A 55,504-nucleotide genomic window follows, 5' to 3' on the forward strand; every position below is an offset into this window, starting at 1 on the left:
GCCTTTTGCTTCTGGTGCTGTTCACAGGTCAGGCAGGCAAGATCCGGGTCTTTGCGAACATCGGAACATGGGTCTCGAAACCGTCCAGCCAGGTGACGAGATGGGGTGCCTGCTGGCGCCAGGCGCCCTCGAAGCGAAGGTCCAGATAGCCAAGCGCGCAGGCAAGGGCGATCTGACCGGCATCCACCCCGTTGGTCACCTTGACCGGAGCGGGAGGGGCAGCCTCCAGAGAGGACAGGGCGCGGGAGACTTTCTCCGCCTGATAGCTGAGCCAATCGGCCGAGCGTTTTTCCTCCGCGCGGAAGCGGGTTTCATAAACCTGCAGGATGCTGGCATCCTGCATGCCGTCGGCCAGCGCCTGCAGGCGCAGAACCTCGAACCGGCCTTCGCCTGCCGGGATGATGCGGCCGCCACCGGCGAAAAAGTCCAGATATTCAACGATCACGCGGCTGTCATAGAGCACGGTGCCGTCTTCCAGGATCAGTGCCGGGATCTTGCCGAGCGGGTTCTGCAGGCGAATCGTGTCCGCCGGATTCGTCGTGTCGGTGGCCTGTATCTCGATCTTGTCGAAGATGCCGAGAACGCTTGCGGCAATCTTGCACTTGCGGCCAAAGGGGGAGGCAGGCGAGGAGCGCAGAATGAGCATCGGGCTGAAATCTCCTTTGTGGGGACGTCAGTTGTGCATGCCCTTGGCGCAGGCGCAAGGCCACTGTGCATGCCTTCTGCTTGCCACGCTCCGCAGCGGACGTCCCTGTCAGGGGGCCGGAACGTCGAGGCTGGAGGCGCGGCAGCCGCTGCGGTCAACGGAGGGGCAGGCCCGGAACTCGAGGTTTTTCGTCAGGCAGATGCGCAACTCTGTCAGGATACCGCGGTTGCAGGAGACGGCCATGCCTTCCCGGGTGAGGCCCGGGTTCACCGCAGCAAAGGCGGCCTCGGCGCCTTCGGGACTGATCCTGCCGCGGCGTGTCATACGGGTGAAGGTTTCGGGAATGCGGATCTTTTCGAAGGCCTGGCGGGTCTTGGAAAAATAGTCTGACGGCGGCAGGCCGGAGCAGGTGCCATGCTTGCGCCACTGATGCTGGATGAGGCCCTGGCTCGGCATGATGTCCAGCATGGACCGGATGTCACCGGCGGAGGGCGGAAGGTCACGCGGCAGCGGACAGTAATCAGGCCAACCCCGTTCACGCTGCGGCCACAGGCCATGGACGATGAAGCGGTAATTCTTGTCATCGCCGCATTGCTGCGGGTCCGCGCGCTGCCGGTTCAGTTCGCAATAGGCGGGTGACCATGACAGGGCGAGGACATAGAAATCGAAGGGCTCGGGCGCGCCCCTGTTCTGTGCTGCAGCCGGGGACGGCAGCAGCAGTGCAGGCAACAGGGCAAGCACAAGACAAGCCAGACGCATCAAGGCGCAGGCCTTTGCCGGAGATGTCTCATGATCGATGGTCAGGGCCGGATTGCCTTGCACTTGCCGTCATGCACATGCCACTTGTCGAGGCCGGGCAGACAGGCCTGCACACCCCAGGTCTGGCCGAGAAAGCCACGGTCTTCCACGATACGGAAGTAGACCGTCTGCTGCGTGCCATTGGACAGGGCCGCGCGGCCGGAGCAATAGCGCTGGGCGAAAGGACTGCCGAGGGGCTCGCGGTAAGCGGTCTGCGCAATGCGGTCGATGGCTTGAATGGTGATGCCGTCCCTGTAGTCCTTGTCTGCTGCGGCGATACGGGCCATGGCGGCGTTGAGGACGGATGGCGTCTCACAGGCCGGGAGACGGCCGGGCGCGGGGGCACATAGCGCAGGGGAAGATACGCCCAGCGCTGCAACAAGGCCTGCGGCTGCCAGTACGATGGAACCTGACTTCAGAAATGCGCGCATTTCGCGGAACCTTCCCTTGCAAAACATGCCTAGAAAATCCGCGAAACCTTGCGGGAAGCCTGCGTCCCCGTCAAGCGGTGTCTCTCATACCCGCCCTTGGTGAACCAACTCCACGGAGCGCTGGTCAAGCCGGTGCGGAGCAAGTGCAAGGCATCCCGCACCGCCGGCAACGTCTTGATATCATTCGTCCAGAAGCTGGAAAATCCGGGCCGATGCTCCCGGCCCTTGCGCCAGAACCTCTGCCAGCCAGGGCAGGGTGTTGCGCATCTCTTCCGCCAGTGTGAAGGGCGGATTGATGATGGTCATGCCTGACCCCTTCATTGGACGATCGGGTGAGTTGTAACCGGCGTTGAGCTCCAGAACCAGCACATCGCGCAACTCCGCCTCTTCCAGCGTCCGGTGGAAGCGCTCCACGCTCTTGCGGTCCTTGAGCGGATACCAGGCCAGATACATGCCGCTGCGCCAGCGCTTCCAGGCCTTGATCATCCCATCCGCCATGAGTTCGAACTCGTTGGTGACTTCGAAGGCTGGATCAATCAGCACAAGGCCGCGCTTTTCCTTGGGCGGTACGAAACTGCCGAGCGCCAGCCAGCCGTCCAGATGGATCGTCTTCACCTGCCAGTCGCCTTCAAACCGGGCGGCGAGCGTTTCGAAATCGGCGGGATGCAGCTCTGTCAGCGTCAGCCGGTCCTGCGGGCGCATAAGGGCACGGGCCAGGGCAGGGGAGCCGGGATACTGGGTGAGTTCGGTGCCCGGGTTGAGTCCCTTCACCACATCGAGCCAGTCCGCCAGCACGGGTGCTGCCTTTGCGGGCACGTCAGCCGCCAGCACCTTGGCGATGCCTTGCTGCCATTCGCCGGTCTTCTGCGTCTCTTCGGCCTGCAGATCATAACCGCCAATGCCCGCATGGGTGTCGATGATGCGGAACGCCGCGTCCTTGCGCTGCATGTAGGAGATGCAGCGGGCGAGAACGAGATGTTTGAGGACATCGCCGATGTTGCCGGCGTGATAGGCGTGCCGGTAATTCATGTGGTGTTCCTCATGTCGAAAGATGCGGCGCTCAGATGGGCTTTATGGGGAAGACGCGTGTCTGGCAAGGGGAGCTTCGCGGCCCTGGACCCGGAACAGGGTCACGAGGCGGGCGCTGCCGGCTTCATGGCGCGGCTTGGTGTCTCCGGACCGTCACAACAGCCTGTGCCGGAGCGGCTGAGCACAGCAAGGCGGCTGCCGCTGAAAAGAAAAACGGTGGCCCTCCGGGGAAGGCCACCGCAATCTCACCGGACCATGGGTCCGGTATCAGGCCAGATCAGTCGTCGTAGCCTGCATCGTCGTCCTGGCCGTCCTGCTCGCTGGAGGTGGCTTCACCTTCCAGAGCCTGCAGGTTCACAGCCTTCGGGCCCTTGCCGCGGCGATCCGGCTCGGTCTCGAAGGAGACGCGCTGACCGCTGTCCAGAGCCTGGAAGCCCGAACGCTCCACAGCCGAGATGTGGACGAAGACATCGGCGTCGCCGTTGTCCGGGGTGATGAAGCCAAAGCCCTTGTCGGCCTTGAAGAACTTCACAGTGCCCATCTGGCGCGGGCCGCGCTCGACCGGACCGTCGAACTCGGGACGCGGACGGCGCGGGCCGCCATCACCGTCACCACCGCCGCCGAAGCCGCCACGGCCACCGCCGCCGCCGCCATAACCGCCGCCTCCGCTGCGTCCGCCGCCGTAGCCGCCACCGCCGCCATCACGGCCGCCGCCGTAACCGCCGCCGCCGCTGCGTCCGCCGCCGTAGCCACCGCCGCCGCCTTCACGGCCACCGCCGTAACCGCCGCCGCCGCTGCGTCCACCGCCGTAGCCGCCGCCGCCTTCACGGCCGCCGCCGTAGCCGCCACCGCCGCCTTCACGGCCACCGCCGTAACCGCCGCCGCTGCGTCCACCGCCGTAGCCGCCACCGCCATCACGGCCGCCGCCGGCAGAAGCGTATTCCTCGCCACCGCCGTAACCGCCACCAAATCCGCCACTACGGCGGGGGGCGCTATAGTCACCACCGCCGAATTCACTGCCGCCGCCGCCGAAATCGCTGCCGAAGTCCTGCGGACCGCCGAACTCACGCTTGCCGCCGCGCCGTCCGCGCGAACGCCGGTCCGAATCGCCATCGTGCATTGCTGAAACACCCTATTTGCGTGCCGTCTTCACGGCTCCGACCCATTCCTATCTCTCCCGCACCGAAGTGCGGACGTTCCATGCAGCCTGCTGACCCCGCAAGGCCAACGGACTTGCCACTGCCAACAACATGGTATTGGGAAGAAACAACGCTGCCGCAACCCGATCCAATCCGCCGCAGAATTATCATAGCTGTGAAAAACGGCTCCCGGCAAGCGAATCCTTACCGGACGATGGTCTAAAGGTCACAAATGCCGCAACGTGATTTGGGCACCTGCGCTCTTGCTGCCCAATTTGCGGGAAAGCTGCTGCCTTCTGCCTTCCAATCAGGCATTTCAAGCTGTGTTCCGCCAATCCGGGGATCTGCCGTCCGGCTTTCCATCTGATCTGCGGCTTGCGGGGGGAGGGGCTGCAGGCTACTGAAACTGCAGATGCCAGCTTTCAGGAGCCCGAAATGACTTCAACCGACGGTGATGCGATGCAGGATGGCCTGCCGCCCGTGCAGATTGCCGTGATCCCGGTGACGCCCTTCCGCCAGAATTGCTCCCTCATCTGGAACCCGCGCAGCATGAAGGGCGTGGTGGTGGATCCGGGCGGCGACGTCGAGATCATTCTGGAGACAGTTGCAGCTTACAAGGTCGAGGTGGAACGCATCCTCATCACGCATGGCCACATTGATCACATCGCCGGTGCCGCGGATCTTGCCGATGCGCTCAAGGTTCCGATCGAGGGGCCGCATCTGGCGGATCAGATGCTGATCGACCGGTCGGAAGGTCAGGCGCAGCAGTTCAACATGCCGCCGTTCCGGAAGATCGAACCGGCCCGATGGCTGGACGAGGGTGACACGGTGGATATCGGCGGGCTGGTGTTCCAGGTGCTGCATTGCCCCGGCCATGCGCCCGGTCATGTGGTGTTCTTCAATGCGGAGCTGAAGTTCGCCATTTCCGGGGATGTGCTGTTTGCCGGATCTGTCGGCCGCACCGATCTGCCGGGGGGCGATCACGCCACGCTGATCCGCTCCATCCGGGAAAAGCTGCTGCCGCTGGGCGATGACGTCACGTTCCTGCCCGGACACGGCGACCCGTCCACCTTCGGTCACGAGCGCCTGACCAATCCGTTCCTGCGCTGATATGAGCCAGATATGAAAGAAGGGGCCGCGAGGCCCCTTTGTCATGTTCACAGAAGCGATCTCAGCTTCTCGAGTTTCTCGTTCACGAGCCAGCCGTAATAGTTTTCCTGGGGCCAGGTGTTGCCGCTGCGGCGGAACTGGGCCGCCCGGTTCCAGGAGTCGCCAAGGTTATAAAGAGTTGCCGTGATCCCGGGATTGTTGGAAATGTCCACATCGCCGACGATCCGGTAGGCCTCGATCGCATCCTGGATGATCGCGGCCATGTAATGCAGCGAGATGTTCGGATCCATCGTCGCCTGATAGACATCGCGGGCATTGTCGGCGGTCAGGCGCTGCATCCGGCTCTGGCGGGCGACCCGGTCTGTCATCTTCAGCACCGTGAGCGGGCTGAGCTGGCCGAGGCCGAAGCTCTGGCCCGAGAAGAGCGGCTGGAAAAAGGTCTCGTTGAAATTCGTGCGGGGATAGCGCGTGCCGTCCACGCTCTTGCCGCGGAAGTCGCTGTCCCAGACCCGTTCGTAACAGGTCCACAGCTTGTTGCTGTCGTTCTGGGTGGCGCCGGTGTTGCAGGCGCTGAACTGCGGCTTTTGAACGAAGTCCGTCACGTTGACGCCGCCATGGGCGAAATTCAGGCTGACACCGGCATAGGACAGGGCCTTGACGTAATAGCTCTGGGCGCTGTCGAGACTGTCATAATTATAGGTGTGTTCGCCAACGATAGCGCCGATCATATGGACCGGGTCGATGTCATACCGGGCGGCAACGCGCTTGATGTCGGAAATCAGAGCCGTGTCACGGCGCAGCACGCCCAGAACGCGCTCAAACTTTGCATCATAGGTCGAGCGCATGGCTGCCGTGCGGCGGGCCGAGGCGAAAGGTATTGCGGGCTGCTCCGCATTGCGGTTGCCGGGAGGCACGCTGCGCGGAGCAGCAGAAGCCTCGGCAAATGCACCAAGGAGAACCGAAGCCGAAAGTCCTGCCGCTGCAAGCTGACGCGCGGCAAATTTCACACTGCGTCCCGCCAGACGCAATCCATTAAACATGCTCATGCCTGACTCCAGGCCCCCGCCGGGAGAAATAGACGGGGCTCTCCGCAAGATACAAGTCCAAAACAAGGAAACTCACCGGAACAGCCGTGGAACCGGAAAATGTGTTGTTTCCAGTCCACAATGCAGTGCTCTCAGGCGTGCGAACCAATACGCGAGGCCAGCGCCCGAATCAATGTCTGCGGCCGTTTATACCGCATCATCCAGAGCTTTGGCGGCAAGGTTTCTGACAGGTGTTGCGGTTTTATATCACGTCTTTGTGTGCCGTTGCGTCAGTCTGGGGAAAAACGGAGACACTGCAAGGCCTTGACGGAAGATGGGAGCTTTGGCGGAGCCAGCCTTCAGCGGCGTGCCGGCCTTGGTCCCATGCGCAGGCGCACCGGTGCCGGTACCTGCATCAGGTCCAGAAACTCCCGGTGCTGACGCAGGCCGCAGAGCTCGCGCTGGATCACCACATGCCAGAGTGCTTCGGCAGCCTCCTCCAGCCGGTCCTGATGACGTGATCGAAGCCTTTCGTCCTCCGGGGCTTCGGCCAGACGCCGGGCGGCTCCCTCCAGCCGGGCCAGAGCCTCATCCAGCTTGCGGGTCAGGCGGGCGAGGGTTCCGGCCTTCTCTGCCATCACCTCTTGCGCAAGGGCGGCGGCGAGCGGGTCCTTGTCTTCCATCCTGTACTGGCTGGGCGGGCGTACGCTCATCGCGGCCTGTCTCCCGGTGGGGTCATTCTCTGCGCCTAGGCGGGGGCGTGGCCCGTTGCTCCGCCGTGGGTCAGCAGGGCCGACTTGCGCCAGAGCCATGCCATTGTAGCCAGTTTCAGCAGACAGGGAACCGCGGCATAGGCAATGCTGAGCGCAAGCGCCGTCTGCGCCGTCAGCGGTGCGCCGGGCTGATAGCCTGCAAGGCCCAGCGCCGGCAGGGTGAGGCCTGTTGCCAGCGCCAAGGCGCCCTTGGTGAACAGCGCCATCACGGCATAAAGACGGCTGGCGGCCCCTTCGCTGCGGCTGCGGGCAATGTGGTCGGCAAGGATCGAGGCCGGCAGAGCCAGATCCGCCCCCAGCGCAAGGCCCGAGAGCAGGCAGATGGCCGTATAGGCGGCAATGTCTCCTTCACCGATGAAGATGGCCCAGACGAAGGTGAGCACGCTCAGCCCCATGGAGGCGGCCCAGGCCTGCAGCTTGCCCATGTGCCGGGACAGAACCTGCCACAGCAGCATGGATGCGGCACCGGAAAGGAAATAGGCCAGCAGGAACAAGCCTGTGAGATCTTCTGCGCCCAGCCGGTCGCGGATGAAGAAAATGACCAGCACCGCCGGAATGGCGCTGGCGAAGGTGTTGGCCAGATAGATGGCGAAAAAGCTCCGCCGCCACCGGTCGCCCGTCACATCCTGCCAGCGGAACGCAGGGCTGGTGCCTGCGGCCTCCTGCGCCAGCGGCGCATGGCGCAGCCAGCGCAGCAGCAGCACCAGAGCAACCGCCAGGAGCGGCAGATAGAGCCAGGCAAGCCGGGAGAATGCCGCTTCCTTGCCTGCGCCCTGATCCAGCACCGTTGGGGCAATGGAGGCCAGCAGCAGGCCGATCAGCCCCAGCGCCTCGCGCCATCCGGCGATACGGGTGCGCTCATGCTCGGCGGCGATCCACAACCCGCCGAGGGCCTGCAGGTTGATGGCGACAATGGAATAGCCGGTGGTGCAGAGCAGGATGGACAGGGCGAACCAGCCGAGTGCTCCCTCCCCGGCGGGCGGTGTGAACACCATGAAGAAGCCCCCGCCCAGCAGCAGGCTGCCCAGCATCAGCACCAGCCAGCGCAGATGGGAAAAGCGGTCGCTGAGGCTGCCGATCAGTGGATCCTGGACGGCATCCACCAGCCGCAACAACAGAAGCACTGTGCCGAGGCTGGCGAGCGGAACGCCCAGTGCGGCCGCATAGAAATCCGGGGCGTGCAGATAGACTGGCAGCCCGGCAAAGGCGAGCGGCAGCGCCATGAAGCCATAGGCGAAGAGAGCCCCTTTGCCCTTATGCTGGTCTGGGGAAGATGCCGCGGGCAAAGGGGCGCTCATCAGCGGGCAGATCCGGTCAGGCTGGCCTGCAGGCCCGGGTTTGCCGTGTTGTCGCCCAGCCAGATGGCAAAGAAGCGGCGGGAGAACTCGGCATCATTGATCGTGCCGATCCGGCGGCCGTCCTTGTAGAAAACGGCCTTGCCGGAGGCATCGCGAACGCCGGTGATGGAAGCGCCCTGTGCCACATCCGGGAAAATGGCGCGCATCTGGTCGCCCCATTGCTTCAGCTTGGCCTCGTCCCGCAGGCCCTGACGGCGCATTTCATCGACGGAGCGTTTGGCAATGTCCGCGCCCTTGAAATTGCGCAGATACGTCAGCTTCAGGGCGAAGGGCTTTGACGGTGAATAGCGGCCCTGCGGCGCGTAGAGTTCTGCGTCAAAGACGCGGAAGCCGAAATAGGTCATGCGGCCCTGGCCGACGAGTTCGGCGGACGGGACAAGCCGGGCGGCCGGACCAGCGTCGGCTGCTGCCGTGCGGGGCATGGCCGTGACGGCCAGCGCCAGCAGCAGCCCCATGACGAAGGCCATGACGATACGGCGCGACTGGGAGCCGGTGAAGCCGCCTGCGATGGCGTGGGACATGCTGCGCGCACGCGCGGCGCGGATGGCGCGCTGCTGATCTTGCGGCGGGGTGATGGTCATGAATTCATCCTCCTGTCTGCCATTCCGTTTCAGGCCTTTACGCAATGCAGCGCGGGCCGGATTGTTCCTTGTTTGAACAAGAGGGCAGGTGGAGTTTCACGGCAGCGTGATGCCGGCTCTGCTGCAGCCGGAGCATCGCAGCTCGAAAAGACTTAGACAGCGCATGGGCTTGATCTCTAGTCAGAGAAAGAACCAACTGATGCGTCTTGTCGATCTGCAAAACGCCCAGCCCGGTCATTGTTGGTGGTATGCCATGCGGCAATTTTGCGCATTCGTTCATCGTCGGCCCACATGGCACTGAGTGTTGTCGCTCCATCCGCGCTCGCCGCTCTGTCAAAACTCTCCGCTTCATGTCAATTGACAAAGCTATTGGCGGCCGCCTCTACACGCTTTCGGACAGCTTCGGAACCCGCCGTCGCCTTGAAGTCTTCCGGCAGCGCGGCGAGCGATTTCGCTACCTTCAGCAACCAGAACTGCAACGCCGTCCGCTCGCCGACTGCGAGATCGCCTCGGCGTGCGGCCACAAATGCCTGAACGTGATCAAGTACCCTTACGGCATAGGACCTCTGACTCCCGTCACTGAGCATCGCGTCAATCCGCTCAATCCCTGTGAGGATCACTTCAATGTTAAAGATTGCCTGCCCTGCCTTCTGCTCGGTTGCACGCAACAAAGCGATGCGGAAAGCTTGCGTGTCAATTTGATAGGTTTGAAAACCGGAAAGGGCCTCGGCCTTCCTGTACGCGGTAGCGATGTATTCATCAGCCGCATCGAGCCGAGGCATCTCGGCCATCAATATGGCGTACTGAAGCCAGAAGAGTGGTTCTCCATTTACGCGCTCGTCGTAGCGAAGACGTTCATAGATGCTAACGATGACCGCTTGCGGGTCCCCTTTACCGCGTAAGGTTCGACGCAAACTCGAATATGCCATCATGTTCGACATGAGGATGCGGTATGGCCTTTCGTTTCGCCGCTGGGCTGCGGCTAACGTCACCTCAACCACGGCGTCGACGATCTCGTCCGGGTCGATGAATTCTGCAATCACAAATGATGAGAAGACCGCCGAACGAGCTTTGAAGCTGTCGGCCGACGTCTCGAAAATCTCATGCGACAGATCTTCGAGCGGCTTGAGCGCAGCAAACGGATCCTCGCCAGCTACCGATCGAACAAAGGCAGCGCCTACCGATCCCTGATGCGTGGCGATCAACATCGTCATGGCTAGGATGCGCCTTGTGGCCCGTTTCTTGAAGAGTGGAGCCAGGGCCGCGCGAACACGGTCCCGAATCGCTTGGTTTTCGAACATGTCAAGCAGCATATCGCGCAGATCGCTTCGGCGGTCCTCAGTAGGTGCTTGGAGCCCGACGCGTTCACACAATCGGCCAAACGCGACCACCTCGGCGCGTGTCAGCGTGTTCAGACTCACCCTATCAAATGGCTTGGGCAGAAGCTCGGTGAGCTCGTGAAACCGGACCTCGAATGTTCCTGTGCGCACCTCGACTACGAGCTTGGCCTTTGGAAGAGCCTCCCGAAGGCCGCGTAAGTTGTCCTGTACGGCCGAATACTGGTCGATGAACACTACCACACGATCAATGCCCGCAAGAGCCGCGACCTCGCGTTGGAGGTCTGGATGACCAGGCTGAAGCAACAAGCAGGTCCAGCCTCTTGAAGAAAGCTCGAACGCGAGCAAGTGGAGGAAGATCGACTTCCCGTTTCCGAGGCGGCCATCTACCACGAGCGAAGCTTTGGACTCGATTGCCTCTGCCGCCGTACGCACAGCTTCGCTTCGTGCGATCGCGTAATCCTCGCCGGGTTGCGAACGGGCCAAACGACGGGCATCGAAATCGCCATACACAAGTAGATCGAACACTTCGGCCGCAGTCGGACGTGCGGCCGTCTTCTTGTCGCGCGTCGGCGAGAGCGATCGGAAAGAACGAAGATTGTCGAGTGCAGGCGCGGCGTGACGATGAGCGCGCGCGATTGCTTCCGCGAAGCCGTCTGTCCCAATGAACTTAGTACGCCCATACTGCGTGGTGCGGCGCTCGAAGGTCTTATCGGGATCGGGGCCTTGGATAAAGACGGTTCGCTCTGCCAGCTTCGGATTGGCCATTAGTAAACCAGCGATGTGGTAGTCGGCGAGATTGTATCCGATGATGTATAGTGCGCTTGCGAAGGCTATATCCCGTTGGAACTGATCATACCAAGGCGAACGAACGACATACTGGTTGACGTAGGAACCCTCTCCAAGAACGAGGCTTTCTTTCACATTCGCGGGCGTAATCAAACGAATGCTGCCGTGGAGATGCACTAAAGCTCCGTGAGGCAGCTTGTTTGGAACAGGCTCCGAAACGTCGAACGCATTCGGCGGTGTATTCTTGCTCAAGCGATGCAATTCTACCGCGTCGTCGTAATTGGTTGAGTAGATGCGTCGCCACGACTCGTTGAGAACGGCCGTTTGTCCCGGAGTTAATGTTCGCAGCCGGAAGATCCTGTAGAGTTCGTCGCGCAGCATTTGGGGGTCATTCTCAGCAAACTCCTCGCTGAGCACCTGCAAATCATAGTCTGTATCCGCAGGAAGCTTGAGTAATTGGATGAAATGTCGACGAAGCCCCTTACCATTCGGCGGGCTGGTGTTCGCTATGTTAGTCGCCCCAAGACTGAACCCGGACCCAAGGAAGAGGATTGAAGATTCAGGGTCGAAGTCCTCGAGTTTGTCAGGATCGTGCGTCATACTTCCTCCATTTTGCACAATGTGTGACAACTCTTGCGAGATCGCAACCTTCAACGTCAGTGTTTGAAACTCTGAATTCTAGAGCGCTTTCGGATATGATCCAGAATGATCGGAAAGTGCTCTAGAGGCCCTTCTCGAAGATCTCCCGCGCGCGGCGGCCCTCGGGGGAGTTCTGAAAGCAGATATGGAAGTCCGGAGTTCCCAGGAGCCGGCTGTTGAACTGCAAGTTTCCAGCGGCGTCCTTGAGATCCTGCGTGTTGGCGGTCAGGTGTTCGTAGACCTTGAGATCGATCACCGCGGCGGCAATTTTCCCCTCGACGAGATTACGCAGGTTCTGCTCGTCGCTGGTGGCTTCAACTGCGTGGATTCTGCCCGTTGCGACCAGAAGATCAAACATGTCCTCATTTTTGTAGCCGCGGACCGTGCCGATCCGCAGATCTGCGAGATCGCCGATCCTGTCCCATGTCACGGGCCCGCTGCGGTGCTCGGCCAAGCCCAGTGGGCTTTTGTCAAAAGGCTGCGAAAAAAGACAGCGGTGACCGTCCGCTTCTGCATCCGCCCTGAGGGAATAGTACGCGGGAAAGACGCCCGCATAGGCCGGGTTTTCAGCCACAAGCGAAACCGCCCGGTGCCACGGGTGAACCTCTATGATCACAGCCTGCCCGGTCCGGCTGAAGGCCTGCCTGACCGCATCTGCCACGGGACCGGAACCGTCTGCGAAAACATGAGGCGGCCATTCCAGTGTGGTCAGCCGCAAGGCCGGTTTCGCCTCTGCACCGGCTTGGCCCGAAGCCAGCGGCACAAGCAGTGCCGCGAGGATGGCGGAGTATCTGAAACACTTCCGTGCTCTGCCGGTCAGACACCTCACCATGCCCCCCTCCCACAGGCGCCAGATCGCTCGCGCAGTTTGTCCCGTTCCGCTTAAGGCCAGGTAACCGGATGATGTGCTTATACCAAGTTCGCTGAACCCGTTTCCTGAGTGCCTGGACAAGCTGGCGCAGTGATGGAGCACTCACAAGGCATGATGGTGAAGCCGGGTTGCTTGCTACGGCCGGTCAAGTCTTGAAAATGCTCACGTGCCGCACGGAAATGGCCGGTTCCTGATAAGTCAGGGGCAACCGGATCTCGCCGGATCTGGCATGATATGTCTGCGCCCCCGCGCTGTGACGTTAAAGGTTAAATAAAACTAACGCAAAGTCAACTGGAGCAAGTCCAGCAAAAGCGGGAACCGGTTTGCCTCCGCAGTTGCGTGAAAACAAAGGGAGGGAGCACGTTCGGCGGCTCCTTTTTCATCGGCCTGCGCTTATGCCAAGGCTTTCGATGCTGACGCATCACGCTTTGAAGTTGTTCAAGCGCCGCGCGGGCTTGACCAACTTCCGATAAGTCGAGCTCATCGAGAGCTGGTATTAGCGCTGGGGAGCAGGCGGGCAGGCCACATCACCCGCTCTTGGTGCCATGCCGCCCCCCGCAATCACGTTGGATGAGCCGGTGGCGATACAGCCTTCCTTTGGCGCGGACAGCCGCACAGCGGGCTGCCCTTCAATGAAAAGCCCCGGCACGGTCTCGAACATGCCCGCCGGGCATCCGGCCACATCCGCAAGCCGCAGCGCCGGCCGCCCATTGATGAACACCGACCGCGCCCCCGACACCGCACAGGCCGGCAGCTCCGCCCCTGCCGCCAGAACCGGGGCAGGGATGAGAGAGGGCAGGGCGAGGGCCGCAGCGAGGAGGAGAAGGGATGATGTGTGGTGCATCGGTGGAGGATGGCACGGGGAAGGGGGAGGGGCAATGGTGTTAGATTGCGTGCGCTGAGTATGTTTGCAATTTTAAATAACCTAGAGTAATCTAGGTATATATCAAATTATTTGGTTGGTGTGTCATGAAAATCAGGATGCGTCAGTTTGTTGATTTTGCGTACGGGAATCGTCGAAAGGACAAATCAAAGGTCCTTGAAATAATGGATGCGATTAATTCCGAATATGACCCGGCGAAAGATCGTTATAAGAAATTTAGAGAGACCCTTGAGGCTTACGAGAAGGGAAATTTGAGTGATGCCGAATTTCTGAGTCTGTACAGTCGAGTATCATCTAGAAAATCTGAAGCTTTTAAAATTATGGCAAAAAATTACATGGAAATGAAAGAAGATAATGGGCTTTCTTGGGATGGATTTACAAGGGTGGATGTTGAGTTTTCTGGGTTGTTTGTCCAGGTGACGTGGTCTTTGCATACGTTGACAGCAAACTCCTACCGTATTGTCGGTATTAATTTTGGTAAAGATCCTTATCCTAAAGATAAAGAAAGAGCTGTTTTGACGCTTTTACAAATGGCTGTTCCAGAGTCTTATGGCGTTGGCATCATGAATTTGCAAGCATCTACGCTTGTTGTTAAGACAAGAGTTGATGATTTAGAGAAGAAGTTCCTGGATGATCGTGCTAAGAAATTTTTAGATCTGGCTAAGTAAGTGGGTCAGATGGCGGTCTTTATATTTAATTGACATTTCTGTTTTGTTATTGTCCAGGCCTTCCTGTCTTGCGGGAGCGGCCCTTGCGGCGTTTTTCGTCTGCCGGGTCTTCGTAGGAGCCGATGCCGGTCTTGCCGCGCGGGGTGAGATGCGGAGCGTCCTCTGCCTGGATGACGGGCTTCTTCGGCAGCGGGCCTGCATGGGCGGGCACTTCCGTGCGGCCGACGGTCATTTCGTCCAGCGAGTTCTTGCGCACCTTTGAACTGGGCGCTGGCATACTCGAGGACTTGGCCGCCCGGGCGCGGTCGGCCGCGGTTTCCTTCTTCTTGCCGCTGGCGCCTTCCTTGGTGCCGCCAGCGCCATAGAGACGTTCGCCCCGATAGCTGCCACCTTGCTCTTCCACCTCGGACTGGCGAGCCAAGGGATCGCTGCTGAGGGCAAGCTCGGTTGCCTGCAGGCGGCGGATTTCGTCGCGCAGCCGGGCGGCGGTTTCGAAGTCGAGATCGGCGGCGGCTTCGCGCATCTGTTTTTCGAGGCTTTCCAGATGGGCCTTGAAATTGTGCCCGACCAGATTGCCCTCTTCCGCAAAGCCCGCATCCACGGTGACGTGGTCCTGCTCGTAGATGCTTTCCAGAATGTCGCCGATGGAGCGCTTCACGCTTTCCGGGGTGATGCCATGCTCGGTGTTGTAGGCGATCTGCTTCTCGCGGCGGCGGGTGGTTTCCGCCATCGCCCGCTCCATGGAGCCGGTGATGTTGTCCGCATAGAGGATGACCTTGCCATCCACGTTACGGGCCGCGCGGCCGATGGTCTGCACTAGCGAGGTTTCCGAGCGCAGGAAGCCTTCCTTGTCCGCGTCCAGAATGGCGACCAGTGCGCATTCGGGAATGTCGAGGCCTTCGCGCAGCAGGTTGATGCCCACCAGCACGTCGAAGGCGCCAAGGCGCAGGTCGCGGATGATCTCGATGCGCTCCAGCGTGTCGATGTCCGAGTGCATGTAGCGCACCCGCACGCCGTTTTCGTGCAGATATTCCGTCAGATCCTCGGCCATGCGCTTGGTCAGGGTGGTGACCAGCGTGCGGTAGCCCTTGGCGGATGTCTCGCGCACCTCGCCCAGAAGGTCGTCCACCTGCGACGAGGCGGGGCGCACCAGAACCGGCGGGTCGATCAGACCGGTGGGGCGGATCACCTGCTCGGCGAAGACGCCGCCGGATTCGTCCAGCTCCCACTTGCCGGGCGTGGCCGACACGGCGATGGACTGGGGCCGCATGGCGTTCCATTCCTCGAAGCGCAGCGGCCGGTTGTCCATGCAGGACGGCAGGCGGAAGCCGTATTCCGCCAGCGTCGCCTTGCGCCGGAAGTCGCCCCGGTACATGGCGCCGATCTGCGGCACGGTGACATGGCTTTCGTCAAGGAACACCAGCGCGTTGTCCGGCAGGTATTCGAACAGGGTCGGGGGCGGCTCGCCCGGCTTGCGGCCCGTCAGATAGCGCGAATAGTTCTCGATGCCGGCGCAGGAGCCGGTGGCCTCCAGCATCTCCAGATCATACATGGTGCGCTGTTCCAGCCGCTGCGCTTCCAGCAGGCGGCCGTGGGCGTGCAGCTCTTCCAGCCGCTGCTTCAGCTCGGTCTTGATGGAGCGGGTTGCCTGCTGCAGCGTCGGCTTGGGCGTCACATAGTGCGAGTTGGCGTAGATCTTGACGCTCTTCATCTCGCCGGACTTCTTGCCGGTGAGCGGGTCGAATTCGGTGATCGACTCCACCTCGTCGCCAAACAGCGTAATGCGCCAGGCCCGGTCCTCAAGGTGGGCCGGGAACAGTTCCACCGTGTCGCCGCGCACCCGGAAGGCGCCGCGCTGGAAGGCCGCGTCATTGCGCTTGTATTGCAGCGCCACCAGATCGGCCAGCAGCTGGCGCTGGTCGATGCGCTCGCCCACCTCCAGCGCGAAGGTCATGGCCGTATAGGTCTCGACCGAGCCGATACCGTAGATGCAGGAAACGGAGGCGACGATGATCACGTCATCGCGCTCGATCAGGGCGCGGGTGGCGGCGTGGCGCATCCGGTCGATCTGCTCGTTGATCGAGGATTCCTTCTCGATATAGGTGTCCGTCCGCGGCACATAGGCCTCGGGCTGGTAATAGTCGTAGTAGGAGACGAAATATTCGACGGCATTGTCCGGGAAGAAGCTCTTGAACTCGCCGTAGAGCTGCGCCGCCAGCGTCTTGTTCGGCGCCAGGATCAGCGCCGGGCGCTGGGTGCGGGCGATGACCTGCGCCATGGTGTAGGTCTTGCCCGAGCCGGTGACGCCCAGCAGAACCTGCGTCTGCTCGCCGCTTTCAAGGCCGGAGACCAGCTCCGCAATGGCCGTGGGCTGGTCGCCGCGCGGCTCATAGGCGGATTTCAGCACGATCGGCACGCCGCCTTCGGACTTCTCCGGCCGGTCGGGCCGGTGTGGCACCCACAGCTCGCCGTTCTTGTGCAGCGGATTGCCGCTTTCGATCAGCGCCGAAAGCGCCTGCACGGTGGCCGTGGCGCCCTGATTGCCGGACAGCTCCGGCAGGGCGTTGCGGCCCTTCTTCTTCTTGTTTTCCTTGAGATGCTGCTCGAGCTTTTCGGCCTCTTCCAGCGAGATATCGAGCCCGGCCACCGGGTTGAGACCGCCGGCTGCCCGCTCTCTGGCGCTTTCCGCCTTGCCGATGGAGGTGCCGCGTGACGAGCGGCTTCCGGTTTCCGCCTTGCCCTTGCCGCGTGCAGCCTTGCGTGGCGCCGCATCTGCCGCCGGTGCTGGTGGCTCAGCCGGAAGCTTCTCCGCTGCCCCGGCGATCTCCTCCGCCCAGTCGGCAATCGATCCGGACAGGTTGACGGATGGCAGAGGCGCGCCCTCAAACGCCGCCTGCGGCGCTTCGCCAAAGCCTTCCGGCTGGCTGGAGGGGTCCGGAGTGGTGGGGGAGGCAGGCTTCTTGCTCATGCCGTGCAATATGGGCCGAAACCGCTGCCGGGGAAAGGGGGTGTTGCGGCTTTGTTCTGGCTAATCACTGTTTGAAAACCTGTTCCCGATGCCATTTGAGGCAATCTGGATGCGGCCGCAGGTGCGCAAGCTCAGGCACGCGAGCCTTCATATCTTTGTGCAAAAGGTGCGAGACATCGTAGTTCAGGTGCCGCGATGGAGTGATCGTGTAGTCGTCCTGCATGCACAGGAGACCCCTATCGAACATCCAGTGAACCGTACCCGAAAGAGCAATGCCGTTCTGGATTGAATCCGAACCACCATGCTCCACAGGCACGATATGTGCAGCTTCCACCTCGGGTCGACCGCCGCCGTTGATCAGTCGCAGGCCTGTGAATGCGCATGTGCGATCGTAGACGCGACGAATGTTCTGTTTGAATTTTGCATCCCGGAAGCGCCGATTCAGCAATTGAGGGATGATGGGTCTGTTGACCTCAGGTCCAAAGAATGGTGCCTGCGGCGTTTCGCCAAGGCCGGGCTGAGCGGGCACATGATCTGCATCCTGCGGAGCATCGACGCGATCCGGCCATTCATCGGGATTTGCGATGCCGGCCGTCACGATAGCCTGAAATTCGGACGGCTCCAGAAGGCGAACCGCGTTGACCGTCAGTCCACCGTTCGGCCGTCCATCAGGCAGAACCATGCGCTGCTCATAACCGCCATTTTCCATGTAGTGAACCCATCTGTCGAAGTCGATATAGTCGGTCAGGTGGGCGTAGAAGTGATTTTCGATCTTGGTGTCAGCAGTTATGTTTTTGACACGTGCGACGCCAAAATAAAAACTCCCCTTGGACCTCGGAATGGGACCATAATAGACGATCCAGTCTCCGACGGTTTGTTCCATCCGTTTGAGGTACTGTTTCGGGAAGTGATACTGCTTTCCCGTTATGTCGTCGTAGATGCTGTCGACTTTATGATACAGGACGGCTTGTGTCATGGCGATCTCCTGACTCCATGAGTAGGAGAAAGTCGCAATCAGTACAACAGGTTGTATGTGTGCTTGTCCTGTTCGGATCGCGGGCGTCGATCACCCTGACACCGCCAGGCAAGGCCGGGCGATCCCGGACGCGGTGAGAAAGCGGAAAAAACCGGCTTGACCTGGAGTGCGCTCCAGCACCTAGCGTTGGTAATTGTCCAGCGCAACTGGGCAAATGTCATGGATCGAACAGCCACGCGGGCGGCTTGCGGAGAAGCAGGGCATGCCCGGGAAAGAGGTTTCATGAAGATCGGTGATCTCGCGGCCCGGACGGGCCTGAGTGTCGATACCTTACGCTATTACGAAAAGATCGGCCTGATCCCGCCCCCTTTGCGGGATGCCGGCGGCCACCGGGTCTATGACGAGCCGGCCCTGCGCTGGCTTGAGTTCCTCGAAAGGCTGAAGGCCACCGGCATGGGCATCCGCGACCGGCTGGCCTATGCGGAGCTGCGGGCACGGGGAGCCGCCACGGCCCGTGAGCGGCGGGAGATGATTGAGCGGCACCGCCAGAAGGTTTCGGCCAGCATCTGGGAACTGCAGCAAACGCTGGAACTGCTCGACGGCAAGGTGGCGCTTTACCGCAAGATCGAAGCCGGGGAAGCCGAGGACCCGGCTGCTGTTCCGGCCTCACAGGCTGGAGCTCCGGCCGTTCGCAAAGCCAAACGGAGAGCATGATGACTGCTGCGCTTGAACAGGGACGTGATGTCGTCCGCCTGCTGAATCCCGGTCTCGAGCAGGTGCTCGCAGAGCGGTATGACGATCTGGTGCCGGGCTTTAGCGAAAGTCTGGTGGAATGGGCCTATGGCCGCCACTATGCCCGCACCGGGCTGGATCTGAAAACCCGGCAGCTCTGCACTGTCGCCGCACTCACGGCGCTGGGCGGCCAGACCGGCCCGCAGCTGAAGGTGAATATTGCCCATGCGCTTGCGGCAGGGGCGAGCCGCAGGGAAATTGTAGAGGCTGTCTGGCAGATGGCTGTCTATGGCGGGCTTCCAGCCGCAATCAACGGCCTCAATGCCGCGCGCGAGGTATTTGCCGAAGCGGCTCAGCCGGAGTGAATTTCCTGTGCCCTCAGCCCGGGCCTTCGGAGAGGTCTGGGCTGAAGGTTTTCTTTGTCACCGCTTCATCGACACCAGCGAGAACATGGCGCCTTGCGGGTCGAGGGCGTTGATGATCCAGGCGCCGCCGGGGACTTCCTGCGGGCCGTGGATGACCTTGCCGCCGGCCTTGGTGACGCGGGCGATGGCGGCGTCAAGGGCTTCGACGTTGATGTAGTAGTTCCAGAAAGGCTGCGGCATGTCCGGCATTTTGGTCATGATGCCGCCGATGCCCTGGCCGTTCAGGGCGAAGCACTGGTAGGTGCCCATTGGCCCCATGTCGACGGCCATGTCCTTCTCCCAGCCGAACATCTTGCTGTAGAAGATGAAGGCTTCCGCGCCGTCTCCGGCATAAAGCTCGCTCCAGCCGAAGGTGCCGGGAAGGCCCATGGCCGGTTCCGGCGGCAGAGGCCCATCCGGCATGTCCGGCTTGAACAGGCTGAGGACGGCGCCGTGTGGATCGGCCACGACGGCAAAGCGGCCGACCTGCGGGATATCCTCTGCCGGGCGGACAATCCTGCCGCCGCTGGCGGCAAATTCGGTGGCCTTGGCATTCACATCGGCAACACCCACATAGCCGATCCAATGGGGCGGCACGCCTGAGCCGACCAGTTCGCCCGGCAGGGCCATCAGGCCTGCGCTGGGCATCGGCTGGCCGGGAACGGTCAGAAGCGTGTAATCGAAGCCCGGCATGCCCGAATCCGAGACCTGCCACCCCACCACGTCCGAATAGAACGCAGCGGCTGCTTTCGGATCCGTGGTCATCAGCTCGTACCAGATGAATTTCCCGATCATGGGAGTCTCCTCATTGCAAATTAAAGGGGCGAGCCGTCAGGCTGGAGCCAGAATGTGGGTCATGAACTCGCGGAAGGTGCCATCCGGCTGCTGCACGCTGCCGGTGAAGCTGCGGGTGCCGTCCGGCAGGAAGCGGATCACATCGCGGTAGACGGCGCTTTTGCCGGGCGTGTCGAAATCCGGGCCATCGGCTTCCAGAACCAGCGTCTGTCCCTCGTCTTCCAGCCAGCCGCGGTAGACCCAGAGGTAATCCATCATGGAGCCGGTCCAGGTGCCGGTGTAGCGGCCAAGGGCAGGGTCGTAGCCGATGGTCATCAGCATTTCCGCCGGTGCTCCATCGGGCATGGGGCCGCGCGTTTCGATGATGGCCCAGAGATCTCCGAGCATGCGTCCGGTTTCGGTCCAGCGCTTCGCCGGATCCTCCGGATCATAATCCGGGTGACCGGTGGACGAGATCATCCGCCATTCGCCCGCGAGCCTGCGCAGGATCTTGTGATGCTCTGTTGCGGTTGAAGGTTGCATGAAGGGCTTCCTCTCCCGGTTGCTGATTGGTGCCGTCCGGCATGAGCGCGCTTGCGCGCCGGATCAGGGCGCTCTATCCCCGAAAACTGCCGATTGACGATATGAGTTGATATCAACATAAATAGACCATGTCAAATACCCCGCCCGTTCCTTATGCCAAGACCCTGCAGGTGAAGGACACCTGCCTGTGCCTTTTCGCCCAGCGTGCCGCCCGTGCACTGGCGCGCCGCTTTGATCTGGCGCTGAAGCCCACCGGACTGACAAACCAGCAATTCTCCCTGATGATGGCACTGAACCGGCCGGAGGCTCCGGCGCTGGGGCAGGTGGCCGGGCTTCTGGGCATGGACCGGACCACGCTGACGGCGGCGCTGAAGCCGCTGGCGCGCAAGGGCTGGGTGGAGGTTCTGCCGGATCCGAAGGATAGACGCGGCAAGCGGCTGCATCTGACACAAGCCGGGGCGCTGACGCTTGCCGCTGCGGTGCCCATCTGGGATGAGGTGCATGGGGCGCTTGAAGCGGGGATGACGGCCGATCCGCAGGTTCTGCGCGATGGGCTGGCGGAAATCAGCGGCTAGCCGCCGCTTTTATGCCCGTCCGAATGGCCGAGATCCCGCTCCGGCCAGACGAGATTGCGCAGGCGCTGTTTCAGCACTTTCGCCTCGGGGAAGCCGCCGTCTTCCTTGCGCTCCCAGATCTGCGTGCCGTCGCAGGTGATGAGGAACACGCCGCCGGTGCCGGGGATGAGGGTGACGGAGCCGATTTCCTCGGAGAAGGTGGACAGCAGTTCCTGCGCCAGCCAGGCGGAGCGGAGCATCCAGTTGCACTGGCGGCAGTAGGTGATGGTGATGGCGGGCTTTTCGGTCATGGCGTGAGTATGCGGTGAGTCCGCCGCTCCGGGAAGAGGCGCGTGGAAACTGCGCTTGCGGCTGGCCGCTTGCCGCCGGGGACAGGATGGAGCAGAAGGGATGCACTTTGCTGCCCGCCCCGGTTCCGTGGTTCCCGTTCATGCCTGATCTGTTGCCCCAGCCTTTGCCTGCGCCTCTTGCGGCGGCTCTTGCGTCCTGTCCGCCGCTGGCTATGGCGTTGCGCCGGGAGGGAGGAGACCTGTTGCAGGTGACGGCGGTCTCCGGCCTCAGCAATCACGTCTACCGGCTGACGGGGGAGGCGGGCAGCCTTGTCCTGAGGGTGGAGCGGGCGGAGAACCGGGGGCTTGTCGATCGCCAGACCGAGGCTGAGTTCTCGCGCGTTGCCGAACGGCTGGGACTGGGGCCGCGGGTGGTCCTGGCGGTGCCGGAGCAAGGCGTGATGCTGATCGAGGCGGTGCCGGATGCCCATCCGCTTGCGGCGGCGGGTGTTGCCGGGGCAGAGCTTCTGGGGGCGCTGCTGGCGCGGCTGCATGGGGCGGCTGCCACTTTCGGCGGGCTGGCACGGCCGCCGGTCTTCGTGCCCTCGCAGCGGCTTCAGGAGATGATCCTTGCGGCAGAGGCAGACGGCGCGCCGCCGGAGGATCTTGCCTTTCTGCGGGACGCAGCCGGTGACCTTGCAGCAGTGCCGCAGGTGCCGCCCGCCCCATGCCATTGCGATCTGGTGCCGGGGAACATTCTCAGTGATGGCAGGCGCTTGTGGCTGATCGACTGGGAATATGCGGGCTGGTCCGATCCGGCCTGGGATCTGGCTTATGCGGTGCTGGAATGCGGGCTGGATGCTGCTGCCGAGGCCGCGTTTCTGACTGCCCATGCCGCAGGCCTTGCCCATGGCGAAGACCCTGACGTGATGCGCCGCCGGGTTGCCGCGATGAAGCCGGTCTGCGATGGCATTTCCGCGCTCTGGGCGCTGGGGCAGGCCGCGCGCGGCAATGATGCGGCGGATTTCAGGGCCTTTGCGGTTGAGCGGCTGGCGCGGGCGCGGCTCAGCGCCAACGTCTGAGCGCTGCGGTCACTGCGGCGGATTGGCCTCGAACTCCTGCTGCACGCAAGCAGCATGACTGGTGTTCATCTGGCTCAGAAGGCCGGTATCTTCCGGATTGCCCAGCAGCTTGTCCCATAGGCCTTCAGATTTCATTGTGCTGAGGGTGCAGGAACAGATGCGCGCGCAGGCGGGCTGTTCCACACCGCCCGCCGTGCAGGTCAGGGTGCAGTTTTCCTGAAAGTCACGGGAGGTTCTGTCCTCGATGACGCCGCTGGCTGCCACCAGCCAGAGGCTGCCGAATAGAACCGGCTGATGGATCAGATAGACCGCCAGCGAGTGGCGTCCGCCCCGGCAAAGCAGATGGCCGAAAGCGGAGCGCGGCTGCCAGCGGGAGGCCCAGAATTTTACGTCAGGGTGGCGCAGCATGTGCCCGGCAGCAACGCCCAGCAGGGTTGCGCCTGCCCAGGGCACGACCGGTACCCAGTCCACGCTGGAAAAGCCGGGATCGCCAAGTCCTGTCCAGAGCCACAGCGGCCCGTCGAAGGCAGGGCCAGCAGCCCAGAAGGGCAGGGAGAAGACCAGCAGCGCGGCGGCAACGGACGCAAGGGCGGGCAGGCGGACAAAGGGTAGGGCCAGCAGGCTGGCTGCGGCAATGCAGTGGAGAATGCCGAAGCGCACCATGCTGGCGTCGAGTGCATACCATGTGCCGGCGCTGACAGCGGCTGCAGCCACCAGGATCACGGCTTCCCGGCGCCAGAAGGCGCGCCAGCGGATGCCGCTGCCATGGGCCAGGGTGAGGCTGACACCGGCGAGAAACAGGAAGGTGCCTGCAATCAGCCGGGCATAGGTCTGCCAGCCGCCATCCTCGTTGACGGGCCAGTCCACGATCCCGAACCAGGAAAGATCCCAGGACAGGTGATAGGACACCATGGCCAGCAGCGCGAGGCCACGGGCAAGGTCCAGCCCGTGAAGGCGCAGCGTGGAAGAACCGGTACTTGGGGAACTGGGTGCCGGGCTGGCGGTCATTGCGGAGATCCGTTGAAACTCCGCCTGCCGTGCCCGGCGCTTCTGGCAGGCTGCCGGAGCGAGCCGGGCAGGTGCCTGACGGTATGCCTAGCCAAGAAAGGCGGACGCCAGAACGCTGGCAAAGGCTGAAACTGCGATAAAGCCCGCTACATAGGGCCAGGGTGAACGCGGACTGCTGACGAGACTATCGGTATCATAACGATCCTGAATGCTCATCTCAGGGCTCCTCCCGGTTGGGGTTGGTCCATATGTGACGTCCCTAGGAACGTTGCATATGGTTAACGTCTGGTTAAAGCCCTATTTGACCCTCCGGTTCCGTTGTCCTGCATGTTTTTTCTGCGGCTGTGGAAAAGATCCTAAAAGCCGAGTGTTTCCAAGCCGTTTTCCAGATAGTCGGCGAGCAGGGGCAGGCCGATCAGATAGCTGGCGGCGCCCTTCATGCCTCTGGCCCGGGCCTCCTCGACGGCCTGATCGAAGTCGCTGGCATCAAAGTCGCCGCGGCCGACCCAGGCAATGGCGACCAGTTCGGCCGACTCATCCACGTTCAGGTCCGAGATCAGCTCCCGCAGTTCCTCCTCGCTGAGGTCGATGGATTCCTCTTCCGCAAGGCCATCGTGCATGTGGAGGTCGGAGAGATGGTCCTCATCAAAGTCGATGCCATTGCCGCGGTCTTCCTCGAAAGCGTCGTTGAGGGCAGCAGCTGCGGAGCGGGCCTTCTGCACCAGCATGCGGATTGTTTCAGGCGACAGGGTCAGTTCAACGGCCATGGCAGAACTCCATGTGTCTTTCACTCCCTCATTAAGTCATTGGATGAACAGAGACGCAACGGGGCAGGCCCGGAGGCGGCTGGTGCAATGCGGCACGCGGCCAGGTGTGTGCCGGACATGCGAAAGCCCCGCAGAGCGCGCTCCCGGGGCTTTCGCATAAATGCACAACGGATCTGGCCGGAGCTTCACCCGGAGCGCAGAGCCTGCAGGTGGCGCAGGTCCTTGCCGGCCTGCGCGGGGTGCTGCATGTCCTGTTGAGCGGCATTGTTCTGCCCGGGCTCATGCGCCGACGGCGAAGAGCCGAGGAAGGCAACGGCAGCGGCGAGCATGACGCCGAACACAATCGCCATGCCGAGGGGGCGCAGGCTCGCCTCGTCTTCGGGACGCGTCTTGCGTGCAGTGCGGATGGTGGCCATCGGCGGGGCATCCATCCGGGTGTTTCCTGCTTGTGCCTGCCGTTCCGGTTCCGGCGCAGAGGAGCCTGTGGCTGTGCGGTCAGCTCCGGTCATCACAGGTCCTCTCCGTCACGGGGAATGCCTGCCGCAGCGGGCGCGCCTCCAGATCCTGCAGCAGCTTCATGCCGAGGCTGAGGGTCAGGGAGAGCATGCCAGCGAAGGCCGCTGCCAGCGTCAGCATCAGGCCATCTTCTGAGGGGGACGCGGTCACCGCATAAATCGCAACGGCTGCAACGCCAGCACCGCCGGCGGCGGTGAAGGGGGTGAGCCGGAAAATCTCCTTGAAGGAGTTCTGTGGGTCGAGCATCGTCTGATCTACCATTCCAAGGCCCTTTCATCAGCGCCCAGACGGGCAGAAACTGGCCTGAAAATGCGACGGCCTGCGGCCCGGAAACGGGCGGGTTGCAGCATTTTTCATGGCCATTTCGTGGCGGGAAAAGTTTCAGTTTGTAACGATCATCTTCACTGGATTTTTGCCCTTGCAGGCGATACCGGAACGTACTGGATGTTTCGGCGCGGGGATGGGCCCGCCAGGGACGGGCAAGAGGCATGAGCGGATCAAGCGAGGCGGCGGCGGCAGTGATGCAGGCGCCGGACCAGAAGCTTTTGCAGACTGCGGCTTCCGCGGTGCCGGATGCCCACGCCGGGCCGCATCTCAGTCTCTCCGGTCTTTGGTTTCTGATCGCCGATCCATCCGCCAAGCGGCTGATGTGGCTCGAAACCTCGACGGCCCAGATCGAGGGCAAGGGGGCCGGGCTGAAACAGGCCGCCCTGTCCGAGGCGCTTTCCGCGCTGGCGCCGCAGACGCAGAAAAATCTTCTCAATCTGTTCAACACCGTCATCCGGAAAGGCAAGTGCGGCCCGATGGATGTGGGCACGGATGCGGAGAGCGGCATTGCCGGCATCAGCCTGACCGGCTGGCGTTACGACGCAGGCGATGGGCGCCAGTTTGTCATTTGCCATCCTTCGGCGGTTGCCGCCGGCGGAGAGGGCGGGCATGTGGTGCGCGGCCTTGCGCCGATCCTGAAGCACTTCGTCGAGAATTCCGGCAAGATCGTCATGACGGCCGATAATTTCGGCTATGTCCGCTATGCCAGCCCCGGCTTCTTTCACGCCTTCGGCATTGACGATCCGGCGCTCTGCATCGGGCGCAACATCGCCCATATCCCGAAGCGGGTCGGCAAGACGCTGGCGGCGCTGATTCAGACGGTTCTCGCCCGCACGTCCAGCGCCTCCGGCAAGGGGCGTTTCAAGATGCCCAATGGCGACACGATGGTGATGAACTATTCAGCGCTGTTCTTCCGCCTTTCAGAAACCGCCGGAGGTGTCGTCTTCACGGCAGAGCCGGACGGCCACGGCGATGCGGATTTTACCCGGATTTTCGATGTGATGACGTCGCCGTTGATCGTCGTCGACACGAAGACACGCAAGATGCTGGCGGCCAACAAGGCGGCGCGCAAGGCCTTTCAGCTGACCCAGCAGTCGATGGATGAGCATCCCATCACCGAAACGCTGCTGCATCCCAAGAGCTACGGGCTGCTGCTTGAGGCCGCGAAAAAGGCCAACAACATTCCCATCGCCGTGGTGGTGAACGGCCTTGACGGCTCGTCCAGAAACAAGCGCATCCGCGCGATCTTCATCGACAACGACGAGGACCCGCCGCATCTGGTGCTGGAAAGCCGGGCCTGAGGGGTCCGGCCGGGCGGCACTCTTTCCCTCATGCCGTACGCACATGCGATGATGTCCGGCAGGTTCAATAGCCCCTGATGGTCAGGGAGGGAGGCTCCCGTTTTTCGAACATTGGTCTGCCTGCCGTCCGGGTGGTTTTATTTTTTGGCACAAAAATTGACGCAAGGCGCCCTTCTGCGGGTCTTTGGCCTTGCGGCTGTTCTGTTGTCGGCTTAGGGTCCGCGCGCTCGAAATCACCATGTCTCCTATGGAGGACCCTCATGGGCTTTATTGCCGATGCTCTTTCGCGTGTGAAACCGTCCGCAACGATTGCGGTCACCAACAAGGCGCGTGAGCTGAAAGCCGCCGGCCGGGACGTTATCGGTCTTGGCGCTGGCGAACCGGACTTCGATACCCCGGAAAACATCAAGGCTGCGGCGATCAAGGCCATCAATGAGGGCAAGACCAAATACACCGCCGTGGACGGCATTCCCGAGCTGAAGGAGGCGATCTGCGCCAAGTTCAAGCGCGAGAACGGCCTGACCTACACCCCGGCACAGGTGACGGTCGGCACCGGCGGCAAGCAGGTGCTCTACAACGCCCTGGTCGCCACCGTGAACCCGGGCGACGAAGTGCTGATCCCGACGCCGTACTGGGTGAGCTACCCGGACATGGTGGAGCTGGCCGGCGGCACGCCGGTGATCGTGGAGGCCGACAAGAAGACCTTCAAGATCACGGCCGAAGCGCTGGAAGCGGCGATCACGCCGAAGACCAAGTGGTTCATCTTCAACTCGCCGTCGAACCCCTCGGGCGCCGCCTACACGCGCGCCGAGCTGAAGGCGCTCACCGATGTGCTCGTCCGTCATCCGCATGTGTGGGTGATGAGCGACGACATGTATGAGCACCTCGTCTACGACAACTTCGAGTTCACCACCCCGGCGCAGGTCGAGCCGTCGCTCTATGACCGCACGCTGACGGTGAACGGTGTCTCCAAGGCCTATGCCATGACCGGCTGGCGCATCGGCTATGCGGCCGGTCCCGTGCAGCTGATCAAGGCGATGGCGACGGTGCAGTCCCAGTCCACGTCCAACCCCAGCTCCATCGCCCAGTATGCGGCCGTGGAAGCGCTGAACGGCACGCAGGACTTCATCCCGAAGAACAACGAGATCTTCAAGGCCCGCCGTGATCTGGTGGTGTCCATGCTGAACCAGGCCAAGGGTCTCGTTTGCCCGGTGCCGGAAGGCGCGTTCTACGTGTTCCCGTCCTGCGAAGGCTGCATCGGCAAGACCGCGCCGTCCGGCAAGGTCATCGAGACCGACGAGGACTTCGTGACCGAGTTGCTGGAAGCTGAAGGCGTTGCCGTGGTGCAGGGCTCGGCCTTCGGCCTTGGCCCGAACTTCCGCATCTCCTATGCCACCGCAACCGAAGCCCTGGAAGACGCCTGCCAGCGCATCCAGCGCTTTTGCGCTAACCTGCGCTGAGCCGTTTCTGACGGTAAGTGATTGAAGAGCCCGCCGGTGAAAACCGGCGGGTTTTTTGTCGTTAAAGTCCTCTCCGTGGTCATCCCGGCTCGCGCTGCGTTTGACCGGGATGACGATGGAGGGGCTGCAGCGGCGCCCGCAAAACTCTACCTTTGTAAATTGCCAGAGCTCCATTGTTTCAGCGCTTCTTTGGCTTCCCGTAAACATCCCGGTATTCCGGCTTTGTCGGGCAGCCGGGCTGGGTACAGGGCTGGGCGAGTTCCCTGGCCCGTTCGCGGCGGTGTTCGGCTTCGATCTGCTGGCGCTTGTCGAGGCCTTGCGTCTGCTGCTGCTGGCTTTTGTCCAGAAGCATGCGCCCGGCCTGGCCGCGCATGGACGGGGCGGCGGCAGTGCCGTTGTCGCTGGAGCGGCGCAGGGCGGAGGTCTGGGCCTGAGCTTCGGAGCCTGTGTCAAGCGTCAGCAGGGCTGCCGACAGAAGCAGGGCGGTTGCAACAAGGCCTTTGAGCGTCTGGATCTGCATGCTGACTTCGGCCCTTCGCTGCCTCGTCCGGTTGTCTCTGGCCTTGTTGTGGCCCGCAGATGCGGCAGGGGCAAGGCCGTTTGATGCTGCAGTGCCGCACATCTTTTGCTTGCAAATGGCGCCCGCGCGGCGCGACGATGCCTTCAACAGCGACGTGGCGGCGTCAAACGCGCGCGGAGCTGCAATGCTCAAACGCCGCAGGGCCTGGCCCGGCTCCGGAGCGTCCGGACAAGACGGCTCATGTCCCTGCAGCGGGTGGACGGCGCGCAGACGCGGCGTCATCTCCTGCCGCGATCCTCGCGCTGGCAACACAAGCCAACGGGAGACGGCAGCATGAGCGGCATTCAGGAAAGCACCAGCAGCGGCAGACGATCCGGCCCCCGCTGCATCGCGATTGTCGGGCCCTTCGGAAGCGGCAAGACAACCCTGATGGAAGCCATATTGGCGCGCACGGGGGCAATTTCCAGACAAGGCAGCCAGGCAGGCGGCAACATGACGGGGGATGCCTCGCCGGAGGCGCGGGCTCACAGCATGAGCATCGAGATGAACATCGCCGGAACGGAGTATCTGGGGGACCACTATACCTTCCTCGATTGCCCCGGCTCCGTCGAGTTTCTCACCGATACGGAAGGCGCCCTGTGCGGCGCGGATCTGGCGATCGTGGTGGCGGAAGCGGACGAGAAGAAGGTTCCCGCGCTGCAACTGATCCTCAAGATGCTGGAAGAGCGCGGTGTGCCCCGGCTTCTGTTCCTCAACAAGATCGACAAGGCCACCCAGCGGGTGCGCGACGTGCTGCAGATGCTGCAGCCGGCCTCCAGCGTGCCGCTGGTTTTGCGGCAGATCCCGATCTGGAAGAACGGCATCGCCGTGGGCTTCATCGATCTTGCCCTGGAGCGGGCCTTTGTCTACCGCGAGCATGCGGAAAGTCTCGTGATCGACATGCCGGGTGATGAACTCGCCCGCGAGGTGGAAGCGCGCTTCTCCATGCTGGAGCGGCTGGCCGACCACGATGACGTGCTGATGGAAACCCTGCTGGAGGACATGGCACCGGGCCGGGAGCGGGTGTTCACCGATCTCGCCGAGGAAATGCGGCAGGGGCTGATCTGTCCGGTCTTCATCGGCTCGGCAGAGCACGGCAACGGTATCCAGCGGCTGATGAAGGCCCTGCGGCACGAGGGGCCGGATGTGGTGGCGACGCGGGCGCGGTTGGGCCTGAGCCCCTCCACCGAGGCGGGCGTGGTGATGAAGACGCTGCACACGCTGCATGGCGGCAAGCTGTCGGTGACGCGGGTGCTGGGCGGCACGGTGGCCGAGGGGCAGGGGCTGCATCTGCCGGAGGGCGGAGCGGAGAAGCCATCCGGTCTGCTTTCGCTGTTCGGCCAGCAGGCGAGCCGCCGGGGTGCGGCAGGAGAGGGGGAAACCGTGGCGCTGGCGAAGCTCGACGGGGCGCAGACCGGCATGCTGCTGGGGCTGAAGGAGCCGATCCGGCAGTGGATGCCCTTCCGCCGGCCGGAGCCGGTGATGGGGCTTGCCATCTCCACGGCCGATCACAAGGACGATGTGAAGCTCTCCGCTGCCCTGCATAAACTGACGGAAGAGGACCCCGCCCTGCATGCGCGGCTGAGCGAGGCGACCGGCGAGACCCTGCTGGAAGGGCAGGGCGAGATGCACCTGCGTGTCGCGCTGGCCCGGCTGAAGGGCAAATATGGCCTGACGGTGGAGGCGCGCGCGCCGCAGATTGCCTATCGCGAAACCATCCGCAAGGGGACCAGCGTGCGCGGGCGGCACAAAAAACAGTCGGGCGGGCATGGCCAGTTCGGGGATGTGGTGCTGGAAATCCGCCCGCTGGGGCGCGGCGAGGGCTTTGTCTTTGCCGAGAAGATCACCGGCGGCGTGGTGCCGCGCCAGTATATCCCATCCGTGGAAGAAGGGGTGCGCGAGGCGCTGGGCCATGGCGCGCTGGGCTTCCCGCTGGTGGATATTTCGGTCGTGCTGACGGACGGGTCCTATCACTCGGTCGACAGTTCCGATCAGGCCTTCCGCATGGCGGCGATCACGGCGATGCGGGAAGGGCTGCCGGAGTGCAGCCCGGTGCTGCTGGAGCCGATGGACGAGGTGATCGTGGTGTGCCCGTCCGAAGCGACGGCACGCATCAACGCCATCATCCCTGCTAGGCGCGGCCAGATCCTCGGCTTTGATGCAAGGCCCGGCTGGGCCGGGTGGGACGAGGTGCGCTGCCTGATGCCGCAGGCGGAGCTGGACGGTCTGATCGTGGAATTGCGGTCAGCAACGGCAGGGGCGGGCAGCTTCCACCGCCGCTTTGACCATCTGGCAGAGGTGACCGGTAAGCTCGCAGATCAGATACTTGCCCGCGAGCGCCAGAAGGCTGCATAAAGGAGCTCTCCATGCAGCCCTTCGGGCTGCTGCCAACAGGAGGGGCGAGGCCGGTGCGGACGGGCGCCGGCCTCATCTTCCTGCCCGAGTTCTTGCCCGAGGTCCTGCCTGATACACGCCTGACGCCCGTCAGATGCTCAATCCTGCGTGCGCAGGGGCTCGCCAGACGTCACCAGAGCGTTATTTGCATCTTCAGAATTTCAGGCGTTTTCTGTGGGCGCTGATCAGGAGGACAAGATGCATATCATCCGCAAGCCGGGCTGGGCCCTGCCCGAGCATATGGCAACACCGGAGCACCTGTTCTGGAACCGCCGCGCGGTTCTGGCGGGCATGGCGGGTGCGGGCGCGCTGGCACTGGGGGCGGGGCTGCCATCCGGCGCAAGGGCGCAGGATGGTGCCGCAGACCCGAGCGCCAGCCTCTATCCGGTGACGCGCAACGAGGCCTATACGCTGGACCGTGCCCTCAGCCAGGAAAAGCATGTCACCAGCTTCAACAACTTCTATGAATTCGGCACCAGCAAGAGCATCGCTCGTGCGGCGCAGGCCCTACCCATCCGCCCGTGGACGGTGACCATCGACGGCATGGTGGACAAGCCGCAGCAGATCGGCATCGATGATCTTCTGAAGGCCATGCCGCTGGAAGAGCGGCTCTACCGCTTCCGCTGCGTCGAGGCCTGGTCCATGGCCGTGCCCTGGTCCGGCTTTGCGCTGTCGGAACTGGTGAAGCTGGCGAGCCCCCAGGCAGGCGCCAAATACCTGCGCTTCGAGACCTTCCAGGACGCGAGCATTGCGCCGGGCCAGAACATGGTCTGGTATCCTTGGCCCTATGTGGAAGGCGTGACCATGGCCGAGGCCACCAACGAGCTGGCCTTCATGGTGACCGGCGTCTATGGCAAACCGCTGCCCAAGCAGAACGGCGCGCCGCTGCGCCTCGCCCTGCCGTGGAAATACGGCTTCAAGTCGATCAAGAGCATCGTCCGCATCACCTTCACCGACGAGCGGCCAAAGACCATGTGGGAAGCGCTGGGGCCGACCGAATACGGCTTCTGGGCCAATGTGAATCCGGAGGTTGCTCACCCGCGCTGGAGCCAGGCGCAGGAAGACGTGCTGGGCACCGGCCAGACCGTGCCGACCCTGCTCTACAACGGCTACGCCGAACAGGTCGCCGGCCTCTACAAGGGCATGGAAGGCGAGAAGCTGTTCATGTGAAGCTGTGTGACTTCAGGGATGTGATGCGGAAGGCTCCGGGGCATCTCTGGGGCCTTCCGCGTTCTAGCTGAGGCCTCTCCGCCGTCATCCCGGACGCGCTTCGCGCGATCCGGGACCTTCTGCGTTCTGGCTGAGGCCTCTCCTGCGTCGCCCCGGCCGTAGCGAAGCGGAGAGCCGGGGCCTACTCGCTCGCAGAGAGAGACCGTCGTCACTGGTGCTTGCGGCACGTGAACTGTTTGTGGAGGTCCGGCTGCCGGGGTTCCAATTGCTGCTCTGGAAACGAGTAGGCCCCGGCTCGCGCTGCGCTTGGCCGGGGCGACGCTGAGAGCGTGGCACGGTTGCGTGTCCATCTGCACCGCCACCCACAAGGCAAAAAAAAAGCCGGGTCAAAAGACCCGGCAGTTATTTTTGATTTTCCACAGCGTGGAAAATCACCTTCCAGAGGGGAACAGCTGGCTGAATTGGCGTCGCTGGGAGGAGAGTGCGACGCCGCAGAACCAACAGTGATGCTTATATGCAGTGCACAAGCTGATTAAACAAGTGGCACCTGCGCAGGTCAGCCATGCGTTTAAGGAATGACTAATATGTCAGTCCTGCACAATCCTGTCACATTTGGCCCGGGAGAATCATATTTCCTTTTTTGATTCAGAGGCTTGATGTGTGCTTTGTGCAGATTTTGACCTTGTGGTCAGATTTCGTGCAGTTTCAAGAATTGCCTGTTTTTCAGGCGAACTCGTTCTGGCTGGTATTTTGATGGATGAGTTCGCAGGAGCGTACAGGCTACAGCTGGACGCTATTCTTCCTGAAAGTGCTATGAAATCAAATGGATATGATTTTGGAGGCGTTTTCTGCGCTGCGGCATTCTGTCCAGCGGCGAAACGCCGGTCAGTAGGACCAGCGTTCGGCCTTGGCCAGCAGGAAATCACGGAAGGCGGTGATGCGCGCCGTGTTTTTCAGCTCGGACGGATAGACGAAATAGGTGTCGAAGCTGGGGATCTGGTCTTCCAGATGGGTGAGGATCGGCACCACGCCCGTGTCATTCTCGACGATGTAGTCCGGCAGGATGGCCACGCCGATGCCCTGATCCACCGCGCGCTTGATCGCCACCACATTGTTGACGCGCAGCACGATGCGGCGCGGCTCGCCCAGCGGGCGATGCGCCGTTTCCAGCCAGTTCATGTCGCGCAGATAGGCGGGCGCATGCTCGCCGAAGGTGACGATGCGGTGATTGTCCAGATCCTCGATCGTCTTCGGGGTGCCATAGCGCTTCAGGTAATGCGGTGAAGCGTAGATGTGGAAGTGCACGGTGAAGAGCTTGCGCTGGATCAGATCCGGCTGTGTCGGCTGGCGCAGGCGGATGGCCACATCCGCTTCGCGCATGCCAAGGTCCAGTTCCTCGTCATCGAAGATCAGCCGCAGTTCCATGTCCGGATAAAGGTCGATGAACTCGTTGATGCGCGCCGTCAGCCAGGTGGAGCCAAGGCCCACCGTGGTGGTGATGCGCAGCACGCCGGAGGGCTTTTCGCGGCTGTCGGTGAGGCGCGTCTGCACGGCCTCCAGCTTCATCAGCACCTCGCGGGCCGTGCGGTAGAGGAGTTCGCCCTGCTCGGTGAGCAGAAGGCCGCGCGCGTGGCGGTGGAACAGCGGGATGCCGAGATCCTGTTCCAGCGCGCTGACCTGACGGCTGACGGCGGACTGGCTCATGTTCAGGCTGTCGCCCGCATGCGTGAAGCTGCCTGCCTGTGCGGCGGCATGGAAAATGCGCAGCTTGTCCCAGTCCATCATGCGCCCGTCTCTCCTCTTCCGCCGCCCCTCTTTGCCGGGTCAGCCTGTTGCTGGCCGCCTCAGCCTGCCGTTGCTGCCTCAAGGGCATGTTCAGCCAGAAACTTCTCCGCTTCAAGGGCGGCCATGCAGCCCATGCCGGCGGCGGTGACGGCCTGGCGGTAGATGTCGTCGGTCACGTCACCGGCGGCAAAGACGCCCGGCACGGAGGTGCGGGTGCTGTCGGCCTCGGTGAAGATGTAGTCATTCGGCTTCAGCGTCAGCTGGCCGCGGAACAAATCGACCGACGGTGCATGACCGATGGCGATGAAGACGCCGTCGGCCTTGAGTTCGTGCGTTTCGCCGGTCTTGACGTTCTTGAGGCGTGCGCCCGTGACGGCCTTGGGCATACCGCCGCCGAGGATTTCGTCCACAACGCAATCCCACACCACATTGATCTTCGGATTGGCAAACAGCCGCTCCTGCAGGATGCGCTCGGAGCGGAAGCTGTCGCGGCGGTGCACGACCGTCACCTTGGAGGCCAGATTGGCCAGATAAAGCGCTTCCTCGACGGCCGTATTGCCGCCGCCGACCACGATCACTTCCTTGCCGCGGTAGAAGAAGCCGTCGCAGGTGGCGCAGGCCGAAACGCCCGCACCCATGAAATCCACTTCCGACGGCAGACCCAGCCAGCGCGCCTGCGCGCCGGTGGCGATGATCACCGCATCGGCCAGAAACTCGGTGCCGCCATCGGCAACGGCGCGGAACGGGCGCTTCGACAGGTCCACCTCGGTGATGATGTCATGCATGATGCGCGTGCCGACATGCTCGGCCTGCAGCTGCATCTGCTCCATCAGCCAGGGGCCCTGGATCGGCTCGGCAAAGCCGGGATAGTTCTCCACGTCGGTGGTGATGGTCAGCTGGCCGCCCGGCTGGATGCCCGCGACGAGAACCGGTTCCAGCATGGCGCGCGCGGCATAGATGCCGGCGGTGTAGCCAGCCGGGCCCGAGCCAATGATGAGCAGCTTCACGTGTTCCGTCGCCATGTCCAGTTCCTTAAATCTCATGCCTTGCGCGAGGCCAGCCGGTCCCTGATGGCCGCCGCGATCTGCGGGGTGCTGTCCAGCGGCTCACAGGTAGTGGTTTTGAGAGGCCCCGGAAAGGGGTGAATGGCGCCAATCTGGCGCAATCCAGTCAAAAAGAGATCAAGCCGGTGGTGCCCGCCAGACGGCATGAACACATGCACCGGCCGCCCCGCCGCCAGCGCCTCACCCACCATGTTGGTGCTGTCGCCTGTCACCACGATGGTATCTGCCAGCGCCAGCATTGCCAGCAACGGATTTTCACCGCTGCCGTCCCACAGGAAATGGTTTCCTGTCTCCGCCAGTTGCTCCAGCCGGTGACTGAGGGCAGGGGGCGTGCGGCGTGAGGCGGTGATCATCAGGCTGCCACCCTGCCGTGCCGCATCCGCCAGCCCGTCTGCAAAGCGGTTGATGTCTTCGGGCGTGAAGCTGTGATGGCGGCTGTTGCCGCCCACAAGCACGGCTATGCGCGGGGAGGGCAGATCCCTAAGGCGCGGGTCCGGCTGCGCCCTTGCCGCCGCCAGCTTCTCCGCAGAATGGCGGTGCGGTGCGGTTGGCGTCACCAGAACATTGGCGCCGCGCAGCCGGTCATGCTCGCCCACCCAGATGAGGTCGGCGGCACTCGTGCCTGTGCGCGGATCCTTGAGGAAGATGGTGAAGGTGCGCCCGCCGCTCAGCTTCTTCAGGCGGCGCAGATAGGGCACGGTGCGCCGGCCGGAGGCAATGGCTATCTCCGGGTAGGGCGGCGCCAGCGGGCTGCCGGGCCGCGTCTCGGCCTCACGCGGGTCAATCGGCCCCCAGGGCATGGCCCAGACGAAGGGCTTGCGCGGGGCAACGCGGCGGATCTGATAGGGCAGGCCAAGGGCTTCGGCGACGCCCATGCACTGGATTTCGTCGCCCGCCTTGCCGTCGGACAGAATCCAGATGCTCCGGTCATCCTCAGCTTTTGCGGTTTCTGGATCTTTCTTGAGCATGGGTGCTTTTGTTATAGTCTTGCGGAAATGAGCAAAAAATCATAAGCCGCAGGGCATTGGGTCTTGCGGCCACACAAGCACGGACAGACGGCTGGAACAAGGCCGGGGGCGTGCCTGTGAAACGGAACTTTGGGGCAGGCGGCCTTTTTGCCTTGCCCGCCGGGCGCCGCCCGCACTGACTGGAGATTTCCTTGAAAGCACGGCTTGACGCGATCGACTGGCACATTCTGGACGAGCTGCAACAGGATGGCCGGATGACCAATGTGGAACTCGCCCGCCGTGTCGGCATCTCCGCGCCCCCGTGCCTGCGCCGGGTGCGCGCGCTGGAAGAGGCCGGGCTCATCCGCGGCTACCGCACGCTGCTGGACGAAAAGCAGCTCGGCTACGAGGTGACGGCCTTTGCCATGGTCGGCCTGCACAGCCAGACGGAAGCGGACCTCAACGGCTTCGAGGAGCGGGTCAACAGATGGCCCATCGTGCGCGAGTGCTTCATGCTGTCGGGCGAAGTGGATTTCCTGCTGAAATGCGTCGCCCCCGACCTGCAGACCTTCCAGACCTTCATCATCCGCGAACTGACCGCCGCCCCCAACGTCGACAGCGTCCGCACCGCCCTCACCATCCGCCGCACCAAGGACGAACCCACGGTGCCGATCGAGCGGTGAAATTGCACTGACAGCAGCTTTCAAGCCCCGGTTTTCCGGGGCTTTTTGCGGGCCGTAAGGCTGAGGCGAAGCTTGTGCGAGGCCGGTGTTGCACGCAGGGGTGTGCGTATTCGCCTTGCAATTTGTGCCTAGGCATTCCATGCAGCTTCTGGATTTCATGAAGCTGGAGCTGACAGTGCCTGCCGTTGGAATTGATCTTGGAACGACAAATTCGCTGGTTGCCGTGTTTGAAAACGGCGCTCCCCGCCTGATCCGCAACAAGGTTGGCGGCGTCCTGACCCCTTCGGTCGTCAGCTTTGATGGGGAACACCTCTATTCCGGCGAAACGGCGCGCGCCCGCATAGTGACGCATCCGAAAGAGACTGTTTCGGCCTTCAAACGTGCGATGGGCACGGAAATCACCTTCAAACTGGCCGGCCAGGTCTTCACGCCTGTGACCCTGTCCTCCGTTGTCCTTCAGTCTCTGAAGGCCGACGCGGAGGCTGAACTGGGCTGCCCGGTTGAGGACGTGGTCATCTCCGTCCCGGCCTATTTCAACGAAATGCAGCGCAAGGCCGTGTCGCAGGCCGCCGTGATGGCGGGCCTCAACCCTGTCCGTCTCATCAACGAGCCCACCGCTGCTGCTCTGGCCTATGGCCTGCAGAACCTTGAGGAAGAGAGCACCTTCCTCGTATTCGATCTGGGCGGGGGCACGTTTGATGTCTCGATCCTGGAAGTATTCGAGGGCGTCATGGAGGTGAAGGCGACCGCTGGTGATGCCTATCTCGGCGGCGAGGACTTCTCCCGCCTGCTCGAAGAGCACCTCACCAGTCAGCTTTCGCTGCGGCAGCGCTTTGATGGCAACAAGGCGGCCGTGCGCAAGCTGGCGGAGCAGGTGAAGCTCATGCTGAGCGAGAAGGGCACCGCCGAGGTTTCGGCAGACCAGCCGGGCCTGTCGCTGTCTGCAAGGCTCTCCCGTGCCGGATACGAGGAAATTTGCGCACCGCTTCTGAAGCGGCTGCGCCAGCCGCTGGCCCGCGTGCTGCATGACGCAAGGCTGGAGCCGGGTGATCTGGACCGGGTGGTTCTGGTGGGTGGAGCAACGCGGATGCCCATGATCCGCTCTTTCGTGGCCCGGCATCTCAAGCATTTTCCCGAGGCCCATATCGATCCGGACCAGGCGGTTGCGCTGGGGGCTGCCGTGCAGGCGGGCCTCGTTGCCCGGAACGAGGGCCTGCAGGACGTTGTGATGACGGATGTCAGCTCGCACACGCTGGGCATCGAGGTCAGCCGCAGGATCGGAAAGCAGCACGTGCCGGGCTACTACCTGCCGATCATCCAGCGCAACACCGTCATTCCCGTTTCGCGGGAAGAGGTGGTATCGCCTCTGTCGCAGGATCAGAACGTCATCGAGGTGAATGTATTCCAGGGCGAAGCCCCTGATGTGTCCGGCAATGTCAGGCTTGGCAGTCTCTCGATCCCGCTTCCGCGTGCCCGCGACGGCCAGAACCGTCCGGTTTCCGTCCGATTCACCTATGATGCAAGCGGCTTGCTGGATGTTGACGTCGTATCGCTCGTGGATGGGCGCAACGCAAATTTGCTGATCAAGAACCTGAGTGGCTCACTGACCGCAGAAGAGATCGCCAAGGCACGGGCGGAGATGGCAAAGCTCAAGGTGCATCCGAGGGATTCAGAAGAGAATGCGCTTTTCCGTGCCCGCCTTGCCCAGTGTTATGAGATGGCAAGATTTGAGGAGCGCGAGGCCGTGGGCGATCTGCTTGCCGCATTCGATGCCCTGATTGCCTCACAGGACCTGTCGGCAATCGCCAGTTTCCGGACTGGCTATGAGGAGGTCATCCAGCGCTTCGAGAGCGCGCATGTATTCTGAGGGCAAGGCCGGCTGGCCTTTCGGCACGATTGGTCTTGATGAACCGTCGAGCGACGCGAAGGTCATCAAGCGCGCCTATGCGCGGCAGTTGAAGCTGGTCGATCAGGCTGCTGAGGCCGAGGCGTTTCAGGCCTTGCGGCAGGCCTATGAAACAGCGCTGAGGCAGGCCGACACCAGGACCGGGACCGGAATTGGTACTGGCACTGGCACTGGCACTGGCACTGGCATTGGCACTGTTGAAGGGCGTGGGGATAGGCGCGGTCATGAGCATGACGGCGCTCTGCTGCAGTCCGTTACAGGCTCAGATCCTTCGGGGCCTGTGGCAGATCCTTCTGAGCCTGTGACGGCACGGGATCGCGCTGCAGAGGCGGAGGATGGCGGAGAGCCTGCTTCCGGCCGGCAGGACCGGGCTGTAGACGAAGCCTTTGCAGCCCTGAGACAGGCCATTTATGATCTGAAGCCTTCCAGGCGTTCTGCCTCGCGTCTCCTGAAGTTGCTCGCCCGAGTGGAGGATTTTCCCCACGATGAACAGCGGGACCTTGGCTTTGCCGTGATGTTCTATCTGCGCCGGTGTCTGGAGCAGCGCGACGATGGGGGCTATGTCCTCAAGACCGGCTTTAGCGAGAAGCTCAAATTCCGCCTGAACACATTGTTTCACTGGTGGGATGATGCTGTCGAAATGCGGGAGTTTGTTCAGGATGAAGATGAACTTTCTATTGCGTTGATCATGTATCGCCGTCCGCGCTCTATGATTGAATTGATATTGATAAAGATTTGGATGTATTTCTTATTCGTGGTTGATTATGTGATTTATATTTTGAGCATAATTTTTGCCATTGGTTTTATTATTGGGTTTTTGCTTGTTGTTGTTGAGGTTTTTTCAATGGACATGCATCCGGTTTTGAAGGTTTCCGCCGTGATAGTGCCGGTTCTTGTGTTTCTTCTGCATGCGGTTGGTGTTTTTGATGGGGTGTATAAAGCCACTCGCGTGAAATTTCGTTCTCTTCTTAGCAAGGCGAGAATACTAAATCTGATGCTGTGAGTTACATCGGGGCTTATAATTTTATTGTGCGGGCTACCGGTCTTCTGGGTTGCGTTTACGGTCAATTGGACTGGAGAGTACATGTACTCTGAGGGAACTGCTCGCTGGCCTTACGGGCTTCTCGGTCTTGATGAGCCCTCTGATGATCCGAAGCTTCTCAAGCGCGCCTATGCGCGGCAGTTGAAGCAGGTCGATCAGGCCGCTGAGGCCGAGGCCTTTCAGGCCTTGCGGCAGGCCTATGAGGCGGCGCTGAGATGGGCGCATGCAGAAGCGGCCGCTGTTGTGCCTGACCAGCCGTTGCCGGAGCTTGCTTCTCCTGCTCTGTCCCCTGCCGGAAATGCTGATGATCCCCTCGTGGAAGCGCAGCGCGCGTCCCCGGAGGCGGCGGCGGATGACGATCCGCTTGCGTTGCAGGCCGTGATGGAAGGCAACGGACTGCCTCCTGATCCGGCCGCAGAGCAGGCAGCGGCGCCTGATCCCGCAGAGCTGGCGCATCATGAGGCATTGGAACGCAGGCTTCAGGCCATTTACGGCTTGCGGCCATCATTCGGCTCTGCGTCCCGGCTCATCGCATTGCTGGGCGCAGTTGAAGACCTGAGCCTCGGGGAGCAAAGGGCGGTTGGCTTTGCCGTCATGGCCTATTTGCGCAAGTGCATGAGACGGCGCAGGGACGGCGGCCATGTTCTTGGGCGCGGCTTCAACAAGAAGCTCAGGCTGCGCCTTGAAGACTTGTTCCACTGGTGGACCGACAATACAGAGCTTGCGCATTTCGCCGGGCATGATCAGGCCCTTGCATCGGCCCTTCTGGCCTGCAGGCCGCGGAAGTTCAGGCCTCTGCAGGCGCTCTTCTTTGCGTTCAGGCTTGTTGCCGCTCTGCTTGCCGCCGGATTCTATCTCGCGCTTCTGATCGCTGCGGTTTTTGCCATGCTCCGGCCCGATCTGCTGGGCCTGACCCAGAGCCCGTCCTCGCTCGTCTTTTCCTTGCTGCCCGTTGCGATCCTGTTCGCGGCTCTCATAGGCAAGAACCTGAAGAAATAGGGCGGGCAGGCTTTTTCCGCGCCGGCCCCAGCGTCCGCACCGCCCTCACCATCCGCCGCACCAGGGACGAACCCACGGTGCCGATCGAGCGGTGAGGGCGGGCGCAGGCTTTTGCTGTATGGTGCTGCGGCTCTAGCTTCCGGGTGTTGCGGCTGATCCTGCCAGGATGCCGCCGTCGATCGTCAGCTCTGCGCCCGTCATGTAGGGGGCCTCGTCAGACGCAAGGAACACGGCCAGCGCCGCAACCTCCTCCGGCCTGCCGAAGCGGCGCAGCGGCGTATCGGCCACCATGGCCGCCTCCCGTTTGGCTCTGTCCGGCCCGTTGCCCAGCATTGGCTCCCACATGGGCGTCATGACAGCGGCAGGGTGGATCGAGTTGCAGCGGATCTTCAGGCCCTGGCCGGCACAATAGAGCGCCACGCTCTTCGTGTGGTTGCGTATCGCCGCCTTTGACGAGGCATAGGCGGCGGCCATCGGAATGCCGACCAATCCTGAGCGGGAGGAGATGTTGATGATCGACCCGGCGCCCCTCGCCCGCATGGCGCGGATGGCATAGCGGCATCCCAGAAACGTGCCGTCGAGGTTGACCGCATGCACGGCCCTCCAGTCGGCAAGCTGTGCATTCTCGGGGTCATGCGCTGGAGGCGTGCCATTGGCCATGTCCTCAAAGCCGGTAACCCCGGCATTGTTGACGAGAATGTCGAGTTCGGGGAACAGGCGCTCCGCCCGGCTCCAGTCCGCTTCAGAGGCCACATCCAGATGACAGTATGTGCCGCCGATGGCCCCGGCTGTGGCTTCACCGCCTTCGTCATTGATGTCGGTCACAATGACGCTCGCGCCTTCATCGGCAAAGGCCTTGGCAATGGCCGCGCCAATACCACGCGCCGCCCCCGTCACGAGAGCGCGCTTTCCAGAAAGTCTGGGCATAATAAATCCCTGGATTCCAAAGTGAGAGTGTGTGGCCGCTGGTTATTCCAGCTCTCGATGAGCTTCTCTCATCAAGAGCAGCTCAAGCCCGTGCTGCGCTTGGGCAGCCTCAAGGCGCAATGAGACAGCATCGAAAGTCTTGGTCAAAAGCCAAGCCAGTGGCCACGGTTCGGCGAATGTCCGGTTTACCGGTTGCGGTTGTCCATGTCCGTCACTCCTCAATGTGAGGGAAAGGGGTACCCGGCAGCAGTGGGGGCGTCAAGGGCGGGCCTGCCGGGGGCTTTCAGTGGGGTTTGTTTGTGGCGTTGGCGTGGTGGTGGGCGGGGGGCTGAGATGGAGCGTTCGCGGCGCCGAAGCGTTCGCGGTCCTTGGACTTCCCGACGATAAGGCCCTGAAAATCCTAGCCACTATATTCTTGAAGTCCAAGGAGAAGGCAGCCGGCCTGCAGATCAAGAGCATCCAGAGTTCGCTTGAGCTCTATTATATCGACACTGGCAACTATCCCTCTGAAGCTGCGGGTCTCGCCGCGCTCGTCACGCCGCCATCCGGCGTCAGGGGATGGGCCGGGCCCTATATCGACAGCCCGCAGGCGCTCGATGATCCCTGGGGCCGGGCATATATCTACAAAAGCCCCGGCGAGACACGCCCTTACGAAATTTCGACCCTCGGCCGCGATGGCCGGGAAGGCGGCACGGGTGAGGACCGCGATATAAAGTATTGAAGATTTGGGCGGGTTCTGGAAGGCTTCGTTCCGAAGAGCGCCGTTCAGGAAAGCGTGGCTTCAGGCCTTCATGGACGGGCTGAGAAACACCCCGCGCCACCGCCGCCAATTCCCAAAGAAGAAACGCTGACAAAGCAACCAAAACAGGCTTCATTGCCCCGAGAAACCAGAACCGACTGCCCCCTTTCAAAACGTGGCATCGTCAGATGAATACCATCTCTGTACAAATAGTGCGCAGTATAATTCAGTAAGTTGAGGCGTATAGTTCTGCATCGCATGTTATTTCGTATATTGCGCGATTATGAAAGGAGATCTCCAGAATATTTCCCTCTGTTTCGTATTCGTTACTGGTGTCAACATAAATTATATGATCGCCAGAGAAATGAATTTCTACGAAATCATTTAAAAAAATAAATAATTCTAATTTTTGACCTAAAAACGCCTTGGTGAGGAGATGTTCATGCTCGCGTTCGATATAGCTGCTATCGATAATCGATGACCCTTTGTAATGGATATCCCAAAAAACATTTCTTATTCCAAGAGAAATCTCCCCTTTCTTAATTACTCCAGATCTGACGCTTTTTACATTTACAGATTCTCCGATATCAAAATATAGCATTGATCCCAAGTATCTTCCAACCTTCCAGCAAATTTTACCTTTGCATAAAGCTTCTATATCTTTTTGAAATTCATCACTAGATATTCTCTTTCTTTCTTTGGGCGCACCTGAGTTGCTCATTTTAGTATGTTCCTTCCCTTACCATTTTCGCAAGGTCGCGTATTTCATGGAAACCTAAATTCTCTCCATGCACTCTCGACTCGTCTTCAACGATACGACCTAGCTGATATCGTTGGGATGGGGTGAGTTTTTCCATTCTGGCAGCATCGTCAACTTGTTTAATCTGATCGGTATTTCTTTTAGGTCTTCCTTTCTTTTGTTTATCTCTATTATGTTCCGGCTCAGAAGGGCCTCCTGATGCAATGTTTGCACCGGAACTCCGCTGGCCGGATGCCTGGTCACTCTGCTTTTTGTCATCTGATCTGGATTGCATCCAAACGCCAACGCCGACGGCCATTTCAAATTGATATTCGAACAGATTAGATAAAAAGCCTCCGAAAGATTTTTCTATCTGCAGTCCAGCTTGGTTAGGCGTAAGTCCACCGAGCAAGGGCGTCGATGTATTTGGATCAAGCACAATTGCGGGACCGCTAAATCTCGCCCCTCCTCCAACTGCAAGCCGACCCGCTACTTGAACTTCACCAGATCTATCACGCCCAGCTCCATTTCTTCCCCCGCCACCGCGCCCAACGGTATCATAAGGACCGACTACTCCGCCGTCCCGGTCGATCGAGTTCCCGCTTGGATCCTTGTACGCCACCGGGTTATTTGCGGCATATGCGTATCTGTTTGTTCCGACGCCGGGTTGCGTGGGGTCGAACCAGTCGGGGGAGATGAAGCGGGCGAGAATGGTGTTCCCCGGTCAAGCCGGGGACAGGCTCCATAGCGGGCGTTGAGATAGGTGAGGCCGGTTTCCGGGGCGTCCCGCCCGGTCAGGGCACCGCAGTGCCCTGACCAAATCAGCGCTTTGGCCCGCTCTGCGGGCCGGGGATCCAGCCCTTGGATTCACGCGGCAGATTGACCGCTTGGCTAGCAGTTCCGTGCGCTGGCCGTAAGGCCGGTAATGGTTCTCCGCAATCACCGCGCCGCTGCCGTTGGTCATCAGCCGGACCGAGGCGAGGTGATCGCTTTGCAGCCAGTTGAGGGTTCCGTCCACCTCACGCACGCCCGCATGCGGATGGCGGATCTTGCGCCCCTCCGGCGTGATCTCCTCATCTGCACCCAGATAGACAGTCGTCTGACCGCCGCTGACCTTCTTCACCCGGGCCCCGTCCGGGCCATAGGAGAAGGTTGTGACCACGCCGCCGCGTGTGATCGAGACCGGCCGGTCGAGCCCGTCATAGGTGACCGTGCGCCCGCCGCCGCTGATCATGTTGCCGCGTGTGTCGTAGCTGTAGGTCTGGCTGCCTGCCTTCGTCACCGCATGCGGGCGAAGACCTGTGGGGGCGGGGTAGGTGTAGCTGCCAACGGCTGAGTTGAAGGTGACATTGTCGGCCGCATCATAGGTGAAGCTCTGGCTGAAGTCGGCGCTGTCCCGGTTGGTGATCTGCGTCAGCCGGTCGACACTGTCATAGGCATAGGTCCAGTTGCCATAGGGCCGGTTGGAGGTGACCGATGTGATCAGCCCCTTCGCATTGCGGGTGTAGCTCTCCGTGAACAGCACCGTCCCGCCTGCTCCGGCTTCCGGCCCGGTGGTGGTGATGCCGGTGAGCCACATCCGGCCGGCGTCATAGCTGCGGGTCTCCGTCACCCCGTTGGGATAGGTGGTGAGCCGCGGCTGGCCGCTGACGTGATAGGTGACCGAAGTCACCAACCCCGGCACGGCGCTGACACGGCCGAAGCCGTCATACTGGTAGTTCACCACGCCCGGTGTTGGATTGGTGCCCACTGCTGCAGTGGAGGACGGGCTGCCGGTTGCCGTCGCGCCCGAGAATGTCCGCTGGATGAGATGGCCGCTGGGGGCATAGGAGAAGCCATGCTCCCAGGTCTGTCCTGAACTCTCCCAGGCCTTCCGGATGGTGCTGCCATTCGCATCGTAGTCCATGCGGATGGTGATGCCATCTTCCGTGATGCTGGTCAGCCGACCGGTGTTGAAGGCGCCGCTGCGCGCTTCATCATAGGTGTAGGTTGTGACAGGCGGTCCATCCGCAGCTGCCGCCGCGCATCCCGTAAAGGCCTGCAGCACGGCAAGGCAAGCGGCAAGCCCACGGCTGCAACGGCGGGGCTCAGCAAGCATCGTTAGAATCCTCATCAGCGCCTCACCTATTGCCAGGAGATCACAACAACACCCGATGAACCGGCGGAGCCGGGAAAGAGATAGGGACGATGACCGCGATGTGAATAGTTGACGGTTGACGTCGGTTCTGAACCACGTTGTTTTGGGTTGCGTTGCTTCAAGTCGTTGGGATGTGTCGAAAACCGCTCTAGCTCTCGCAATCGAGCTTGTTTGCCCGCCCGCCCGCCCGACACCCGCAGTTCCCTTTGCCACATCAAACCAGCTTCGCTAACGCCTGCTTTGCCTTCTCCAAAAGTTCCTGGTCGTCTAGATTTTCTTCATCCCGTAGATCCGGATCTCTACAGTATGCATCAACGTCAAGAAATAGCTCGTTGAGCACAGCATAAGTATTTTCTGGAAATATACCCGCCTCATTCTTAAACATATCGAAATATGACGCCTCGAACTGAGGTGTCGTAAGCTTGCCGATCACGAACTGAGTTATTAACCGAATGTACTTCTCGATCGTACTCATAACTTTCCATCCTTAAGTACGTGTTGAAGCTGCTGAGGATTAAGCCTCCAGCCACTCAGGAAGCTACCATCGGGATTCTGAATTACTGTCAGCCCTGAGTTTGGATTGGTGCAGTGGAGGACGGGCTCGCACTCTGCACCACGAAACGCCGCCATCGGGGCCGAACCGTGGGCGGAAGAACACCCTCTAAGGCCTTCGTCGCCGGATTACAAAAAGCCTCCGAAGCGCCACCGGAAAAAGTCAAGGGAGAGACGCTGACACCCAGACCCAAACAGGCTTCAATGCAAACAGAAACCCGAGCCGCCTGAACCTGCTTCAAAACGCGGTACTGTCAGGTGAATACCGTTTCTGTACATTCATTCAGAATCTCGTCATGCATCCTTCCGAGAAAATTTTACTTATGCAGCCCCTTACTATCGGGGGGATTACCCCCGCGTGACCTCTCCTTAAGCGTCTCAATCCAATCGTTATGGTTGCAATTCAATGCATCGTGAAGCGGCCATCCCGGAGAAGTTTCAATAATGTGTACAAGCGTCCATGCAAGACCAAAGCATTCATCGGGCCCCAATAATGTCACTAGCACCTTTGCATCATCATCAGAAATAGGAAGATCTATTTGAGAAATTAATCTCTCGAATAACTCTAATTTTACAACATCGACATTCATTGAATCTGGTAGAGGCCCAAGCTCCAAGAGTTTCGCAACAATAGGTTGCATAAACATCTCCTTTCGAATTATTTTTTCATAAGTTTGGGGAAATTGGCTTGGTAGTAGTTCAACATTTCCCGAACACCCGAATTGTACTTCGAACCAACGATATCCCTTACATCACGAATATCTCTGGCTAACACATCGCGGAACGCCATGCCTGATTCTTCCTGCGCTGTGCGTGCGCCTTTGAAGCCATAAGTTCGCGTCAATTTGTGTTCTGTCTCCGTCATCATCAATGCACCGCCGTCCGCCCGATTTGTGAACCTCGCTGCTGCCTGTGGCATGTGATGCGGCGTCAACTTATCCCCCTTTACGCCAAGCGCAACAAGATCCGCGAACCTTCCGCCAACTCCCGCTGACGCCTCGCCTATCTTAACAAAATTTCCGCCGAGTTTCCCGGTTGGCAGCTTGCTGGCCGCAGCAACAACCTTGACCCCCGTCGCCAGTACATCGTCATGTGGAACCGGCGTCGAGACAGTGAAGTTCGTTATCGCCGGCTCGTGAGGTGCCACGAGTTCACCGATCTGCCGTAAGCCTTCAAGGCCCGCGTTCAGCAGCGATGCGGGCGTGTTGACGATGGCCGTTGTGGTATTTGCCAGTGCGTCAGAGGCCGGGTTGCCAGTGTCCCTGTAGTCCCATGTGTCGAACAGCCCTTCGAACCAGTTCCCGCTCGGATCCTTGTATGCCACCGGATTATTTGCGGCATATGCGTATCTGTTTGTTCCGGCGCCGGGGTGTGTGGGGTCGAACCAGTCGGGGGAGATGAAGCGGGCGAGGATGGGGTTCCCCGGTCGGGCCGGGGATAGGCTCTGTAGCGGGCACCGCGCTCGTCACGCCGTCATCCGGTTTCAGGGGGTGGGCCGGGCCCTATATCGACAGCCCGCAGGCGCTCGATGATCCCTGGGGCCGGGCATATATCTACAAAAGCCCCGGCGAGACGCGGCCTTACGAGATTTCGACCCTCGGCCGCGATGGCCGGGAAGGCGGCACGGGTGAGGACCGTGATATAAAATATTGAAGATTTGGTCCGGTTCCGGTCCTAGATGACGTGGTCTAGGACCTTCAGGAGTGTGCTTAGAAAGAGCCCACGGCACTGCTGCTGCAGCAATTTCAGAAGAGGTGCTGCAAAAGATTCGTAGATACGATCCGTTTACGAAAGCTTAAATTCACTTAAAATTAAACACCTATGACATATATCCTGTAATTTATCGTAAGAATTGAGAGGTGATAAATTACCTATTCTGGCTTTAAAGCTAAGTACCCATATTTTGATCTTGCATGCTCCTCTGTTAAAAAGCGAAGCTCAGGGGGGCCGCCTCCATGCAAACTACTTTCCGGATAAATTAGTTCCCAAAGGCGCCCATCATGTGGGTCGACGAAAAGACTATCCCAGCCGCTTCTATCATGCCCCAATTTCCTTAGATGACCGTTAATTAAATTTTCAATACGAAGACAAACTTCGTCGGGGATTATACATCCATCAACGAAAGCCCATTTGCCAACTAGAGAAGTTTCATTTGGATGAATAGTCATTGAACCACCCTGATAACTGCGTCGACAGGAATTGGGCCATTTGGGATAACAAATTCACGTGCACCACCAGCTGTTAATCCTCCGCCTACAAAACCCGGATTGCCCCGAAACACAGGTGACGCGATGCCTGCGTTCGGTGTAGAAAATTCGATAACAGTAAACCCACTTCCGCTCTCCGGGATAGTCAGTCGCTGAGCAATCTGCTTTGCATTCAGTCCTGCTATATCTGACGCGGCCGTCACAAACACATCAGGTGCACCCGGCCTACCGAGTGTGGTGATGGACGCTCCATTTGGAACAACGCGCACCAAAGTTGTGGGAAGCGAGTTCGTGGTGTCTATCATCATCGACGTTGAGCTTGAGGCCGCCTTTGCAGCTTCTTTTGCGACCAGCCTTGATGTAGCACCTCCAAGAACTTTACCGACGCCCCATGGAATTGCGACAGTCGCAACGTCTTCCAGAACGAGCTGTGTGCCTGTAACGCCGATCCTCGATCGCTCGCGCTTGGCTCCGTCTTCAAGCTCGGTGATCAGAGGGTCATCTTTCTCATAACCATCCGCCAGAAGCTGGTTTACTCTGTTTTCGTAAGTTTTCGCGTTCTCTTCATGTGTCTTGTCTCGCTCTTCCTGTGATTTCAGGGCGGCGCTGAGAGATTGGTTCCCGCTGGGATCCTTGTATGCCACCGGGTTATTCGCGGCATATGCGTATCTGTTTGTTCCGACGCCGGGTTGCGTGGGGTCGAACCAGTCGGGGGAGATGAAGCGGGCGAGGATGGGGTCGTAGTAACGGGCATTGAGATAGGTGAGGCCCGTTTCCGGGTCGTCCCGCTCGCCAATCCAGCCCTTGGATTCACGCGGCAGATTGACCGCTTGGCTAGCAGTTCCGTGCGCTGGCCGTAAGGCCGGTAATGGTTCTCCGCAATCACCGCGCCGCTGCCGTTGGTCATCAGCCGGACCGAGGCGAGGTGATCGCTTTGCAGCCAGTTGAGGGTTCCGTCCACCTCACGCAGGCCGGCCGGGACAAGCCCGACCATGACGAAAGAGACGAAAGCCTCCTTTGCCCCATAAAACAAAAAAATGCCCGCGGCTTGCGCGGGCATTCGGGTCTTGCCGGGCGGGAGGGCCCGGAGGTCCATTATCCTGATCAATCTTCTTGATCGGGCTTCTTGATCGGGCCTCTGGATCAGCTCTCCTGATCAGGCGCGCTGAACAGGAGACGGTCAGAGACGGATCAGAGGAACTGGACGTTCTCGATCTCGTAGGAGCGGGCGCCGCCGGGGGCGGCGACTTCGACGCTGTCGCCGATCGTCTTGCCGATGAGGGCGCGGGCGATGGGGGAGGAGATGGAGATCCTGCCCTGCTTCACGTCTGCTTCCACGTCGCCGACGATCATGTACTTCTTCTCTTCCTCGGTGTCCTCGTCGATGAGGGTGACCGTGGCACCGAACTTGACGGTGGTGCCGGAGAGCTTGGAGACGTCGATGATTTCAGCGCGGCTGAGCTTGTCCTCAAGCTCGGCGATGCGGCCCTCGTTGTGGCTCTGCGCTTCCTTGGCGGCGTGGTACTCGGCGTTTTCCGACAGGTCGCCGTGGGCGCGCGCTTCGGAAATGGCCTCGACGATCCGGGGCCGCTCGACCGACGTCCGCTCCTTCAATTCCACCTGCAGCATTGCGTAGCCGGCGGCGGTCATCGGGATCTTTTCCATTGGCCGTAGACCTTCTGGTTAAGTGGTCCGCTTGCGCGGACGAAACGTCAAAAAAACACAATCCAGCCGGACGTTTCATCGTCTGGCCGGAGTGCGGATGATACAGTTCTGGAGCGTCCTCCGCCCGGGTTCATGATCCGGCCAAGAGAAAACCGCTTCAGATTTAATGCTAAGATCGCATTCTGATCGTGCGGGCCACGACGGCCCGCACGAGACTATGCTCTAGGCGAAGTAGGACTGCAAGGGCCTGACTTCAAGCCCCCCGCTCTTGTAGGCCTCGATGCCCTTGGAAGCGGCCACGGCGCCGGCCAGCGTCGTGTAATACGGCACCTTCTGCAGGAGCGCTGCGCGGCGCATGGAGCGGCTGTCCGACATGGCCTGCATGCCGTCCGTGGTGTTGATCACCAGCTGGACCTCGCCGTTCTTGATCACGTCCACGATATGCGGGCGGCCTTCGGAAACCTTGTTGATCTTGGCGCAGGTGACGCCATGCTCCTCAAGATAACGCTGGGTGCCGCTGGTGGCGATGATGCGGAAGCCGTTGGCCGCGAGGCGCTTCACCGCGTCCAGCACGCCTTCCTTGTCCTGGTCGCGCACGGAGACGAACACCGTGCCGCCCACCGGCACGCCCGTGCCGCCGCCGATCTGCGACTTGGCGAAGGCGGTGCCGAAGTTGGCATCAAGGCCCATGACTTCGCCGGTGGAGCGCATTTCCGGGCCAAGGATGGTGTCCACACCCGGGAAACGGGCGAAGGGGAACACGGCCTCCTTGACGGCCACGTGCTTCAGCGGCTTTTCGCTGAGGTTGAACGAGGCAAGGCTTTCACCGGCCATGATGCGGCTGGCGATCTTGGCCACCGGCACGCCGATGGTCTTGGCAACGAAGGGCACCGTGCGCGAGGCGCGCGGGTTGACTTCGAGCACATAGATCTGGCCGTCGCGGATCGCGTACTGAACGTTCATCAGGCCGCCGACTTCGAGCGCCTTGGCCATGGCAATGGTCTGGCGCTTCAGCTCCGCAATCATTTCGGCCGAGAGCGTGTAGGGCGGCAGGGAGCAGGCGCTGTCACCGGAGTGAATGCCGGCTTCCTCGATATGCTCCATGATGCCGCAGACGAACACGTCCTTGCCATCCGACAGGGCATCCACGTCGACCTCGATGGCGCCATCGAGATAGCGGTCGAACAGCAGCGGGTTGGTGCCGAGCAGGGTGTTGATCTGGCCGGTCTTGTCGTTCGGATACTTGGCACGGATTTCACCGGGCACCAGCTCCGGCAGGGTGCCGAGCAGGTAGGAGTTCAGCGACTCTTCGTCGCGGATGATCTGCATCGCACGGCCACCCAGCACGTAGGACGGGCGCACCACCAGCGGCAGGCCAAGCTGGCTTGCGATGAGGCGGCCCTGCTCGACGGAATAGGCGATGCCGTTCTGCGGCTGCTTCAGGCCGATCTTGGTCAGGAGGCGCTGGAAGCGGTCGCGGTCTTCGGCAAGGTCGATCATGTCCGGCGAGGTGCCGAGGATCGGCACATTGGCCTTGACGAGCGCCTGCGCCAGCTTCAGCGGGGTCTGGCCGCCGAACTGGACGATGACGCCGTGCAGCGTGCCGTTCTCCTGCTCTGTGCGGATGATCTCCAGCACGTCTTCTGCGGTCAGCGGCTCGAAATAGAGCCGGTCGGAGGTGTCGTAGTCGGTGGACACGGTCTCCGGGTTGCAGTTGACCATGATGGTCTCATAGCCAGCTTCCTGCAGCGCAAAGGCCGCATGGCAGCAGCAATAGTCGAACTCGATGCCCTGGCCGATCCGGTTCGGGCCGCCGCCGAGGATGACCACCTTCTTCTTGTCCGAGGGGCGGGCTTCGCTGGCCAGCTCACCGGCAAAGGGCGTCTCGTAGGTGGAATACATGTAGGCGGTGGGCGAAGCGAATTCGGCGGCGCAGGTGTCGATGCGCTTGAACACCGGATGGACGTCAAGGTCCGCGCGGATCTTGGCGACATCGGCTTCGTCCTTGCCGGTCAGCGAGGCGAGGCGGGCGTCGGAGAAGCCCATGCCCTTCAGCTTGCGCAGCATCACCGCATTGTCCGGCAGGCCGTTGGCGCGGACCTTCTCTTCCATGGCGATGATGCCGGAGAGCTGCTCCAGGAACCAGGGGTCGATGCCGCAGATGCTGTAGATCTGGTCCAGCGGCGTGCCGAGGCGGATGGCCTGGGCGACGTTGAGCAGGCGCGTCGGCGTCGGCGTCGAGATGGCGGCACGGATGGCGTTCTTGTCGTCGCCCTGACCAAGGCCGGGGATTTCCACCTCGTCGAGGCCGGTCAGGCCGGTTTCGAGGCCGCGCAGGGCCTTCTGCAGGCTTTCCGGGAAGGTGCGGCCGATGGCCATGACTTCGCCGACGGACTTCATGGCCGTGGTCAGCACCGGATCGGAGCCCGGGAACTTTTCGAAGGCAAAGCGCGGGATCTTGGTGACGATGTAGTCGATGGACGGCTCGAACGAGGCCGGGGTGGCGCCGCCGGTGATGTCGTTCTCCAGTTCATCCAGCGTGTAGCCGACGGCGAGCTTGGCCGCGATCTTGGCGATCGGGAAGCCGGTGGCCTTGGAGGCCAGAGCCGAAGAGCGCGACACGCGCGGGTTCATCTCGATGACGACGAGGCGGCCGTTCTGCGGGTTCACGGCGAACTGCACGTTGGAGCCGCCGGTTTCCACGCCGATCTCGCGCAGCACCGCAATCGAGGCGTCGCGCATGATCTGGTATTCCTTGTCGGTCAGCGTCAGCGCCGGCGCGACGGTGATCGAGTCACCCGTGTGCACACCCATCGGGTCGATGTTCTCGATGGAGCAGATGATGATGCAGTTGTCCGCCTTGTCGCGGACGACTTCCATCTCATACTCCTTCCAGCCCAACAGGCTTTCGTCGATGAGGATCTGGCCAACCGGGGAGGCGTCGATGCCCGAGCGGGCGATCGTCTCGAATTCCTCGCGGTTATAGGCCACGCCGCCGCCGGTGCCGCCCAGGGTAAAGGCCGGGCGGATGATGGCGGGCAGGCCGATCTCGTCCAGCGCCTTCATGGCTTCCATGAAGCCGGCGTTGCGGTCATAGCCGGTGATCTTGCCGTTGGCATCCCGGATGGCAGGCGAGGAGGCAATCGAGGCGCGCGGGTTCTCAAGCCCGATCACATCCATCGCGGCGCGGAACTTCTCGCGGTCTTCGGCCTTCTCGATCACGTCGGCACGGGCGCCGATCATCTCCACGCCGAATTTCTCCAGCACGCCGTCGCGCTCAAGGTCCAGCGCGCAATTGAGTGCCGTCTGGCCGCCCATGGTCGGGAGCAGCGCGTCGGGGCGCTCCTTCTCGATGATGCGGGCAACGACTTCCGGAGTGATGGGCTCGATATAGGTCGCGTCCGCCAGATCCGGGTCGGTCATGATCGTCGCCGGATTGGAGTTCACGAGGATGATTCGATACCCTTCCTCGCGCAAGGCCTTGCAGGCTTGCGTGCCCGAATAATCGAATTCACAGGCCTGACCGATAACAATCGGGCCTGCGCCAATGATCAGGATGGAGGAAATGTCTGTGCGTTTGGGCATCGTGGCTCGCATCGGCCCGCCGCCGCGCTCTGTCGCGCGTGCGCCTGGGCTCGTCCTTGAGGAATGACACTGGTGGCTGAGCGCGCCTTATAGGCAATAAAGGCGAAGGATGAAACCCCGGATCGCCGTCAATCGAGCGCTTTTGCGTTTCCGTCTTCTTCCGGTACGGGAAGCGGCGGCGCGGAGCGGGTGTTCTGGCCATCAAAATCGCCGATTCCTGCCTGCAGGGCATAGCAGGCGAGGCGGACGTATTTGGGGATTTCGACAGGCCGTCCGTCGCGGTTCCCCTTTTCATAATACTGGATCATCCGCTTCTTCAGGCCCAGCCGCTCCGCCGCGTCCTTCTGTTTGAGGCCGAGGGCGCGCCGCCAGTCGCGGAACTGCTCCGGTGTCATGCCTGCCGTCTTCTTGCCGCTCATCGCTGTTATCCTGATTGATGCTGATTATCTGACTGGCGGATAGCGCACTTGTTGCGCCTCTGGAAGTGCTCAGCCGCGTCTGTCCGGCAAATTTCTGCGGCTCCAGCCGCGGGGTGGGCTGGCGGGGGCTGCTTTTCTGACGGCTATGCACTTTCTGCGATCTTTCTGCCGCCTTCATACGTTTTTGATTGCATCCTGCCTGTATCGGGATGGTTACCGGCAGGTAAAATACAATTTAGGAAAATCGTGATTAATTTCCTTTCGAATTGATAACGTTAATATGGAACCCGGCGTGATATCTTGTTTTCGAGGTTCTCGCCGGGGGGCATTGGTGATTATACAGAGGCCCTTCTGGAACAGATTCTTGTTGAGATTTCAGGATTCTGTCCCGTGTTACACTTCTGGAATGTATAGACATGCTGCGCGAGGGAAAGTTGGGCTCTTCATCCGGAGTGGCAGAAGTTGCCGGGCAGATCATTGAGCCGCTTGCGCGGTACCTGGAACGCAATGGCCTTGCGATTGAAGAGGTGGCGCGCAAGGCCGGTGTGATGCTGCCGCCCGCAAATGGGCGTTACGACCGTTATCTTCCGATGAATGACGTTGCCTGCCTGCTGCAACAGGCGGGGAAGTTGCTGGATGATCCGTTGATCGGGCTGCGCTCGTCCGTCATGGAACCGGTGGTTCCCACCCATGCGCTCGTGCTCGCCTTGCCCTATGCCCCGACATTGCGCCGCCTCTTCGAGGTGCTTGGGGAAGCGCATGCCTCAATTGTTGATCTGGAGGCCTGCGAGGTCCGGCAGGTTTCCGGACGGCTTGAGGTGATCTGGCGCCATGTTCCGCGGGTGGTGCTGCGGGATCAGCTCAATGACTGTATTGCCGTCCTGGCCTGCATGTTCCTGTCTCTGGCTGCGGGGCCAGATTGCTTCAAGAATGTCGCAGTGCGGCTTGAACGGGGCAAGCCTGAGGATACGCGGCTGCACCGGCAGTGTTTTGGGCCAAATGTGCTGTTTGATCAGAACCATTCAGCGATCAGCCTGCCGGCTGAGTTGGCGGACAAGCCGCTGCCGGGAGCGTATCCGGTTCTTTTCGAGGCCCTGGTGGAACTGGCAATGCGGCGGCTCGCGGATCGCGGGCGGCTGTCGGGGATCACCGCGCTGGTCAGTGAGGAAATCGCCCGGCGTGTGGGGGAAAAGGACCTGTCTCTCGAGAGTGTTGCCCGTGCCGTCGGTGTCAGTGGCCGGGTGCTGCAGCGCCGGCTGAGCGAGCAGGGGGTGACCTTCCACGAGTTGCATGATGATGTCCGCCGCGGCATCGCGGCCGATCTGCTGCGCACAACGGGACTGCCAATCTCCGAGGTTTCGTTCCGCCTCGGGTTCTCGGCGGTGGGGAACTTCACCCGCGCAGCCAAGCGCTGGTTCGGGATGACACCGAGCGAATGGCGCAGGACTGAGGCCCGCCGCTGACAGGCCCAATGCTGCCGTGCCTGCAGGTGCCGGGTGAGTTGCAGCGCTGCCCGTCAGGATTGAAAGAATCGCGTTGCCGCTCGCCAAACCGTGCAGGGGAGGAGACCCGGCGCAGACGTGTGTGCCTCAGAGGCAGCTACACGCGCAGTTTGTCCCCTTGTTGAATATTCAAGCTCAGGAAAGTAAGGCCCCGGCTGACCATGTGGCGGAACTCTCCAATTTCTGCGTGACGTGGAGAATCAACTTTCCGGATTTTTCAACCTCGCAAGCTTTGCGTGTTTGCGCTGCACAATGTTGTTAAGTGCAGATTTCTTCCTGCAATTGATATCGATTTCACAGTCTTAAGAATTAGATATTTATTGCAGGGGCGTTCGGCCTGGCTGTGGGCTTTGCCGGGCGTCGTTGCTTGTGCTGTTTTTGTGGTTTGTTTGTATTCTTATATATCGATAATATGTAAATGGTGTTTTTCAAATGAATTTATTTATCGGTTTTCTTCTGTTTTTTGATGGATCTTCAGTTGTTTCTCTGAAATCTTTTTTGTTTTCTGGAAGAATTTCTGTGCATTTAGGGCAACTTAAGTGCTGAGTGATCGAAAATTGGCGCCTTATGAGAAGGAGTATACGTGAAATGGGTGGCATATTAGTGCCCGTGACGTAAATGAGCGTTGTGTTTGGAGCCTCTCTTACAAAGGAGTTCTCTTCATGACGCGAAATGCGGAAGGTGTCCCCAAAGATCCGGGTTTC

54 protein-coding genes are annotated in these 55,504 nt (G+C 61.2%); 17 read left to right on the top strand and 37 right to left on the bottom strand.

Annotated features, from left to right (window positions below; translation table 11 throughout):
- Nucleotides 1-28: 28 nt before the first annotated feature.
- The 5 genes from AC0CMF_RS11275 to AC0CMF_RS11295 form a co-directional block, all read right to left on the bottom strand.
- Complete coding sequence (locus AC0CMF_RS11275) at nt 29-646, bottom strand: glutathione S-transferase family protein (RefSeq protein ID WP_058899242.1); 618 nt, start codon at nt 644-646, stop codon at nt 29-31.
- 108 nt (nt 647-754) lie between these two features.
- On the bottom strand, nt 755-1,405 hold the full coding sequence (locus AC0CMF_RS11280; protein WP_058900712.1) for a ribonuclease T2 family protein: 651 nt from the start codon (nt 1,403-1,405) through the stop codon (nt 755-757).
- Nucleotides 1,406-1,446: 41 nt separating this feature from the next.
- The gene (locus AC0CMF_RS11285; protein WP_208991322.1) at nt 1,447-1,875 is read right to left on the bottom strand and encodes a hypothetical protein; all 429 of its coding nucleotides are present in this window, start codon (nt 1,873-1,875) and stop codon (nt 1,447-1,449) included.
- Nucleotides 1,876-2,055: 180 nt separating this feature from the next.
- Entirely contained in the window at nt 2,056-2,904 is an 849-nt protein-coding gene (locus AC0CMF_RS11290; RefSeq protein WP_058899243.1) for a 23S rRNA (adenine(2030)-N(6))-methyltransferase RlmJ, read from the bottom strand.
- Between the two features lie 277 nt (nt 2,905-3,181).
- Entirely contained in the window at nt 3,182-4,024 is an 843-nt protein-coding gene (locus tag AC0CMF_RS11295; RefSeq protein ID WP_019963977.1) for a cold-shock protein, read from the bottom strand.
- 454 nt (nt 4,025-4,478) lie between these two features.
- Here AC0CMF_RS11295 and AC0CMF_RS11300 point away from each other — a divergent pair, with 454 nt between their 5' ends.
- Complete coding sequence (locus AC0CMF_RS11300; protein ID WP_282097392.1) at nt 4,479-5,153, top strand: MBL fold metallo-hydrolase; 675 nt, start codon at nt 4,479-4,481, stop codon at nt 5,151-5,153.
- A gap of 47 nt (nt 5,154-5,200) precedes the next feature.
- On the opposite strand, the gene AC0CMF_RS11305 is transcribed toward AC0CMF_RS11300, so the two are convergent.
- The 7 genes from AC0CMF_RS11305 to AC0CMF_RS11335 form a co-directional block, all read right to left on the bottom strand.
- The gene (locus AC0CMF_RS11305; protein WP_244284552.1) at nt 5,201-6,199 is read right to left on the bottom strand and encodes a DUF1402 family protein; all 999 of its coding nucleotides are present in this window, start codon (nt 6,197-6,199) and stop codon (nt 5,201-5,203) included.
- Nucleotides 6,200-6,537: 338 nt separating this feature from the next.
- On the bottom strand, nt 6,538-6,891 hold the full coding sequence (locus AC0CMF_RS11310) for a DUF6665 family protein (protein ID WP_209004878.1): 354 nt from the start codon (nt 6,889-6,891) through the stop codon (nt 6,538-6,540).
- Between the two features lie 35 nt (nt 6,892-6,926).
- Nucleotides 6,927-8,249 (bottom strand): MFS transporter, encoded by a 1,323-nt coding sequence (locus AC0CMF_RS11315; RefSeq protein ID WP_374629909.1) that lies wholly within the window; start codon nt 8,247-8,249, stop codon nt 6,927-6,929.
- Nucleotides 8,249-8,890 (bottom strand): chalcone isomerase family protein, encoded by a 642-nt coding sequence (locus AC0CMF_RS11320; RefSeq protein ID WP_050474858.1) that lies wholly within the window; start codon nt 8,888-8,890, stop codon nt 8,249-8,251. Before AC0CMF_RS11320 ends, AC0CMF_RS11315 begins: the two co-directional genes overlap by 1 nt.
- A gap of 353 nt (nt 8,891-9,243) precedes the next feature.
- The gene (locus tag AC0CMF_RS11325) at nt 9,244-11,616 is read right to left on the bottom strand and encodes an SIR2 family protein (RefSeq protein WP_374629910.1); all 2,373 of its coding nucleotides are present in this window, start codon (nt 11,614-11,616) and stop codon (nt 9,244-9,246) included.
- A 121-nt stretch (nt 11,617-11,737) separates the two neighbouring features.
- Entirely contained in the window at nt 11,738-12,373 is a 636-nt protein-coding gene (locus AC0CMF_RS11330) for a substrate-binding periplasmic protein (protein WP_374629911.1), read from the bottom strand.
- Nucleotides 12,374-13,022: 649 nt separating this feature from the next.
- On the bottom strand, nt 13,023-13,370 hold the full coding sequence (locus AC0CMF_RS11335) for a hypothetical protein (protein ID WP_374629912.1): 348 nt from the start codon (nt 13,368-13,370) through the stop codon (nt 13,023-13,025).
- A gap of 137 nt (nt 13,371-13,507) precedes the next feature.
- Here AC0CMF_RS11335 and AC0CMF_RS11340 point away from each other — a divergent pair, with 137 nt between their 5' ends.
- Nucleotides 13,508-14,077 carry a hypothetical protein gene (locus tag AC0CMF_RS11340; RefSeq protein WP_374629913.1) on the top strand — a complete coding sequence of 190 codons (570 nt, stop codon included), beginning with the start codon at nt 13,508-13,510 and terminating at the stop codon, nt 14,075-14,077.
- 46 nt (nt 14,078-14,123) lie between these two features.
- On the opposite strand, the gene uvrB is transcribed toward AC0CMF_RS11340, so the two are convergent.
- Together uvrB and AC0CMF_RS11350 are read right to left on the bottom strand one after the other, a co-directional pair.
- Nucleotides 14,124-17,045 carry an excinuclease ABC subunit UvrB gene (uvrB, locus tag AC0CMF_RS11345; protein WP_472481675.1) on the bottom strand — a complete coding sequence of 974 codons (2,922 nt, stop codon included), beginning with the start codon at nt 17,043-17,045 and terminating at the stop codon, nt 14,124-14,126.
- A gap of 64 nt (nt 17,046-17,109) precedes the next feature.
- Nucleotides 17,110-18,021: an HNH endonuclease gene (locus AC0CMF_RS11350; protein WP_472481677.1), complete on the bottom strand. Its 912-nt coding sequence runs from the start codon at nt 18,019-18,021 to the stop codon at nt 17,110-17,112.
- 282 nt (nt 18,022-18,303) lie between these two features.
- Here AC0CMF_RS11350 and AC0CMF_RS11355 point away from each other — a divergent pair, with 282 nt between their 5' ends.
- Nucleotides 18,304-18,735 (top strand): MerR family transcriptional regulator, encoded by a 432-nt coding sequence (locus AC0CMF_RS11355; protein ID WP_050474863.1) that lies wholly within the window; start codon nt 18,304-18,306, stop codon nt 18,733-18,735.
- Complete coding sequence (locus AC0CMF_RS11360) at nt 18,735-19,118, top strand: carboxymuconolactone decarboxylase family protein (RefSeq protein WP_472481679.1); 384 nt, start codon at nt 18,735-18,737, stop codon at nt 19,116-19,118. The genes AC0CMF_RS11355 and AC0CMF_RS11360 overlap by 1 nt, the downstream gene beginning before the upstream one ends.
- 57 nt (nt 19,119-19,175) lie before the next feature.
- Here AC0CMF_RS11360 and AC0CMF_RS11365 read toward each other — a convergent pair whose 3' ends face one another.
- Together AC0CMF_RS11365 and AC0CMF_RS11370 are read right to left on the bottom strand one after the other, a co-directional pair.
- A complete protein-coding gene (locus AC0CMF_RS11365) occupies nt 19,176-19,952 on the bottom strand; it encodes a VOC family protein (RefSeq protein ID WP_472481681.1) in 777 nt (258 codons plus the stop codon).
- Between the two features lie 36 nt (nt 19,953-19,988).
- A complete protein-coding gene (locus tag AC0CMF_RS11370) occupies nt 19,989-20,474 on the bottom strand; it encodes a DUF1579 domain-containing protein (protein WP_472481683.1) in 486 nt (161 codons plus the stop codon).
- 128 nt (nt 20,475-20,602) lie between these two features.
- On the opposite strand from AC0CMF_RS11370, the gene AC0CMF_RS11375 reads away from it, so the two are divergent.
- Nucleotides 20,603-21,049, top strand: a complete 447-nt coding sequence (locus tag AC0CMF_RS11375) for a MarR family winged helix-turn-helix transcriptional regulator (RefSeq protein WP_472481685.1) — start codon at nt 20,603-20,605, stop codon at nt 21,047-21,049.
- Here the strand turns inward: AC0CMF_RS11375 and AC0CMF_RS11380 are convergent.
- Nucleotides 21,046-21,339, bottom strand: a complete 294-nt coding sequence (locus AC0CMF_RS11380) for an Rdx family protein (RefSeq protein WP_472481687.1) — start codon at nt 21,337-21,339, stop codon at nt 21,046-21,048. The genes AC0CMF_RS11375 and AC0CMF_RS11380 overlap by 4 nt on opposite strands.
- Before the next feature lie 248 nt (nt 21,340-21,587).
- Between AC0CMF_RS11380 and AC0CMF_RS11385 the strand changes: the two genes are divergently transcribed.
- Nucleotides 21,588-22,400, top strand: coding sequence for a choline/ethanolamine kinase family protein (locus AC0CMF_RS11385; protein WP_472481769.1), 813 nt, complete (start codon nt 21,588-21,590; stop codon nt 22,398-22,400).
- Between the two features lie 9 nt (nt 22,401-22,409).
- Here the strand turns inward: AC0CMF_RS11385 and AC0CMF_RS11390 are convergent, their stop codons facing one another.
- From AC0CMF_RS11390 to AC0CMF_RS11405, 4 genes are all read right to left on the bottom strand, one after another.
- The gene (locus tag AC0CMF_RS11390; protein WP_472481689.1) at nt 22,410-23,408 is read right to left on the bottom strand and encodes an acetyltransferase domain-containing protein; all 999 of its coding nucleotides are present in this window, start codon (nt 23,406-23,408) and stop codon (nt 22,410-22,412) included.
- A gap of 356 nt (nt 23,409-23,764) precedes the next feature.
- Nucleotides 23,765-24,175: a DUF3775 domain-containing protein gene (locus tag AC0CMF_RS11395; RefSeq protein ID WP_050474870.1), complete on the bottom strand. Its 411-nt coding sequence runs from the start codon at nt 24,173-24,175 to the stop codon at nt 23,765-23,767.
- A gap of 185 nt (nt 24,176-24,360) precedes the next feature.
- Nucleotides 24,361-24,684 carry a hypothetical protein gene (locus tag AC0CMF_RS11400; protein WP_094463191.1) on the bottom strand — a complete coding sequence of 108 codons (324 nt, stop codon included), beginning with the start codon at nt 24,682-24,684 and terminating at the stop codon, nt 24,361-24,363.
- Nucleotides 24,671-24,952, bottom strand: a complete 282-nt coding sequence (locus tag AC0CMF_RS11405; RefSeq protein ID WP_050474872.1) for a hypothetical protein — start codon at nt 24,950-24,952, stop codon at nt 24,671-24,673. Before AC0CMF_RS11405 ends, AC0CMF_RS11400 begins: the two co-directional genes overlap by 14 nt.
- Nucleotides 24,953-25,179: 227 nt before the next feature.
- Between AC0CMF_RS11405 and AC0CMF_RS11410 the strand changes: the two genes are divergently transcribed.
- Nucleotides 25,180-26,319, top strand: a complete 1,140-nt coding sequence (locus tag AC0CMF_RS11410) for a PAS domain-containing protein (RefSeq protein WP_374629923.1) — start codon at nt 25,180-25,182, stop codon at nt 26,317-26,319.
- A 260-nt stretch (nt 26,320-26,579) separates the two neighbouring features.
- Entirely contained in the window at nt 26,580-27,779 is a 1,200-nt protein-coding gene (locus AC0CMF_RS11415; RefSeq protein WP_050474873.1) for a pyridoxal phosphate-dependent aminotransferase, read from the top strand.
- 178 nt (nt 27,780-27,957) lie between these two features.
- On the opposite strand, the gene AC0CMF_RS11420 is transcribed toward AC0CMF_RS11415, so the two are convergent.
- On the bottom strand, nt 27,958-28,299 hold the full coding sequence (locus tag AC0CMF_RS11420; protein ID WP_374629924.1) for a hypothetical protein: 342 nt from the start codon (nt 28,297-28,299) through the stop codon (nt 27,958-27,960).
- Between the two features lie 333 nt (nt 28,300-28,632).
- Here AC0CMF_RS11420 and AC0CMF_RS11425 point away from each other — a divergent pair, with 333 nt between their 5' ends.
- Together AC0CMF_RS11425 and msrP are read left to right on the top strand one after the other, a co-directional pair.
- Nucleotides 28,633-30,693, top strand: a complete 2,061-nt coding sequence (locus tag AC0CMF_RS11425; RefSeq protein WP_374629925.1) for an elongation factor G — start codon at nt 28,633-28,635, stop codon at nt 30,691-30,693.
- A gap of 237 nt (nt 30,694-30,930) precedes the next feature.
- Nucleotides 30,931-31,902 (top strand): protein-methionine-sulfoxide reductase catalytic subunit MsrP, encoded by a 972-nt coding sequence (gene msrP / locus AC0CMF_RS11430; protein ID WP_374629926.1) that lies wholly within the window; start codon nt 30,931-30,933, stop codon nt 31,900-31,902.
- Nucleotides 31,903-32,787: 885 nt separating this feature from the next.
- Here msrP and AC0CMF_RS11435 read toward each other — a convergent pair.
- The 3 genes from AC0CMF_RS11435 to AC0CMF_RS11445 all read right to left on the bottom strand — a co-directional run bounded on the left by AC0CMF_RS11435 (nt 32,788) and on the right by AC0CMF_RS11445 (nt 35,719).
- The gene (locus AC0CMF_RS11435; protein WP_050474926.1) at nt 32,788-33,684 is read right to left on the bottom strand and encodes a LysR family transcriptional regulator; all 897 of its coding nucleotides are present in this window, start codon (nt 33,682-33,684) and stop codon (nt 32,788-32,790) included.
- Between the two features lie 62 nt (nt 33,685-33,746).
- Nucleotides 33,747-34,709 carry a thioredoxin-disulfide reductase gene (gene trxB, locus AC0CMF_RS11440; protein WP_374629927.1) on the bottom strand — a complete coding sequence of 321 codons (963 nt, stop codon included), beginning with the start codon at nt 34,707-34,709 and terminating at the stop codon, nt 33,747-33,749.
- A gap of 17 nt (nt 34,710-34,726) precedes the next feature.
- A complete protein-coding gene (locus tag AC0CMF_RS11445; protein ID WP_374629928.1) occupies nt 34,727-35,719 on the bottom strand; it encodes a mitochondrial fission ELM1 family protein in 993 nt (330 codons plus the stop codon).
- A 191-nt stretch (nt 35,720-35,910) separates the two neighbouring features.
- On the opposite strand from AC0CMF_RS11445, the gene AC0CMF_RS11450 reads away from it, so the two are divergent.
- The 4 genes from AC0CMF_RS11450 to AC0CMF_RS11465 all read left to right on the top strand — a co-directional run bounded on the left by AC0CMF_RS11450 (nt 35,911) and on the right by AC0CMF_RS11465 (nt 40,328).
- On the top strand, nt 35,911-36,381 hold the full coding sequence (locus tag AC0CMF_RS11450) for an Lrp/AsnC family transcriptional regulator (RefSeq protein WP_374629929.1): 471 nt from the start codon (nt 35,911-35,913) through the stop codon (nt 36,379-36,381).
- 139 nt (nt 36,382-36,520) lie between these two features.
- A complete protein-coding gene (locus AC0CMF_RS11455) occupies nt 36,521-38,248 on the top strand; it encodes an Hsp70 family protein (protein ID WP_374629930.1) in 1,728 nt (575 codons plus the stop codon).
- Nucleotides 38,238-39,290 carry a hypothetical protein gene (locus AC0CMF_RS11460; protein WP_374629931.1) on the top strand — a complete coding sequence of 351 codons (1,053 nt, stop codon included), beginning with the start codon at nt 38,238-38,240 and terminating at the stop codon, nt 39,288-39,290. The genes AC0CMF_RS11455 and AC0CMF_RS11460 overlap by 11 nt, the downstream gene beginning before the upstream one ends.
- An 81-nt stretch (nt 39,291-39,371) precedes the next feature.
- Nucleotides 39,372-40,328, top strand: a complete 957-nt coding sequence (locus AC0CMF_RS11465) for a hypothetical protein (RefSeq protein WP_374629932.1) — start codon at nt 39,372-39,374, stop codon at nt 40,326-40,328.
- Between the two features lie 132 nt (nt 40,329-40,460).
- Here the strand turns inward: AC0CMF_RS11465 and AC0CMF_RS11470 are convergent, their stop codons facing one another.
- Nucleotides 40,461-41,255, bottom strand: coding sequence for an SDR family oxidoreductase (locus tag AC0CMF_RS11470; protein WP_374629933.1), 795 nt, complete (start codon nt 41,253-41,255; stop codon nt 40,461-40,463).
- A 415-nt stretch (nt 41,256-41,670) separates the two neighbouring features.
- Here AC0CMF_RS11470 and AC0CMF_RS11475 point away from each other — a divergent pair, with 415 nt between their 5' ends.
- Nucleotides 41,671-41,976: a type II secretion system protein GspG gene (locus tag AC0CMF_RS11475; protein WP_163001309.1), complete on the top strand. Its 306-nt coding sequence runs from the start codon at nt 41,671-41,673 to the stop codon at nt 41,974-41,976.
- Nucleotides 41,977-42,220: 244 nt separating this feature from the next.
- Here the strand turns inward: AC0CMF_RS11475 and AC0CMF_RS11480 are convergent, their stop codons facing one another.
- The 6 genes from AC0CMF_RS11480 to AC0CMF_RS11505 all read right to left on the bottom strand — a co-directional run bounded on the left by AC0CMF_RS11480 (nt 42,221) and on the right by AC0CMF_RS11505 (nt 46,836).
- Nucleotides 42,221-42,715, bottom strand: coding sequence for a hypothetical protein (locus tag AC0CMF_RS11480; protein ID WP_374629934.1), 495 nt, complete (start codon nt 42,713-42,715; stop codon nt 42,221-42,223).
- Between the two features lies 1 nt (nt 42,716).
- Nucleotides 42,717-43,445 carry an RHS repeat-associated core domain-containing protein gene (locus AC0CMF_RS11485; RefSeq protein ID WP_122520549.1) on the bottom strand — a complete coding sequence of 243 codons (729 nt, stop codon included), beginning with the start codon at nt 43,443-43,445 and terminating at the stop codon, nt 42,717-42,719.
- A gap of 12 nt (nt 43,446-43,457) precedes the next feature.
- Nucleotides 43,458-44,831, bottom strand: coding sequence for an RHS repeat domain-containing protein (locus tag AC0CMF_RS11490; protein WP_122520548.1), 1,374 nt, complete (start codon nt 44,829-44,831; stop codon nt 43,458-43,460).
- A 253-nt stretch (nt 44,832-45,084) separates the two neighbouring features.
- Nucleotides 45,085-45,345 carry a colicin immunity domain-containing protein gene (locus tag AC0CMF_RS11495; RefSeq protein ID WP_122520547.1) on the bottom strand — a complete coding sequence of 87 codons (261 nt, stop codon included), beginning with the start codon at nt 45,343-45,345 and terminating at the stop codon, nt 45,085-45,087.
- Nucleotides 45,346-45,739: 394 nt separating this feature from the next.
- Entirely contained in the window at nt 45,740-46,063 is a 324-nt protein-coding gene (locus AC0CMF_RS11500; protein WP_163001307.1) for a hypothetical protein, read from the bottom strand.
- A 17-nt stretch (nt 46,064-46,080) separates the two neighbouring features.
- Nucleotides 46,081-46,836, bottom strand: a complete 756-nt coding sequence (locus tag AC0CMF_RS11505; protein WP_472481772.1) for an RHS repeat-associated core domain-containing protein — start codon at nt 46,834-46,836, stop codon at nt 46,081-46,083.
- Between the two features lie 23 nt (nt 46,837-46,859).
- Between AC0CMF_RS11505 and AC0CMF_RS11510 the strand changes: the two genes are divergently transcribed.
- Nucleotides 46,860-47,075 carry a type II secretion system protein GspG gene (locus AC0CMF_RS11510; RefSeq protein ID WP_082676154.1) on the top strand — a complete coding sequence of 72 codons (216 nt, stop codon included), beginning with the start codon at nt 46,860-46,862 and terminating at the stop codon, nt 47,073-47,075.
- A 218-nt stretch (nt 47,076-47,293) separates the two neighbouring features.
- Here AC0CMF_RS11510 and AC0CMF_RS11515 read toward each other — a convergent pair whose 3' ends face one another.
- The 5 genes from AC0CMF_RS11515 to AC0CMF_RS11535 all read right to left on the bottom strand — a co-directional run bounded on the left by AC0CMF_RS11515 (nt 47,294) and on the right by AC0CMF_RS11535 (nt 53,298).
- Nucleotides 47,294-47,590: an Imm27 family immunity protein gene (locus AC0CMF_RS11515; RefSeq protein ID WP_122520545.1), complete on the bottom strand. Its 297-nt coding sequence runs from the start codon at nt 47,588-47,590 to the stop codon at nt 47,294-47,296.
- Entirely contained in the window at nt 47,587-48,573 is a 987-nt protein-coding gene (locus AC0CMF_RS11520; protein ID WP_472481774.1) for a polymorphic toxin type 10 domain-containing protein, read from the bottom strand. The genes AC0CMF_RS11515 and AC0CMF_RS11520 overlap by 4 nt, the downstream gene beginning before the upstream one ends.
- 247 nt (nt 48,574-48,820) lie before the next feature.
- A complete protein-coding gene (greA, locus tag AC0CMF_RS11525; protein WP_050474884.1) occupies nt 48,821-49,294 on the bottom strand; it encodes a transcription elongation factor GreA in 474 nt (157 codons plus the stop codon).
- Between the two features lie 222 nt (nt 49,295-49,516).
- Nucleotides 49,517-52,879 (bottom strand): carbamoyl-phosphate synthase large subunit, encoded by a 3,363-nt coding sequence (carB, locus tag AC0CMF_RS11530; protein WP_094463203.1) that lies wholly within the window; start codon nt 52,877-52,879, stop codon nt 49,517-49,519.
- Between the two features lie 128 nt (nt 52,880-53,007).
- On the bottom strand, nt 53,008-53,298 hold the full coding sequence (locus AC0CMF_RS11535) for a helix-turn-helix domain-containing protein (RefSeq protein WP_082675989.1): 291 nt from the start codon (nt 53,296-53,298) through the stop codon (nt 53,008-53,010).
- 416 nt (nt 53,299-53,714) lie between these two features.
- On the opposite strand from AC0CMF_RS11535, the gene AC0CMF_RS11540 reads away from it, so the two are divergent.
- On the top strand, nt 53,715-54,761 hold the full coding sequence (locus AC0CMF_RS11540) for an AraC family transcriptional regulator (protein ID WP_082206129.1): 1,047 nt from the start codon (nt 53,715-53,717) through the stop codon (nt 54,759-54,761).
- Nucleotides 54,762-55,504 lie beyond the last annotated feature (743 nt).

This window comes from Pannonibacter sp. CBAS1226, assembly GCF_055685825.1.

Bases quoted from the DNA above. Each gene is read 5' to 3' on its own strand.
- AC0CMF_RS11275 (WP_058899242.1), bottom strand. From the start codon at position 646: ATGCTCATTCTGCGCTCCTCGCCTGCCTCCCCCTTTGGCCGCAAGTGC.
- AC0CMF_RS11280 (WP_058900712.1), bottom strand. From the start codon at position 1,405: ATGCGTCTGGCTTGTCTTGTGCTTGCCCTGTTGCCTGCACTGCTGCTG.
- AC0CMF_RS11285 (WP_208991322.1), bottom strand. From the start codon at position 1,875: ATGCGCGCATTTCTGAAGTCAGGTTCCATCGTACTGGCAGCCGCAGGC.
- AC0CMF_RS11290 (WP_058899243.1), bottom strand. From the start codon at position 2,904: ATGAATTACCGGCACGCCTATCACGCCGGCAACATCGGCGATGTCCTC.
- AC0CMF_RS11295 (WP_019963977.1), bottom strand. From the start codon at position 4,024: ATGCACGATGGCGATTCGGACCGGCGTTCGCGCGGACGGCGCGGCGGC.
- AC0CMF_RS11300 (WP_282097392.1), top strand. From the start codon at position 4,479: ATGACTTCAACCGACGGTGATGCGATGCAGGATGGCCTGCCGCCCGTG.
- AC0CMF_RS11305 (WP_244284552.1), bottom strand. From the start codon at position 6,199: ATGAGCATGTTTAATGGATTGCGTCTGGCGGGACGCAGTGTGAAATTT.
- AC0CMF_RS11310 (WP_209004878.1), bottom strand. From the start codon at position 6,891: ATGAGCGTACGCCCGCCCAGCCAGTACAGGATGGAAGACAAGGACCCG.
- AC0CMF_RS11315 (WP_374629909.1), bottom strand. From the start codon at position 8,249: ATGAGCGCCCCTTTGCCCGCGGCATCTTCCCCAGACCAGCATAAGGGC.
- AC0CMF_RS11320 (WP_050474858.1), bottom strand. From the start codon at position 8,890: ATGACCATCACCCCGCCGCAAGATCAGCAGCGCGCCATCCGCGCCGCG.
- AC0CMF_RS11325 (WP_374629910.1), bottom strand. From the start codon at position 11,616: ATGACGCACGATCCTGACAAACTCGAGGACTTCGACCCTGAATCTTCA.
- AC0CMF_RS11335 (WP_374629912.1), bottom strand. From the start codon at position 13,370: ATGCACCACACATCATCCCTTCTCCTCCTCGCTGCGGCCCTCGCCCTG.
- AC0CMF_RS11340 (WP_374629913.1), top strand. From the start codon at position 13,508: ATGCGTCAGTTTGTTGATTTTGCGTACGGGAATCGTCGAAAGGACAAA.
- uvrB (WP_472481675.1), bottom strand. From the start codon at position 17,045: ATGAGCAAGAAGCCTGCCTCCCCCACCACTCCGGACCCCTCCAGCCAG.
- AC0CMF_RS11350 (WP_472481677.1), bottom strand. From the start codon at position 18,021: ATGACACAAGCCGTCCTGTATCATAAAGTCGACAGCATCTACGACGAC.
- AC0CMF_RS11355 (WP_050474863.1), top strand. From the start codon at position 18,304: ATGAAGATCGGTGATCTCGCGGCCCGGACGGGCCTGAGTGTCGATACC.
- AC0CMF_RS11360 (WP_472481679.1), top strand. From the start codon at position 18,735: ATGACTGCTGCGCTTGAACAGGGACGTGATGTCGTCCGCCTGCTGAAT.
- AC0CMF_RS11365 (WP_472481681.1), bottom strand. From the start codon at position 19,952: ATGATCGGGAAATTCATCTGGTACGAGCTGATGACCACGGATCCGAAA.
- AC0CMF_RS11370 (WP_472481683.1), bottom strand. From the start codon at position 20,474: ATGCAACCTTCAACCGCAACAGAGCATCACAAGATCCTGCGCAGGCTC.
- AC0CMF_RS11375 (WP_472481685.1), top strand. From the start codon at position 20,603: ATGTCAAATACCCCGCCCGTTCCTTATGCCAAGACCCTGCAGGTGAAG.
- AC0CMF_RS11380 (WP_472481687.1), bottom strand. From the start codon at position 21,339: ATGACCGAAAAGCCCGCCATCACCATCACCTACTGCCGCCAGTGCAAC.
- AC0CMF_RS11390 (WP_472481689.1), bottom strand. From the start codon at position 23,408: ATGACCGCCAGCCCGGCACCCAGTTCCCCAAGTACCGGTTCTTCCACG.
- AC0CMF_RS11395 (WP_050474870.1), bottom strand. From the start codon at position 24,175: ATGGCCGTTGAACTGACCCTGTCGCCTGAAACAATCCGCATGCTGGTG.
- AC0CMF_RS11400 (WP_094463191.1), bottom strand. From the start codon at position 24,684: ATGACCGGAGCTGACCGCACAGCCACAGGCTCCTCTGCGCCGGAACCG.
- AC0CMF_RS11405 (WP_050474872.1), bottom strand. From the start codon at position 24,952: ATGGTAGATCAGACGATGCTCGACCCACAGAACTCCTTCAAGGAGATT.
- AC0CMF_RS11410 (WP_374629923.1), top strand. From the start codon at position 25,180: ATGAGCGGATCAAGCGAGGCGGCGGCGGCAGTGATGCAGGCGCCGGAC.
- AC0CMF_RS11415 (WP_050474873.1), top strand. From the start codon at position 26,580: ATGGGCTTTATTGCCGATGCTCTTTCGCGTGTGAAACCGTCCGCAACG.
- AC0CMF_RS11420 (WP_374629924.1), bottom strand. From the start codon at position 28,299: ATGCAGATCCAGACGCTCAAAGGCCTTGTTGCAACCGCCCTGCTTCTG.
- AC0CMF_RS11425 (WP_374629925.1), top strand. From the start codon at position 28,633: ATGAGCGGCATTCAGGAAAGCACCAGCAGCGGCAGACGATCCGGCCCC.
- msrP (WP_374629926.1), top strand. From the start codon at position 30,931: ATGCATATCATCCGCAAGCCGGGCTGGGCCCTGCCCGAGCATATGGCA.
- AC0CMF_RS11435 (WP_050474926.1), bottom strand. From the start codon at position 33,684: ATGGACTGGGACAAGCTGCGCATTTTCCATGCCGCCGCACAGGCAGGC.
- trxB (WP_374629927.1), bottom strand. From the start codon at position 34,709: ATGGCGACGGAACACGTGAAGCTGCTCATCATTGGCTCGGGCCCGGCT.
- AC0CMF_RS11445 (WP_374629928.1), bottom strand. From the start codon at position 35,719: ATGCTCAAGAAAGATCCAGAAACCGCAAAAGCTGAGGATGACCGGAGC.
- AC0CMF_RS11455 (WP_374629930.1), top strand. From the start codon at position 36,521: ATGCAGCTTCTGGATTTCATGAAGCTGGAGCTGACAGTGCCTGCCGTT.
- AC0CMF_RS11460 (WP_374629931.1), top strand. From the start codon at position 38,238: ATGTATTCTGAGGGCAAGGCCGGCTGGCCTTTCGGCACGATTGGTCTT.
- AC0CMF_RS11465 (WP_374629932.1), top strand. From the start codon at position 39,372: ATGTACTCTGAGGGAACTGCTCGCTGGCCTTACGGGCTTCTCGGTCTT.
- AC0CMF_RS11470 (WP_374629933.1), bottom strand. From the start codon at position 41,255: ATGCCCAGACTTTCTGGAAAGCGCGCTCTCGTGACGGGGGCGGCGCGT.
- AC0CMF_RS11480 (WP_374629934.1), bottom strand. From the start codon at position 42,715: ATGAGCAACTCAGGTGCGCCCAAAGAAAGAAAGAGAATATCTAGTGAT.
- AC0CMF_RS11490 (WP_122520548.1), bottom strand. From the start codon at position 44,831: ATGCTTGCTGAGCCCCGCCGTTGCAGCCGTGGGCTTGCCGCTTGCCTT.
- AC0CMF_RS11495 (WP_122520547.1), bottom strand. From the start codon at position 45,345: ATGAGTACGATCGAGAAGTACATTCGGTTAATAACTCAGTTCGTGATC.
- AC0CMF_RS11500 (WP_163001307.1), bottom strand. From the start codon at position 46,063: ATGCAACCTATTGTTGCGAAACTCTTGGAGCTTGGGCCTCTACCAGAT.
- AC0CMF_RS11515 (WP_122520545.1), bottom strand. From the start codon at position 47,590: ATGACTATTCATCCAAATGAAACTTCTCTAGTTGGCAAATGGGCTTTC.
- greA (WP_050474884.1), bottom strand. From the start codon at position 49,294: ATGGAAAAGATCCCGATGACCGCCGCCGGCTACGCAATGCTGCAGGTG.
- carB (WP_094463203.1), bottom strand. From the start codon at position 52,879: ATGCCCAAACGCACAGACATTTCCTCCATCCTGATCATTGGCGCAGGC.
- AC0CMF_RS11535 (WP_082675989.1), bottom strand. From the start codon at position 53,298: ATGAGCGGCAAGAAGACGGCAGGCATGACACCGGAGCAGTTCCGCGAC.
- AC0CMF_RS11540 (WP_082206129.1), top strand. From the start codon at position 53,715: ATGCTGCGCGAGGGAAAGTTGGGCTCTTCATCCGGAGTGGCAGAAGTT.